Annotated in this window: 50 protein-coding genes and 2 riboswitches (1 of these 52 cut by a window edge); of the genes, 39 read left to right on the top strand and 11 right to left on the bottom strand. The window is 47.5% G+C overall.

The annotated features are described in order from the left end of the window. Positions 1 to 9: 9 nt before the first annotated feature. From pstC to sdaAA, 9 genes are all read left to right on the top strand, one after another. On the top strand, positions 10 to 945 hold the full coding sequence (pstC, locus tag MKX68_RS08610; protein ID WP_017690972.1) for a phosphate ABC transporter permease subunit PstC: 936 nt from the start codon (positions 10 to 12) through the stop codon (positions 943 to 945). 2 nt (positions 946 to 947) lie between these two features. Further along, positions 948 to 1,835: a phosphate ABC transporter permease PstA gene (gene pstA / locus MKX68_RS08605; protein ID WP_026081329.1), complete on the top strand. Its 888-nt coding sequence runs from the start codon at positions 948 to 950 to the stop codon at positions 1,833 to 1,835. 12 nt (positions 1,836 to 1,847) lie between these two features. Beyond that, on the top strand, positions 1,848 to 2,603 hold the full coding sequence (pstB, locus tag MKX68_RS08600) for a phosphate ABC transporter ATP-binding protein PstB (RefSeq protein WP_036616781.1): 756 nt from the start codon (positions 1,848 to 1,850) through the stop codon (positions 2,601 to 2,603). Positions 2,604 to 2,826: 223 nt separating this feature from the next. Continuing rightward, a complete protein-coding gene (locus MKX68_RS08595; RefSeq protein WP_340910814.1) occupies positions 2,827 to 3,819 on the top strand; it encodes a phosphotransferase enzyme family protein in 993 nt (330 codons plus the stop codon). Positions 3,820 to 4,011: 192 nt separating this feature from the next. Continuing rightward, complete coding sequence (locus tag MKX68_RS08590; RefSeq protein WP_340910812.1) at positions 4,012 to 4,722, top strand: response regulator transcription factor; 711 nt, start codon at positions 4,012 to 4,014, stop codon at positions 4,720 to 4,722. Next, on the top strand, positions 4,719 to 6,209 hold the full coding sequence (locus MKX68_RS08585; RefSeq protein WP_340910810.1) for a sensor histidine kinase: 1,491 nt from the start codon (positions 4,719 to 4,721) through the stop codon (positions 6,207 to 6,209). Before MKX68_RS08590 ends, MKX68_RS08585 begins: the two co-directional genes overlap by 4 nt. Next, entirely contained in the window at positions 6,145 to 7,302 is a 1,158-nt protein-coding gene (locus MKX68_RS08580) for a LolA family protein (protein ID WP_340915542.1), read from the top strand. The genes MKX68_RS08585 and MKX68_RS08580 overlap by 65 nt, the downstream gene beginning before the upstream one ends. A gap of 149 nt (positions 7,303 to 7,451) precedes the next feature. Further along, positions 7,452 to 7,576, top strand: a riboswitch (glycine riboswitch). A 4-nt stretch (positions 7,577 to 7,580) separates the two neighbouring features. After that, a riboswitch (glycine riboswitch) is annotated at positions 7,581 to 7,716 on the top strand. Positions 7,717 to 7,858: 142 nt separating this feature from the next. Further along, positions 7,859 to 8,548: an L-serine ammonia-lyase, iron-sulfur-dependent subunit beta gene (sdaAB, locus tag MKX68_RS08575; protein WP_340910808.1), complete on the top strand. Its 690-nt coding sequence runs from the start codon at positions 7,859 to 7,861 to the stop codon at positions 8,546 to 8,548. Further along, positions 8,538 to 9,515, top strand: coding sequence for an L-serine ammonia-lyase, iron-sulfur-dependent, subunit alpha (gene sdaAA, locus MKX68_RS08570; protein ID WP_340910806.1), 978 nt, complete (start codon positions 8,538 to 8,540; stop codon positions 9,513 to 9,515). The genes sdaAB and sdaAA overlap by 11 nt, the downstream gene beginning before the upstream one ends. 174 nt (positions 9,516 to 9,689) lie before the next feature. Here the strand turns inward: sdaAA and MKX68_RS08565 are convergent, their stop codons facing one another. Continuing rightward, positions 9,690 to 11,450 (bottom strand): alpha-glycosidase, encoded by a 1,761-nt coding sequence (locus MKX68_RS08565; RefSeq protein WP_340910804.1) that lies wholly within the window; start codon positions 11,448 to 11,450, stop codon positions 9,690 to 9,692. Between the two features lie 215 nt (positions 11,451 to 11,665). Between MKX68_RS08565 and MKX68_RS08560 the strand changes: the two genes are divergently transcribed. The 6 genes from MKX68_RS08560 to MKX68_RS08535 all read left to right on the top strand — a co-directional run bounded on the left by MKX68_RS08560 (position 11,666) and on the right by MKX68_RS08535 (position 19,706). Continuing rightward, positions 11,666 to 12,349: a response regulator transcription factor gene (locus MKX68_RS08560; protein ID WP_192135550.1), complete on the top strand. Its 684-nt coding sequence runs from the start codon at positions 11,666 to 11,668 to the stop codon at positions 12,347 to 12,349. 44 nt (positions 12,350 to 12,393) lie between these two features. After that, complete coding sequence (locus tag MKX68_RS08555) at positions 12,394 to 13,911, top strand: HAMP domain-containing sensor histidine kinase (RefSeq protein ID WP_338590403.1); 1,518 nt, start codon at positions 12,394 to 12,396, stop codon at positions 13,909 to 13,911. Positions 13,912 to 13,991: 80 nt separating this feature from the next. Beyond that, the gene (locus MKX68_RS08550) at positions 13,992 to 14,906 is read left to right on the top strand and encodes an ABC transporter ATP-binding protein (protein ID WP_036672188.1); all 915 of its coding nucleotides are present in this window, start codon (positions 13,992 to 13,994) and stop codon (positions 14,904 to 14,906) included. Next, entirely contained in the window at positions 14,903 to 15,619 is a 717-nt protein-coding gene (locus MKX68_RS08545; protein WP_340910800.1) for an ABC transporter permease, read from the top strand. Before MKX68_RS08550 ends, MKX68_RS08545 begins: the two co-directional genes overlap by 4 nt. Before the next feature lies 1 nt (position 15,620). Further along, a complete protein-coding gene (locus MKX68_RS08540; protein WP_340910798.1) occupies positions 15,621 to 16,355 on the top strand; it encodes an ABC transporter permease in 735 nt (244 codons plus the stop codon). Between the two features lie 642 nt (positions 16,356 to 16,997). After that, positions 16,998 to 19,706 (top strand): PAS domain-containing hybrid sensor histidine kinase/response regulator, encoded by a 2,709-nt coding sequence (locus MKX68_RS08535; RefSeq protein WP_338590410.1) that lies wholly within the window; start codon positions 16,998 to 17,000, stop codon positions 19,704 to 19,706. Between the two features lie 257 nt (positions 19,707 to 19,963). Here the strand turns inward: MKX68_RS08535 and MKX68_RS08530 are convergent, their stop codons facing one another. Then, on the bottom strand, positions 19,964 to 20,917 hold the full coding sequence (locus MKX68_RS08530) for an L-lactate dehydrogenase (RefSeq protein WP_340910794.1): 954 nt from the start codon (positions 20,915 to 20,917) through the stop codon (positions 19,964 to 19,966). A gap of 544 nt (positions 20,918 to 21,461) precedes the next feature. On the opposite strand from MKX68_RS08530, the gene MKX68_RS08525 reads away from it, so the two are divergent. Together MKX68_RS08525 and MKX68_RS08520 are read left to right on the top strand one after the other, a co-directional pair. Then, positions 21,462 to 22,148, top strand: a complete 687-nt coding sequence (locus MKX68_RS08525) for a hypothetical protein (RefSeq protein WP_340910792.1) — start codon at positions 21,462 to 21,464, stop codon at positions 22,146 to 22,148. A gap of 107 nt (positions 22,149 to 22,255) precedes the next feature. Beyond that, positions 22,256 to 23,107: a serine/threonine protein kinase gene (locus tag MKX68_RS08520; protein ID WP_340910790.1), complete on the top strand. Its 852-nt coding sequence runs from the start codon at positions 22,256 to 22,258 to the stop codon at positions 23,105 to 23,107. Positions 23,108 to 23,325: 218 nt separating this feature from the next. Here the strand turns inward: MKX68_RS08520 and MKX68_RS08515 are convergent, their stop codons facing one another. Beyond that, complete coding sequence (locus tag MKX68_RS08515; protein ID WP_017690946.1) at positions 23,326 to 23,535, bottom strand: hypothetical protein; 210 nt, start codon at positions 23,533 to 23,535, stop codon at positions 23,326 to 23,328. A 207-nt stretch (positions 23,536 to 23,742) separates the two neighbouring features. Between MKX68_RS08515 and map the strand changes: the two genes are divergently transcribed. Together map and MKX68_RS08505 are read left to right on the top strand one after the other, a co-directional pair. Then, positions 23,743 to 24,489, top strand: coding sequence for a type I methionyl aminopeptidase (gene map / locus MKX68_RS08510; protein ID WP_211084250.1), 747 nt, complete (start codon positions 23,743 to 23,745; stop codon positions 24,487 to 24,489). A gap of 174 nt (positions 24,490 to 24,663) precedes the next feature. Further along, positions 24,664 to 25,677, top strand: a complete 1,014-nt coding sequence (locus tag MKX68_RS08505) for an NADP-dependent oxidoreductase (RefSeq protein ID WP_076215938.1) — start codon at positions 24,664 to 24,666, stop codon at positions 25,675 to 25,677. A gap of 120 nt (positions 25,678 to 25,797) precedes the next feature. Here MKX68_RS08505 and MKX68_RS08500 read toward each other — a convergent pair whose 3' ends face one another. Next, complete coding sequence (locus MKX68_RS08500) at positions 25,798 to 26,283, bottom strand: CcdC family protein (protein WP_179088578.1); 486 nt, start codon at positions 26,281 to 26,283, stop codon at positions 25,798 to 25,800. A gap of 217 nt (positions 26,284 to 26,500) precedes the next feature. On the opposite strand from MKX68_RS08500, the gene MKX68_RS08495 reads away from it, so the two are divergent. The 3 genes from MKX68_RS08495 to MKX68_RS08485 are packed head-to-tail and all read left to right on the top strand — an operon-like array spanning position 26,501 to position 30,263. After that, a complete protein-coding gene (locus tag MKX68_RS08495; protein WP_340910786.1) occupies positions 26,501 to 27,655 on the top strand; it encodes a HEAT repeat domain-containing protein in 1,155 nt (384 codons plus the stop codon). Further along, a complete protein-coding gene (locus MKX68_RS08490; protein WP_340910783.1) occupies positions 27,636 to 29,078 on the top strand; it encodes a glycosyltransferase family 2 protein in 1,443 nt (480 codons plus the stop codon). Before MKX68_RS08495 ends, MKX68_RS08490 begins: the two co-directional genes overlap by 20 nt. Positions 29,079 to 29,132: 54 nt before the next feature. Beyond that, a complete protein-coding gene (locus tag MKX68_RS08485) occupies positions 29,133 to 30,263 on the top strand; it encodes a hypothetical protein (RefSeq protein WP_340910780.1) in 1,131 nt (376 codons plus the stop codon). A gap of 491 nt (positions 30,264 to 30,754) precedes the next feature. Here the strand turns inward: MKX68_RS08485 and MKX68_RS08480 are convergent, their stop codons facing one another. Then, on the bottom strand, positions 30,755 to 31,327 hold the full coding sequence (locus MKX68_RS08480; protein WP_339786724.1) for a TetR/AcrR family transcriptional regulator: 573 nt from the start codon (positions 31,325 to 31,327) through the stop codon (positions 30,755 to 30,757). Continuing rightward, a complete protein-coding gene (locus tag MKX68_RS08475) occupies positions 31,324 to 32,055 on the bottom strand; it encodes an MBL fold metallo-hydrolase (RefSeq protein ID WP_340910778.1) in 732 nt (243 codons plus the stop codon). Before MKX68_RS08475 ends, MKX68_RS08480 begins: the two co-directional genes overlap by 4 nt. Before the next feature lie 431 nt (positions 32,056 to 32,486). Here MKX68_RS08475 and MKX68_RS08470 point away from each other — a divergent pair, with 431 nt between their 5' ends. From MKX68_RS08470 to MKX68_RS08460, 3 genes are all read left to right on the top strand, one after another. Next, complete coding sequence (locus tag MKX68_RS08470) at positions 32,487 to 32,951, top strand: RrF2 family transcriptional regulator (RefSeq protein ID WP_091038227.1); 465 nt, start codon at positions 32,487 to 32,489, stop codon at positions 32,949 to 32,951. A 65-nt stretch (positions 32,952 to 33,016) separates the two neighbouring features. Continuing rightward, positions 33,017 to 33,148, top strand: coding sequence for a hypothetical protein (locus MKX68_RS08465; protein WP_268745231.1), 132 nt, complete (start codon positions 33,017 to 33,019; stop codon positions 33,146 to 33,148). Between the two features lie 65 nt (positions 33,149 to 33,213). Next, positions 33,214 to 33,840, top strand: a complete 627-nt coding sequence (locus MKX68_RS08460; RefSeq protein ID WP_340910772.1) for a nitroreductase family protein — start codon at positions 33,214 to 33,216, stop codon at positions 33,838 to 33,840. Between the two features lie 194 nt (positions 33,841 to 34,034). Here the strand turns inward: MKX68_RS08460 and MKX68_RS08455 are convergent, their stop codons facing one another. Both MKX68_RS08455 and MKX68_RS08450 read right to left on the bottom strand, forming a co-directional pair. Then, positions 34,035 to 34,718, bottom strand: a complete 684-nt coding sequence (locus tag MKX68_RS08455; RefSeq protein ID WP_100528617.1) for an S-layer homology domain-containing protein — start codon at positions 34,716 to 34,718, stop codon at positions 34,035 to 34,037. A 146-nt stretch (positions 34,719 to 34,864) separates the two neighbouring features. After that, positions 34,865 to 35,725, bottom strand: coding sequence for an AraC family transcriptional regulator (locus MKX68_RS08450; RefSeq protein WP_340910768.1), 861 nt, complete (start codon positions 35,723 to 35,725; stop codon positions 34,865 to 34,867). A 234-nt stretch (positions 35,726 to 35,959) separates the two neighbouring features. On the opposite strand from MKX68_RS08450, the gene MKX68_RS08445 reads away from it, so the two are divergent. From MKX68_RS08445 to MKX68_RS08415, 7 genes are all read left to right on the top strand, one after another. Continuing rightward, entirely contained in the window at positions 35,960 to 37,015 is a 1,056-nt protein-coding gene (locus MKX68_RS08445) for a lactonase family protein (RefSeq protein WP_340910767.1), read from the top strand. Positions 37,016 to 37,382: 367 nt separating this feature from the next. Next, positions 37,383 to 39,260, top strand: a complete 1,878-nt coding sequence (locus MKX68_RS08440) for a rhamnogalacturonan lyase (RefSeq protein WP_445671065.1) — start codon at positions 37,383 to 37,385, stop codon at positions 39,258 to 39,260. Positions 39,261 to 39,294: 34 nt separating this feature from the next. Next, positions 39,295 to 39,426, top strand: coding sequence for a hypothetical protein (locus tag MKX68_RS08435; protein WP_340910765.1), 132 nt, complete (start codon positions 39,295 to 39,297; stop codon positions 39,424 to 39,426). Between the two features lie 316 nt (positions 39,427 to 39,742). After that, positions 39,743 to 40,822: a sulfate ABC transporter substrate-binding protein gene (locus MKX68_RS08430; RefSeq protein ID WP_338590451.1), complete on the top strand. Its 1,080-nt coding sequence runs from the start codon at positions 39,743 to 39,745 to the stop codon at positions 40,820 to 40,822. An 87-nt stretch (positions 40,823 to 40,909) separates the two neighbouring features. After that, positions 40,910 to 41,746, top strand: coding sequence for a sulfate ABC transporter permease subunit CysT (gene cysT / locus MKX68_RS08425; RefSeq protein WP_017690928.1), 837 nt, complete (start codon positions 40,910 to 40,912; stop codon positions 41,744 to 41,746). A gap of 67 nt (positions 41,747 to 41,813) precedes the next feature. Further along, positions 41,814 to 42,689: a sulfate ABC transporter permease subunit CysW gene (gene cysW, locus MKX68_RS08420; protein ID WP_074093283.1), complete on the top strand. Its 876-nt coding sequence runs from the start codon at positions 41,814 to 41,816 to the stop codon at positions 42,687 to 42,689. 156 nt (positions 42,690 to 42,845) lie between these two features. Continuing rightward, positions 42,846 to 43,085 (top strand): YezD family protein, encoded by a 240-nt coding sequence (locus tag MKX68_RS08415; RefSeq protein ID WP_036607453.1) that lies wholly within the window; start codon positions 42,846 to 42,848, stop codon positions 43,083 to 43,085. Positions 43,086 to 43,178: 93 nt separating this feature from the next. Here MKX68_RS08415 and MKX68_RS08410 read toward each other — a convergent pair whose 3' ends face one another. Together MKX68_RS08410 and MKX68_RS08405 are read right to left on the bottom strand one after the other, a co-directional pair. After that, positions 43,179 to 44,648: an extracellular solute-binding protein gene (locus MKX68_RS08410; protein ID WP_340910762.1), complete on the bottom strand. Its 1,470-nt coding sequence runs from the start codon at positions 44,646 to 44,648 to the stop codon at positions 43,179 to 43,181. A gap of 380 nt (positions 44,649 to 45,028) precedes the next feature. Then, entirely contained in the window at positions 45,029 to 47,350 is a 2,322-nt protein-coding gene (locus tag MKX68_RS08405) for a helix-turn-helix domain-containing protein (protein WP_338590459.1), read from the bottom strand. A 349-nt stretch (positions 47,351 to 47,699) separates the two neighbouring features. Here MKX68_RS08405 and MKX68_RS08400 point away from each other — a divergent pair, with 349 nt between their 5' ends. Next, positions 47,700 to 50,426 carry an S-layer homology domain-containing protein gene (locus MKX68_RS08400; RefSeq protein WP_340910757.1) on the top strand — a complete coding sequence of 909 codons (2,727 nt, stop codon included), beginning with the start codon at positions 47,700 to 47,702 and terminating at the stop codon, positions 50,424 to 50,426. 777 nt (positions 50,427 to 51,203) lie between these two features. Here MKX68_RS08400 and MKX68_RS08395 read toward each other — a convergent pair. Next, complete coding sequence (locus MKX68_RS08395; protein WP_338590461.1) at positions 51,204 to 52,091, bottom strand: hypothetical protein; 888 nt, start codon at positions 52,089 to 52,091, stop codon at positions 51,204 to 51,206. A gap of 111 nt (positions 52,092 to 52,202) precedes the next feature. Here MKX68_RS08395 and MKX68_RS08390 point away from each other — a divergent pair, with 111 nt between their 5' ends. The 6 genes from MKX68_RS08390 to MKX68_RS08365 all read left to right on the top strand — a co-directional run. After that, complete coding sequence (locus MKX68_RS08390) at positions 52,203 to 52,616, top strand: GNAT family N-acetyltransferase (protein ID WP_253429549.1); 414 nt, start codon at positions 52,203 to 52,205, stop codon at positions 52,614 to 52,616. 155 nt (positions 52,617 to 52,771) lie between these two features. Then, positions 52,772 to 53,149 carry a hypothetical protein gene (locus tag MKX68_RS08385; RefSeq protein ID WP_047840324.1) on the top strand — a complete coding sequence of 126 codons (378 nt, stop codon included), beginning with the start codon at positions 52,772 to 52,774 and terminating at the stop codon, positions 53,147 to 53,149. Then, positions 53,139 to 54,410 carry an MFS transporter gene (locus MKX68_RS08380; protein ID WP_338594822.1) on the top strand — a complete coding sequence of 424 codons (1,272 nt, stop codon included), beginning with the start codon at positions 53,139 to 53,141 and terminating at the stop codon, positions 54,408 to 54,410. Before MKX68_RS08385 ends, MKX68_RS08380 begins: the two co-directional genes overlap by 11 nt. Before the next feature lie 186 nt (positions 54,411 to 54,596). Further along, on the top strand, positions 54,597 to 54,734 hold the full coding sequence (locus MKX68_RS08375; RefSeq protein ID WP_161799395.1) for a hypothetical protein: 138 nt from the start codon (positions 54,597 to 54,599) through the stop codon (positions 54,732 to 54,734). A gap of 118 nt (positions 54,735 to 54,852) precedes the next feature. Continuing rightward, on the top strand, positions 54,853 to 57,597 hold the full coding sequence (locus MKX68_RS08370; RefSeq protein ID WP_338590471.1) for a lanthionine synthetase LanC family protein: 2,745 nt from the start codon (positions 54,853 to 54,855) through the stop codon (positions 57,595 to 57,597). Further along, positions 57,575 to 57,671 carry the 5' portion of a hypothetical protein gene (locus tag MKX68_RS08365; RefSeq protein ID WP_338590473.1) on the top strand. 704 nt of this gene lie beyond the right edge of the window, so only the first 97 of its 801 coding nucleotides appear in the window; it begins with the start codon at positions 57,575 to 57,577; its stop codon lies off the right edge, out of view. The genes MKX68_RS08370 and MKX68_RS08365 overlap by 23 nt, the downstream gene beginning before the upstream one ends.

Here is a 57,671-nt window from a genome sequence, read left to right as displayed (position 1 = left end):
ATGGTTGTTATGGAACAGACCGAAGGGGGAACGGTAATGAATAACAAGTTGAAACCGCGCCGGCCCTTAAAAGAGAAACATTATTGGGAAGAGTGGACGGGACGGATCTATACGTCGATTTGTGTCGTTTTCCTGATCGTTGTCATGTTTTCCATTGTTTATTTTGTAGCGTCCAAGGGACTATCAACATTTTTCCAAAATGGAATAAGCATAAGTGAATTCCTTGGTGGGAAAACGTGGAATCCAACGGGGGAACCTGCTTTCTATGGGGCATTGCCGTTCATTACAGGTTCTTTCATTACAACCTTGCTTGCAGCGCTTATTGCAAGTCCGCTTGGTCTGTGTGCAGCGCTCTTCATGACAGAGATTGTACCGGGTAAGGGGAAAAAGATCTTGCAGCCTGCGATTGAGCTCTTGTCCGGAATTCCGTCTGTTGTATACGGATTTATCGGTCTGAGTGTCATCGTACCTTTGCTTCGCAGTATCTTTGGTGGAACAGGCGTCGGGATTGCAGCCGGATGTCTTGTTCTCGCGGTAATGATTCTTCCTACGGTGACAAGTATTATGGCAGATGCATTGTCCGCATTGCCAAAAGGATTACGTGAATCCTCCTATGCACTCGGTGCCACTCGCTGGCAAACCATCTACCGTGTCATTATTCCAACGACTTTGCCAGCTTTGTTGACAGGTGTCGTTTTGGGTATGGCCCGTGCTTTTGGTGAGGCACTTGCTGTGCAGATGGTTATTGGTAATGCACCGCATGTTCCAACATCCTTGCTTGAATCAGCTTCAACATTAACAAGTGTTATTACACTCAGCATGGGTAACACCACGATGGGTTCTGTTCATAACAATGCACTGTGGAGTATGGCGCTTGTCCTGCTGGTGATGACATTTGTCTTCGTCATTCTGGTTCGCCTGCTTGAAAGGAGAAACCGGGTATGAAAATGAAGGCAAAGACGGTAGATAAAATTGCAACATCCGTTATCGTTGTACTGGCCCTGTTCATTGTTATTCTATTGCTCGGTCTGCTTGGTTTTATCATGTATAGAGGTATTGGACATATCAGTTGGAACTTCCTGACAAGCGCACCACAGTTGCTTAAGGGTGGCGGCGGGATTGGTCCACAGCTCTTCAACTCCGTATTCTTGCTTGTCCTGACCTTGATTGTTACCATTCCACTCGGATGGGGTGGCGGGATTTACATGGCGGAATACGCCAAACCAGGCAAGATTACCAGCTTCATTCGTCTGGTCGTTGAAGTATTGTCATCATTCCCATCCATCGTTATCGGTTTGTTTGGTCTCTTGCTGCTAGTAAATCAATTTGGTCTTGGTTTCTCCCTGATCTCGGGTGCCTTGGCTCTGGCGATCTTTAACTTGCCACTGATGGTACGGACAACGGAGCAGGCCTTCCGGGCCGTTCCGAAGGAACAGAAGGAAGCAGGTCTGGCGCTTGGACTGTCCAAGTGGAAGATTATCACTTCCATTCTGCTGCCTGTGGCATTGCCGAGCTTGATTACGGGTACGATCCTGGCATCGGGCCGGATCTTCGGTGAAGCAGCCGCGCTGATGTTCACCGCAGGTATGAGTAGTCCACCATTGGACTTTACAGATTGGAATCCGACGAGTCCAAGGTCACCACTTAATCCTTTCCGTCCGGCAGAGACACTTGCTGTCCATATCTGGAAAGTGAATAGTGAAGGTATTGGACCAGATTCCAAAGAAGTGGCAGCAGGGGCATCCGCCGTGCTTGTCATTCTCGTGCTGGCGTTCAATCTAAGTGCACGCTGGATCGGTCGGGTTGTATTCCGCCGCATGACAGCTTCGAAATAAGGAGGAACCAACATGGCCATACCTTTTGGTACGGAACAGTTAAGCATATATTATGGACATTTCCAGGCGGTCAAGCAGATTAGCCTGACGTTTCCTGAAGCAAGCGTAACGGCTCTTATTGGGCCGTCTGGTTGCGGTAAATCTACGTTCCTCCGGTCGCTGAACCGGATGAACGACGAGATTGCCGGTTCCCGTACAGAGGGACATATCTGGATGGACGGTAACGATCTGAATGAGCCTGGAACCGATGTAATCAAGCTTCGCCAGAAGATTGGCATGGTGTGGCAGAAGCCGAACCCTTTTCATAAGTCCATCTACAACAATATCGCGTTTGGCCCCCGCTACCGCGGTACGAAGAGTAAGAAGGCACTGGATGAAATTGTGGAAAAAAGTTTGCGTCGTGCTGCGCTCTGGGACGAAGTAAAAGACAGACTGCATGAGTCAGCTCTGTCTCTCTCTGGCGGACAACAGCAGCGCCTATGTATCGCTCGCGCTTTGTCTGTTGAACCACAGATTCTGCTGCTCGATGAGCCGGCATCTGCACTTGACCCGGTATCTACGGGTAAAGTTGAAGAGTTGATTACCGAGCTCAAGAAGGAGCTGCGGATTGTTATTGTTACCCATAACATGCAGCAGGCGGCACGCATCTCAGATTATACAGCTTATTTCTATCTGGGAAGCATGATTGAGCACGGGGATACAGAGCATATTTTCACGAACCCGGACAATCGTCTGACGCAAGAATACATTATGGGACGTTTCGGTTAATTGGATCATGGAGTGTAACATAGATTAATAGACAGAGAGATAAAGAAATAATAGAGACAAAAGAAAGCACAATGCCTGGACGGTTGTTCGGGGGTTGTGCTTTTTTAATTTATAATTTTAGTGGGATTTTCTGTATGCGGGATAAACATTATGCTACGATATTTAGTGTGAAGAGAACGTTTACATGACTTCGAAGGAGATGCTGATAATCACTACGGATCAGATGTCTTACGACCATATGGCAGCTCAGATTATACAGAACTACGCTATTGAGAAACCTGTCGTTTCATATATTCGTCATAATGAGAATCTGACGTATCATGTCGTTGATGAAGCAAGCGGGCAGAAGTATCTGTTACGTATCCATCAAGCCGCATATGCAAGTATGACCGGCATTCAGCATACGCTTCCTGCGTTGGAGGCAGAGATGAACCTGCTTCATGAGTTAAATGCAACGACGGCATTGCGCGTGCAGCATCCGGTACGGAATGTATCGGGAGACTGGGTCACGGTATGGAAAAGTGAAGCGGGTAAAGAAATCTGCTGTACAGTACTGGAGTGGATTGAGGGAAGGGACATCCAGCAGGGAGAACGCCTGACAACGGAGCAGATCTATGATCTTGGGGCACAACTGCAGATGCTTCATCAATATGGGCGTGAGCAGAATCAGACAGATCGAACAAAGGTGCGCCCGGCATATGGCAATAGCCATGAGAACTTGTTCATGCTAGGGCAGCTAGAGGAAGGCGTCCGACTGGGGATTTTTACAACGGAAGACTTTGATCTGCTTCGTGAGACGTTTGAGAACATTAATGAGCAGTTAGAAACATACCCGCAGCACGCAGGGACATGGGGGATCATTCATGGGGATATTACTCGCAACAATCTGCTGATAACGGATCAGGGGATATCCATGATTGATTTTTGTCTACACGGTTATGGTTATTATCTTTTTGATGCCGGAGGGGCAGCACTTATGTTTAATCGGGAGGAACGTGACATATTCTTATCCGGTTATACCAAACCGATCGCGCCACTGACGGATCGTGATATCCGATTAATGGAAGGGTTCATGTTGATCTTTACACTGGGTTATTATGCCTTTCAGATGGCGAATGAGTCGAGGCACGAATGGATGAAAGATCGCATGCCGAAGCTATGCAGCAAGTATTGCAGACCTTATGTACAGAACAAGAGTATCTTCTACGAATTGTGAGGTGTTTCCTTTTCTATGAGCTATAACTTAGGATTAAGATTGTGAATATTACCTGGGCGTCCTGAACAATCGGGGTGCTCTTTTTGCATGCATTAGATAACGATCGTAATGGACATTTATGAAGAAAGTATAAACTCTGAGGAGAGTCAACTTTTCTTAGCTACAATATAGTCATGGGAGGATGAAGCAGCGATGAGAGACAGCGAGAATATATTGCTGGTGGAGGATGATCCGGAGATTGCCCGTATTTTGAGAGATCATCTACGTCATGAGGGTTATGGGGTAACTTGGGCATCAAGCGGTTTGGAGAGCTGGGAAGACTTTAGGGAGGGAACCTATCAATTAGTCTTGTTGGATCTGATGCTGCCGGAAATGGATGGGTTCACGGTATGCAAAAACATTAGACTGATCAGCGATGTTCCGCTGCTCATGATGAGTGCTCGAATCGAGGAAGAGAGCAAAGTCAGGGGGCTTGGGCTGGGAGCTGACGATTATATTACGAAGCCCTTCAGTCTAACGGAACTTACAGCTCGCATTAAATCTCATCTGAATAGGTACCGCAGATATCAGGGCGTAGAGCCGGATTCGACAGATAGACAGTATAACGATGGGTTATCGATTGATTATTTGAATCAGCGCGCACAGGTTCATGGAGAACATGTGGCATTAACCAACAAGGAGTGGGCTTTGCTCACACTGCTTGCTTCTCATCCGGGCCGGGTGTTTACCAAGGCGGAATTGTATGAACATGTCTGGAGTCAGCCAGAGGCGGGGAACTCGAGTACAGTCACAGTTCATGTGAAGAGCCTTCGGGCCAAGCTTGGTGACGAGCCCCATCATCCACGCTGGATTCAGACGGTGTGGGGCAGTGGTTACCGGTTCGTGGGGGAGCCTGAGGAATGAAGTTGAAGTACTGGTTAATGCTTGCCTTCCTCATTGTAATGCTGCTGCCTGTCGCTGCTGGGTGGGCGCTGTACTCCCTGTATAACTATTACAATGATCAGCGTGCCGTAACAGAATATGTAGAGTTGTCCAGACAATTGGCTCCTATTGAACTGGCTTTATCTGACCCGGGACTGTACCAGCTGCACTCGCCTGATGTTTTCGCTGCACTCTCCGAATTGGAGAATGGTCGGGTGAACTTTGATCTGTATTTACCAACAGGGATTCGGGTGTACACATCAGGGGGGAGTACATGGTCTGCTGGAGCTTACACCGTTGGGGGGGCGGAGCTGTATCGTAATTTGTACAACTTACAGATTCGTCATCGTACATTCTCGTTGAAGAAACCCGTGTGGGAAAAAGGTGAGTTGGTCGGCATTTACGAAATCGTCATGCTGCGTGGAGATTGGCTAGAAGGCATTTCCTTGCGGACTACCTGGGTCATGGGTCTCGCTGCTACTTTCTTTATCCTGTTATACGGAACAGTGCTGTGGTTGCTATCTCGAAAGCTCTTTCGGCCGATGAAATATCTTATAGAACGAATGGATGCTTTTGCACGGGGAGAGGCTGCTACGGATGAGGTACCTGTTCGTCATGATGAAATGGGCATCTTGCTCCAACAGTTTGATGCAATGCAAAACAAGATCAGACATACTCAGGCCGATGTGGAGAGGGAGCAAAAAGAAAAAGAGCTCATGATCGCCTCGTTATCCCATGATCTGAAAACACCGTTGATGTCCATTAGTGCCTATACGGAAGTACTTAACGGTGATCGTCAACTGAAACGCCTTGAAAGGCAGGAATATCAGGATGTGCTGCTCGGAAATGTGGAGCGGATGAAACAGATGATTAGTGAACTTGAGATGTATACGGCGCTGGGTTCCAGTGAATCGGAGATGGCCATGGTTAAGGTGGAAGGTGAAGAGTTTTTTGATATGCTGCTTGGGAGCTATGAGGGACTTGCCGAGCGTGGTCAGATTGACGTGAAGATGGATGTCCGCACAGATCAACTGTACCGAGTTCATCCCGAACAACTGATGCGCCTGACAGATAATCTGATAAATAATGCACTACGCCACACAAGGACGAACGGTGTAATGGGACTAGGGGTTATTGCTTCAGATTGGGAGCTTCCTGAATGGATTATTCCTTCGCTTAGAGCTGAATTGGATAACTACAGGGCTGGAGCAACATTGATCATAGTACAAAACGAAGGTCCTGCTATTCCTGAGGAACAGCTCATTCGTATCTTCGAACCCTATGTTCAACACCAGAATCAGGAGGAGAAGACGTATGCAGGTGGTTCGGGATTGGGATTGAGTATAGCCAAACGGGTTGCAATAAAGCACGGAGGGGATATGCGCATGTGGTCATACGAAGGATATGGAACGCTGGCAGCATGCCGATTGCCTGAACATGGAGAATGTAAACGCAGAGAGGGTGGATAAGATGATGAAAAAAGGATGGATGATGCTGGGTACTGCTGTGTTGGCAGGCGCCCTGCTTGGAGGTTGCGCGGAGAAGGATATGCTGGCTATGTCAGGAGATGAGATGATTGAGAAGGTTGTCTCAGCAGAAACAGAACCCGCCTCGTATTATGCGGAAGGTGTGATGAAGATATGGGCGGATGACAAGCTGACTAACACGATGCAAATTAAGGAATGGGTAGATGGTGAAACCGGACGAAAGCGCACGGAAACATCAGAGAATGGCAATGTCAGTTACGCAGTTAATGATGGAAAGAAGATCATCATATATGAAAAAGAAACAGGGGCAGCATATTCCATGGATGCATCATCCGTGTCACAACAACCTAATCAAACCCAGAAGCAAATATTGCTCGATCAACTAGAGCGGTTACGTACTACGCATGATGTGAATATGATGGGACAGGAGAAACTTCATGGACAGGACGTCATTCATATTGAATTGACACCAAAAGAAGAAGGCGCATTCTCCATATCTTCAGAGTATTGGGTAGATCCCAAAACGTGGATGATTGTCAAAGTAAACAGCGCGTATGGGGATGGAAAATCAGAAATGGTCTATGATCCGATTCAGTATGACCCTGAATTCACAAAGGATACTTTCGTAATTGACATCCCTAAGGAGGTCGATGTGAAGGACTTGAACGATATGATGCAGAATTCCGAAGTGACTCTAGAGGAAGCGGAAAAAGCGTTGGAACAGCCGTTCCTACAGGACATGAGTGGAGAATTCGAACTATCACGGATCGAAATGTCTACATTGCGCGGTGAGCTGAGCAGAGATGAAGTAACCTTGTATTATGTAAGTAACGACAAGGTAGAAGTCAGCCTGACGGTATTCAAGATGCCGGAAGAAAATGTGGACGATACACTAATGCCGGATGAAGCCAAGATTAAGGTTCGTAACACCGAGGGTTCATATATGAAGAGCATTCGGAACATATCATGGAGTGAGAATGGCTTGCGGTACTCCATCATGGGTGAGAACGAAGGATGGACGAAAGAGAAGCTTCAAGCTTGGATAAATGAATTGAAGCTGCCTAATCATTCCTAATGAGTTGATAAAGATGGTAATTATACGTCACTTTTATTGACATATAATGTGTAGCATATTAATCTGTAAGTATATGTACCAGATATGATCCAATAGAACAGAAGACACACGTTCGATGTGAGTTGAACGAGGAAGTGAATATAAGCGGATGATAACGAGCGGGAGAGTCCTGGGTTAGCCGAGCACAATGGCTAGTGCTCAGGCACCGAAGGAGCAAGCTGCTACGCACCCGGCGCAGTGGTTAATCTCTCAGGTAAATGTACCATCGTTGGACGCAACTCTGGAGAGTGCGCGAACTGCGCCACCCAAGGGGTATATGATCAGTCAGACCGGTGAACTTGTCTGTAATCGCAGGCAATGCACCTTGTCGTGAGACACTGCTGATCGTGAAACTCTCAGGTATCGAGGACAGAGAGAGGGCCTGAGGCCTTCTTCTGTCCTTTTTTGATGTCATCATACCCCCTAAATAAGGGGACATTGTGGATGGAACTCCTGGATCGAAATGACGAATACATTTTACAAATATGAATCATGATTAATAATGGAGGGTTAAAAGGTGCGATTTAAAGATGTTTTCTCAATTATTGGTCCGTCCATGACGGGGCCTTCAAGTTCACATACAGCTGGTGCGGCAAGGTTAGGAAGAATCGCTCGTCAGTGGCTGGGATGTAAGCCAGATCGTGCCCGGCTGACGTTATACGGTTCATTCGCTGACACGTATCAGGGGCACGGAACAGATCTGGCACTGATCGGCGGTCTTTTGGACTATGTCACAGACGATCCACGTATCCCGGATGCAGAGCAATACGCAGAGGAAGCAGGCATGGAGGTTGAGTTTTATACAAGTGGCCTGCCTGCTCCTCATCCGAATACGGTCAAAATTGAGTTGTGGCATGGAGAACGTGCCTGCTCCTTAATCGGTGCATCCATTGGTGGTGGCAGTGTATCGGTGCATGCGATGAATGATTTTCGTGTTCAGATTAGTGGTGAGTTTCCAACACTCGTTCTGCGACATGCAGACAAGGCAGGGGTGCTTGCATCGGTAACGTCCACGATCAGTTCATCCGGGGTTAACATCGGCTATATGCAGGTGGACCGGAAAGCCCGTGATGGCGAAGCACTTACCGCGATGGAAATGGATGGTGTACCTAATCCTGATATGCTCAAGCGTCTAAAGGAGCTGGACCATGTGTTAGACATTCGTGTTATCGATTTGAAGAGAGGAGTTGATTCGGATGCGGTTTAAACATTTGCACGAACTGAATACGATCTGTACAGCGGAATCCAAAACCATTGCTCAGCTGATGATCGAGGAGCAGGTTCAGGAGACCAATACACCGGAAGCGGATGTTGTGAAGCAGATGTCTGAATATTATCAGGTGATGAAGGAAGCGGTACGCAAAGGGTTAACGGAAGATACAACATCACGCAGTGGATTAACAGGTGGAGACGGTAAAAAAATGGCCGAGTACATTCGCAAGGGTGAGACTTGCTCAGGAGATGCTTCCGCACTTGCCATGGCGTATGCCCTGTGTGTATCTGAAGTGAATGCCTCCATGGGGCGGATTGTGGCAACACCAACAGCAGGTTCCTGCGGCATCATCCCGGGTGTGTTTATCAGTTCACAAGAGCGGTTTGGCTGGACGGACGAACATTTGGTGAACGGGTTGTTCTGTGCGGGAGCGATTGGTTATGTTATTGCCAACAATTCATTTATCTCCGGTGCCGAAGGTGGCTGTCAGGCGGAAGTGGGTTCAGCTATCGGCATGGCTGCGGGTGCCATGGTTGAACTGCGTGGAGGTACACCGGAACAGGTCGTTCATGCCGTTGGTTTGGCGTTAAAAAATACACTGGGCCTGATCTGCGATCCGGTTGCAGGCCTCGTTGAAATTCCTTGCATCGTCCGTAATGGACTGGGTGCGGTTACGGCGCTGGCTGCGGCTGACATGGCCCTGGCCGGAGTGCGTAGCGCCATTCCGTCAGACGAAGTCATCGACGTCATGCTGGAAGTAGGCAGCGCGATGCCGAGCCGCCATCGGGAGACAGCCCAGGGCGGACTGGCCCAGACACCAACCGGCCGCAAAATGATGCAGAAGTTGGCTAAACCAAAGGCAAAGCGTGCCGAGCCTGAGTCGGAGTCAAAGCCAGCGGATTCTGACACAACTACAAGTGGGGCGGACAATGCTCAAGTGGACAAGGATACTCAGGTTTAAGCTGAACCGGGACCATCGATATATAAATCAGTGACATTATGATGTATAACGGCTATACAAAAACAAGCGTCCGCGAACCTAAATCCGGGTTCTGCAGGACGCTTGTTTTATGCTGCCAGATGAAGCGAAGATAGGCTATTTATATGTGACTTCAGATGTATGTGTATTATGACTCTAGTCCTGGCTCACAGCCGTACTCAGTACGGCATATCCATACGCGGGCAGTTCAATGGCGAGTACGCCATCTTCCTTGGCGGTACGATGGTTTCCGCCGAATAACTCGGTCCATTCCTCGTCACCAGCCTCCAGCTCGACAATAGCCGTCTCTTCTGATCGATTGAACAGAACCAGAATGCGTTCCTCCTCATTTTGCCGCTCAAATACCAGTTGGCTGCCATCGGGACGAGCCTGCAGGAAACGAACGGTGCCTTCTGCACGCAGGGCAGGGTGAGCATGACGCAGGGAGATCAATTTCTGATAAAAGTCGAGCAGCTCCCGGTCCTGCTTCGCTTCGTCCCATTCCATGCATTTACGGCAGCCTGGATCATGTTCGCCGTCCATGCCAATCTCGTCTCCGTAATAGATGCACGGAGCGCCCATATAACTGAACTGGAATAACGCAGCCAGCTTCATCTTGCGCTGGTCGCCTTCACACAGCGTGAGCAGCCGCGGGGTATCGTGGCTGTCGAGCAAGTTGAACGCTACCTCGCTGGCTTGAAGCGGATAACGGGACAACTGTCGTCCGATGGAGTTCGCGAACTGTTCGGCGTGCATTGTATTTTTCACAAAGAAAGCATTCACGGCATCGGTAAACGGATAGTTCATGGACGCATCGAACTGGTCACCTTGCAGCCAGGAGGAAGACTCGTTCCATACTTCGCCCAAAATGTAGGCATCCGGGTTAGCGGCTTTGACTACACGGCGGAAATCGCGCCAGAATGCATCGTCCACTTCGTCTGCCACATCCAGCCGCCATCCGTCCGCGCCCACTTCCTTGATCCAGTACTCAGCAACCTCCAGCAGATAGGCCTTAACTTCGGCATTCTCCGTATTCAGCTTTGGCATGTGCGCTTCGAATCCGAAGGTCTCATACGTAGGAATACCGTCCTTCACGTCCAGCGGGTATTCGTGTACATGGAACCAGTCCTTGTATTTGGATTGTTCTCCGTTCTTCTGCACATCCACAAACGGCGCAAATGTCTTCCCGGAATGGTTGAACACAGCATCCAGCAGTACACGAATTCCACGTGCATGGCACAGCTCGACCAGTCGTTTCACGGTATCTGCGTCACCAAAGTGCCGGTCTACCCGCAGGTAGTCTTCTGTATCGTATTTGTGATTGGTGGTGGCTTCGAAGATGGGTGTGAAGTAGATCGCATTAATGCCAAGATCGCTGATGTAATCCAGATGGTCGATCACGCCCTGAAGGTCACCGCCGAAGAAATTGAAAGGTGTTGGCTCGCCGCCCCACGGCTCTACCTTTTCCGGACTGATATCCGGGTTGCCGTTGGCGAATCGTTCAGGAAAAATCTGATAGAACACCGCATCCTTAACCCATGCAGGGGGTGTGAATACAGCTCTGGCATGAATATAAGGGAACTGGAACATACGACCCGGATCGTCCGGTTCTTCTTCCTGGAAGTCCGTCTCGGTCATCCAGATCTGTTCTTCGCCGCTTTTGAGCAGAAAAGAGTATTTGAGTCGGTGGTAGGGAGGTTTCACTTCGCCTTCGAAGTAATCGAACATGGAGTCAGAGGTGAACTTCGTTAAGGGAACCAGCGCTTTGGTTGCATCCCACGCATATTTATCCCCGGTCAGGGCATGTACCTCGGTCAGATCATTCTTTTTGGCACGCAAACGCAGATGGATTGTATCTTGGTCATAGGCATAGGCCCAGTTTCGTTTCGGTTGATGATAGATGGCTTCCAGCAGCATAATGAATTTCCTCCCGTCAGGTGTAGAACTAGTATGTACTTGGTAGACTTGATGGATATGACGTTACCCGAGTTAATGGATAAGCTATAATTAGAATGCGTGATAACGCGAGACTTCAACAAGACATGAATCCATATGGTATAGACAGCTTTTATCATGATGATGCTCAGATATATCATTAACCCAATGAGGGCAGAAAGGAAACGATTATTCGGATGAAAACCAAACTGTTATATATTGAAGATGATACGGAAATTGCGACTTGGGTCAGAGCCGATCTGGAGGAGCGCGGTTATGAGGTGGTATGGCTCGGCAGTGGTGAAGGTGCAGCGGAGGCTGCTGTCGGTTGCTCACTCATTATTCTGGATGTCATGCTGCCCGGGCTGGATGGATTTACGGTAGGCCAGCGACTGAAAAAAGAACATCCTGCCGTGCCCATTGTCATGCTCTCGGCCAGAACGTCTATTGACGACAAGTTACACGGTCTTGATTTTGCCGATGACTATGTGACCAAACCATTTCACCCCGATGAACTGGCTGCCCGGATTGAAGTACAGCTGCGTAAGGCAGGAACAGCGGTATCCACGGATGCTGCCCTGAAGCTGGATCATCTCTCCATCTATGAGAAGGACAACCGGATCGTTAATGAGGAGACGGGGGATGAGATTATTTTATCGGGAAAACAGTTCCACATCTTCGCCTACCTGCTACGACATATGGGCATGATTCGAACCAAAGAGCAGATCTATGAAGCCGTTTGGAACGAGCCCTATCTGGATGGGGACAAAACTTTAATGGTACATATTCGGCATCTACGCGAAAAGCTGGAGCTTGATCCGGCCAATCCTGCAATTATTCAGACGGTCCGTGGTGTGGGATATCGTGTGAAGAAGCCATGATCCGGTGGTTCAGGGAACGGAAGATCATGAAGGGAGAACGAAGCATGATTCAAAAGCAATCCGGGCGGCGCAAGCTTCGCTTTGGGCGGTCCTTGATGTCCAGATACATCCTCCTGATCTTGGCGGCTGTATTATTTGTGCCCGTTGTGCTTCCGATCATATCCGTTATATATATTGTCGTAGTGAATAACACGGACACGAATACGAACCGAGCGGCACCTTATGGTGATGTTACTCGGATAAGTAACCTCTGGTCACGTGAAGCGAAGAACCTGGATGGTGCTTCGGATGAAGAGATTAAGGCCCGGTTGGAGCAATTACATGGCTCGTATCCCAAATCTTCGATGTATCGTGTGAATGTGAAAGGGGAGACCCTACTTATTCTCGGTGGTGAAGATGTAACGCTTCTAAAATCCACGTCGCCGGATGGCAGGACAGACACGACATTGAGATGGTCATTGGATTCCGGGCAAACGACAGAGACTCATATTCCAGCCTTATGGAATGTAAATAATACAGTGCAATTCATGAAAGAAGCTTCCTTTCGCGATCCACTCACCGTAGTTGCATATATTGGCGGAGATGAGCAGGACAAAGGACAGGGATTCATGATCATTGAAGTGCCGCGGTCACTTCTGCAAATGAATCAGAGTAACTGGCCGATGGAACTCTTGTATCTTGGTATCGTAATGACCCTCATCTTTCTGATCTTCATCATTATGTCGATTCTCTTCTTCGCACGCATTCGCAAACGACTTATTCGTTTGCAGACGGCCATGATGACCACAGGCAAGGAAGGCCTCCCGCTTCCGGTAGATATCCGCCGGTCAGACGAGATTGGTCAACTGGAAGAATCCTTCAATCAGATGGTGCATCAACTGTCCAACAGCCGCCACCGTGAACGCGAGGAAGAACAATTGCGCAAACGTCTCATTGCGGGGCTTTCCCACGATCTGCGTACCCCGCTAACGGTAATTCGTGGACATATGCATGCTTTGCACAAGGAAGAGCTGAGCGAGCAAGGTGACCGTTCATTACATCGCATGGAAGCGAAAATGGAGGACCTCGGTGGGCTCATTGACAACATGTTATCCTACAATTTGCTCACGAGCGGGAAATATACACTGAAGCTGGAAGAGAAAGATATACTGCGGATCGTCAGGGAAACGGCGGCGGCCTGGTACCCGGTCTGGGAGAAAGAGCAATTTGATATTGATATTGACCTCCCGGAGGAACCGCTGATCTGGCATATGGATGAACAGGGCATGCGCCGTGTACTCGATAATTTGTTTCAGAACGTAATCCGTCATGCTGCTAGCGGGAAATATATTGGCATAACAACCCAGGAGATTCAGGGTGAGACGGCTATCGTTATTCAGGATCGGGGTCCGGGTATGCAACCGAATTCCGACACAAAAGGCACAGGTCTAGGCTTATCCATTGTAGACCTGTTGATTCGTGAGATGGGTCTGCGCAAGCGGGTAGACAGTTCCGAAACGGGTGTACAGACATATATCTACAGTGGTAAGGGAAACAGGGAAAACAACAAACCGCTGAAATAGCTTTTTTAAACTAAACTTAAACTAGAGACTACTTTGGCTTTAACCTTGGAAGGTTACGATAGTTCCGAGGTGATCATACAGTGAGTGAAAATATAATTCAAACGGCGAATTTATGGAAAACATACCGGGACCGTGCAGCGGTCCGTGAACTTGATCTGCACATTAAAAAGGGAGATATCTACGGCTTCCTCGGTCCCAACGGTGCCGGCAAAACAACAACGATTCGCATGCTTCTCGGCTTGATTAAACCAACCAAAGGCGTGATCCGTGTCTTCGACAAGGATATCCGCAAGGATCGCATGGATATTTTGCGCCGTGTGGGCTCTTTGGTCGAATACCCGTCCTATTACGGACATCTGAACGCAGTAGAGAATCTGGAAACTTTGCGCCGCATCATCAATGTACCAAAATCAAGAATTGCTGAAGTGCTGTCCATTGTAGATCTGACCAAGGATGCCAAACGTTCGGTAAAGGGATACTCCCTTGGGATGAAGCAACGTCTAGGTATTGCCAGCGCTTTGCTGGGTGAACCGGAGTTGCTGATTCTGGACGAACCAACGAATGGGCTTGATCCTGCCGGTATTCAGGAGATTCGGGAACTGATCAAACGCATGCCTCTGGAACATGGCATTACCGTTCTGGTTTCCAGCCACTTGCTGAGTGAAGTCGAACAGATGGCAAGTCGCGTTGGTATTATCCGTGAAGGCAAGATGGTGCTTCAGGATACTATCGCAAGTCTGCATAGTCAGACGGGTAGCTCTATCCGGTTAACGGTTTCCGAGCCGGAAGAGGCTATGAAGCTGGCAAGAGAACAGGGACAATTTGGTCAGCAACAAGGCTCTGCTTTAACGTTCCCTTATATGGATAACAGTTCAGTGGCACTGCTTGTGCGCCGATTAATTGAGCAGGATCATGATGTGTATCGTGTAGAGGAACAGCGTCAGTCGCTGGAAGATCTGTTCATGCGGGTCATTGGCGAGGGGGCTTCCATATGACCGGGCGTGCATTATCGTCGGACTGGCTCAAGATTCGGGGGAAAGGGATCTGGTTTCTTGTTTTTCTGGCCCCTCTTGGATTGACAGCGATGCAGGCGCTTAATTTTGGCTTACGGCTGGACTATCTGAAAGAGCAGTATGCAGATAACCTGTGGGGCGGATTATTGGGCAATGTGGTTGTCTTTGTGCCCTTGTCTCTGATGCTGGGAGCAACCATTCTCAGCTCCATGATCGCTAATGTTGAGCATGAACAGGGATCATGGAAACAGCTGCTCGCGATGCCGATTCCCAGACCAGCCGTGTATTTAGCCAAGTTCCTGCTTGCTTGTGTGCTGCTGGTAATCTCCTGCCTGCTGTTAACCGCAGGAATTGTGGGTCTGGGTCTGATCCTCGGATTCCATGCCAGCGAAATACCTTGGACACATGCGATCAAGCTGGGGCTATTGCCTTTGGCTGGTGCACTTCCGCTGTTGTCACTGGAGTTGTGGCTCACGATGGTTAACAAGAATCAGGCACTTCCCGTCACCCTGGGCATCGTTCTCGCGATAACGGGCATGTTCGCACTCAGTATCTCACCGAACTTTCCACTCGCTTGGGCGCAGATGGCCTGGAATGGACCCAATCCATATCTGTATGCAGGCATGGGTGCAGGTCTGGGAATCTTGATTCTGTTGCTGGGTATGGTGCACTTTAGCCGGAAGGATGTGGCCTGACATGAGCTTTGCGACAACGTACTTCCGAATTTTGTCCGCTGAACGATTGAAAATGGGCAAGTCCCCCATATGGCTTCTGATTCTGCTGAGTCCACTCATTGCGCTGCTCATCGGACTGTTGTCCACGCCATCGGGAAATTGGCAGGTATTGATGACCACGATGGTTTTCCTGCACGGATTGTTATTGTTACCGATGCTGACTGGTGTGTTTACGTCCTTTGTCTGCCGTTTCGAACATGCAGGTGGAGGGTGGAAGCAGATGCTGGTTTTACCGCTCACACGTTCAGGCGTATATGCAGGTAAACTGACGATTGTGCTCATGCTTCTGGCGGGTACACAAGTATTATTGCTGATGTCCATTCTGCTGGCAGGCATGATTCACGGCATTACGATGCCTGTACCTTGGGGATTCTTGGCGAGCAAACTGCTGCTTGGGTTGCTAGCTTGTGTACCCTTGGCTGCCCTGCAGATGTTCGTTTCATTGGCGTGGAGCAACTTTGCCGCACCGCTCGCACTGAATTTTGCACTGACCATACCGAATATTCTCATTGTAAACTCGGCGACATATGGGCCATATTATCCATGGGCACAACCGATGATTCTGATGACACCCGTTGATGGCGGAGGTTTCGGAGCCTACAACGTGCCACTGATGACAATGCTGGCGGTTGTTGGAGGCAGTGCTGTCATTTTCATTGGAATCGGCATGATGTATTTTGCGAAAAAAGAAATCTGAATAATCCGTTACACACTTGGTTATCGTAATCAAAATCCTCTTTAAGCAAAACATGCAAGCTCTATTGTATGTATGCTTCAGGAGGATTTTTTCTAATGTCTGACCCACCCATCATGAATGGTCACCTCGCTAACGAATCTGAGGAGTCTTATTCAAGGATTTGAAGTGATCTCAGAAATCTAAGAAACCTGAGACATGTTATATCCAATGAAACGACCGTTTGCAGCGTTTATGACAGGAGATTATGGGGATTAACGTGTCTGATGTTCTTTAAAATTTTAAAAGGGGACCTGGACACCAAATAAGATGTCCTGAGTTCTTTAGAAAATCGTTTAGCCATTCGTCAGAATCAGCTGACATGGAATTGAACTTCAAGCTTGTTAGAGGCTTAATTTGATCCTTGTATAAATTGTCTGCCTTTGCAGGCACCTCCTAAGTAAAATCAAAATTCCAAGTATTACATCACACATTATGTGAATTGGATCATAGATTGTAAGCAAAATGAGACGAGAATCTGGTAAAATAAAAAAAGCTGTTTCTAGGCAGGCTTACATGGTTATTCGAGGGTAGGCCCATTTTTGTAAGGGATAATTAATCCCTGCTGTTAGATGAAGATATTGGCTGAGAAAAGAGGGGTAAGCCTTGGATATTAATAAAACGGAAACCCTGAAGCGCATTATTTCTGAGGGAAGTTCTTACCAATCACTGTTTTTTAACCATCCGGATGCCATTTATGTAATGGACATCCATGGAAACTATATTGATGCTAATCCCTCGGTAGAGCGGATATCTGGGTATACACTGGATGACTTGATTCGTATGAATCAGAGTGAGATCTGTCCTCCGGACAGTGAAAATTCACGCAAACAATACATTAAAGAGGTACTGGCTGGACGTTCAGTCAGTAATCCCATTACTTTTTATCATAAAGACGGTTCCCTGAAACACGCAGAAATAACGTATGTGCCTATAACGGAGGGAAAAGAAGTCGTAGGAATCTATGGCATTGCCAAAGATGTTACCGATATCCTGGAAGTGCAACGTGAGCTTAAGGAGGCACAGGAGAAATATCAGGTGCTGGCTGACCATGCACAAGATCTGATTACCACTTGTGCTACGGATGGCGAGTTGTTATACGTCTCCCCTTCCGTGTACACCCTACTGGGTTATAAGCCGGATGAAGTCATAGGAAAGTCCTTCAAGGATTATTGTTATCCGGGAGATTATCCGGACCCTATGGATCTTTCCAAGATCGGCAATGGCTGCAAGATGCGTGTGTTGCACAAGAAGGGACATTATATCTGGATGGAGACATTGGCGAAGCCTGTGGTTGGAGAGCGTGGCAAGAGTGTCCAGATTGTAAGCATCAGCAGGGATATTACCCAGCATAAGGATGCGGACAGACGTCTTCGAGAAAGTCGTCAGCGATACAGATCGTTGTTCGAATATAACCCGGCAGCTGTGTATTCATTGAATCTGGAAGGTAAATACAGCGCAGTGAACAGCAAACTGGTGCAAATGCTGGATATTCCGCGCAATAAGCTGATTGGCCAATCTTTTTTATCTAATCTGGATAAATGCGAAGTTCAATATGGCAAACATTATTTTGACATGGTGAAGCAAGGCGAACCGCAATATTATGAGACCCGAGTCGTTAATTCAAGTGGTCGGAAGATTGAAGTATCTGTTACGAATGTGCCCATTATTGTGGATAAGGAAATGGTGGGCGTCTATGGGATCGTGTCCGATATTACCGAGCGCAAGGAATACACGGAACGGATTCAGGAGCTCAGCAAGCAACATGAGCTAATTCTCAACACGGTTACTGAAGGAATATTTGGTTTGGATGCGGATGGAATCACCATGTTTATGAATCCAGCAGCAGCTTCGATGTTCGGTTATGAGGCGCAAGAATTCATTGGCAAAAACTCACATCCTATCATCCATCACACCCGTGCAGACGGAAGTCATTTGCCACAAGAAGAGTGCCCGATCCACATGACTGTGTTGGATGGACAGAGACGTTCAATCAAGGAAGATGTATTCTGGCGTAAAGATGGCAGTAGCTTTCTGGTGCAGTATCAGGTGACGCCGATTATTGAACAGGGACAGATTCAGGGCGCGGTGGTTGTATTTAATGATGTGACTGGCGAACGTGAAATTGTACGTGCCAAAGAAACAGCTGAGCTGGCGGCTCAGGCCAAGTCAGAATTTCTGTCAATGGTTAGCCATGAGATCCGGACACCGATGAACGGGATCGTGGGGATGACAGAATTGTTGATCGGTACCGATTTATCGGAAGAACAGCGTGAATATGCCGAGATTATTCGAGACAGCGGTGATGCTCTGCTGAACATCCTTAATGATATTTTGGACTTCAGTAAGCTGGAATCCGGGAAAATGGCACTGGCTTATGAACCATTTGCATTACGCAAGATGCTGGAACAGGTTGCCGAACTGTTTAAACCGCGTGCAGATGAGAAACATCTGGAGATCAGATATCGCCTCAATCCGAGCATCCCTGAGTTCATGGTTGGTGACGCCATACGTATCCGGCAGATTCTGGTAAACTTGGTTGGTAATGCGCTCAAGTTCACAGATCAGGGAAGCATTGATGTTGCCGTGGATATTATCAAGGGCAGAAAGCCTGAAGACAGCGTTCTTGATTTTGCGGTGCAAGATACGGGAATTGGCATCCCGGCTGACAAGCTGGATCAGTTGTTTCAGTCCTTCTCTCAACTACATCCGGTGATTAACCGAAAGTATGGTGGTACCGGACTGGGACTGGTCATCTCCAAGCGACTCGTGGAGATCATGGGAGGTAGCATCAGTGTCGAGAGTATAGAAGGCGAAGGCTCAACCTTCCGGTTTGCTGTTCCTGCGGCGAGTGTAGATGCTTCAGCAGAACAGACAGCAAGTCAGTTCCATCATGATCGTACACGTCAGAGTGATAAGGTTGCCATGCGTATTCTGGTGGCGGAGGATCATCCGGTAAACCGGAAGATTTTGCGAGAATATCTGGAGAAGCTTGGATACCAGGCAGATGTGTGCACTAATGGCGTGGAGGCGATTGATGCCATCTCTCAGAATGCTTATGATATTGTCCTGATGGATATTCATATGCCTGTGATGGATGGACTGAAGGCGACAGACCTGTTACACCGCCTAATTCCACAGGATCGCATACCTCCAATCATCGCAGTTACAGGCAATACCAAACGTGAAGATAAGGAAGCCTGTCTGGAGATTGGAATGCGTGACTTTATTAGCAAACCGGTTATGCTGAGTGAGTTGAAGCGGGTGTTACAGCAATGGGGGCCAAGGGACGAACCTCAGCTTGCACCAAATTGAACAACTACTCAAATCAATTTCATAACTTACTAAAATAGATTTCTGTAACTAAATATAGACAAAATGAACCGTTTTGATCTATATCTAGCCTTGATTGGAGCAACTGAAGGTATTATGAATTTGATTCATCTGGCTGTGAAAATAATAAACGCAAACACGCCAATAATCCTCCACTGATGGAGTGTTATTGGCGTGTTTGCGTGGACAGGCTTTTGAAGTTGAGCTGAAGCGTATGCAGTGATCTGTATACGAATGAGTTATGCCAATGTCAGGCGATTAATGTTACCAGATAATATTTCACAGGAGCTGTTGAATTTCTCACGTTCCGCTGCATCCAGATGCAATTCGATAATCTCCTGAATGCCATTACCACCGATGATTGCAGGAACACCAACGCAGACGTTGTGTTGCTCATACTCTCCGTCCAGAATAGCCGATACGGCGATGATCTTGTGTTCGTCATTGAGGATGGAACGGGTGATATGCGCGAGGGCATTACCGATTCCGAATTGGGTAGAACCTTTACGGGTAAAGATCTCCCAGCCAGCATCCTTTGTTTTGCGCGCAATATCGTCCAGATCCAGATGTTTGAAACGCTCCTTGTGCTGATCCATGATGTGCATAATCGGTTTGCCGCCGATGGTCACATGGGACCAGGCTACGAACTGGGATTCTCCATGCTCCCCGAGAGCATAACCATGCACACTGCGTGGATCAATGGAGAAGACTTCAGACAGCAGCGTTTTAAGCCTTGAAGAGTCAATGGATGTTCCTGTGCCGATGACATGCTCACGCGGAAGACCAGATAATTTCCATACCATATAAGTTACTATGTCAACCGGATTGGCAGCAACGACAAAAATCCCGTTAAATCCACTGTTCATGATCGGGACCACGATGTCTTTGGCAATCGATTCCGCTTCCTCCAGAATATCCAGTCGTGTCTGTCCTGGCTTGGGATTCGCCCCGGCAGTTAAGACAATAACATCCATATTGCCACAATCTGCGTACGTGCCTGCATATACCTTGGTGCGGTTATGTGTAAAGTCCATACAATGGGAAAAATCCAGTGCCTGCGCTACAGCACGGTCATACGTCCGGTCCACCATCATAATTTCCCTGCATATCGATTGATTAATCATGGAATACGCACAACTCGAACCGACAAGACCCGCCCCGATCACCGCTACTTTGCCTGATTTGCCTAACACTGCCGTTCAGCCCCCATTTAGATTGATATTTATTCGTCACTTACGCGTCCTATGTTAAGTATAGTCCTTTATTTTATGCTGGAATGCACTTCTACGTTACATAAGATAACACATGGAAAAGCTGTGCAGCAATGATATCCGCTATCGCGGGAGCGTATTGGAGTAACGGAGTTAACAAAATTGACATGAATTATTCATAATCATAAGATTTGACGGCGTTTGCACCTATGTCATTCGACATGACAGCATTCATGCTCGTTGTCGGATTGGGGGTTATTTATGCAGATTATATACCTGACAAAACTTCTTAGGAATCCGCAGAAACAGAACAAAACCGCCAAAGGGATCTGCCGAGGAGCTGACGAATACATACGGACAAGCAAAAGATAAGCATACTTGATCCATGAGACAGGTTGCCCCGATCCGATGATGGTTCCAAAAAGGAACGCTGAAGCCATAATGTTTTTATCCAAGAATCAATTTCATAACTCACTAAAGTTATATGAAATTGATTCCCAAAAGACTTCATTCCGGGAGGGAATTAATGATGATTGAAGAAGCAGGAGCAACGACGGAAACGGCCAAGAGCCTGGGCATAGGTGCCAGTACTCTTCGTAAATATGCGGCGGCACTGGAAGAACAGGGATACCGGTTCGAACGGTCCGCCAACAAATCCAGACTATTCAAATCCGACGACATCGAGTGCATTGAACGCCTGATGACCGAACTCAGAGAGCATAATCTACCCCTGGCTGATGCTGTGGTGACTGTATTGGCTCCAGAAGTACCTGTAGCTGCAGTAGAAGTAGATGTTCCGGTGGTGGGAATTGAAGGTCTGTCAGAGTCGGAATGTGCAGCGACAGTCATGCCATCCGTATTCCCTGAAGAACCTGAAATAATGGGTAATCTGAGATCCTACGAAGGTCTGGGGCAACTTGTAAGTGAGGTGACTTATGGTGCTGTAGAACAACAGCAGGATGATCGGGTACAGCTGCTGCAACAGCGGGTCGATGAACTGGAGCTGACCCTTCAGCATCTGGCGGAGACACATATGGCTCTCCAGGAACAGATGGAGAAACAGCGCGTGTGGATGAATGAGAAGCTGGAGGAAGAGCGGGATCGTGAACTCGTGACCAACTTGCGCAGCTTCCAGGGAAGAAAACGCAAACCAAAAGGAGTATCCTTGCGTATGTTGTTCGGGTTCCTGCCCAAGAAGCATAAGGAAGCTTGAGTGAGAGGCTCTTGCTCATCGTGATTTTGCGTTATGGGCCTGATATAATAAGCTCCATACAACATGAAGACTGGCAACGGACTGTGCTCGGTATAGATAAAGACTGAGTGGATCAGGAAGCTGGCGTGGGAGGATCTGTGGAGCTGCGACGAAGTTGGCAAAGATTGCTTGGACTATGGACGGATCGTCCTCGGCGGGAAGGCATGACCATTGCTGAGCGTTATACAATACAGGAACTGCTGGGTATGGGGAGCTATGGGCTGACATACCTGTGTACAGATGACCAGAATGGCAGGGAAGTGGCGTTGAAGGAGTCCAAGCCTAGCAAGGGCAGACTCTCTGCGAAGCTGTTGGAGCGGGAGGCGGACGTGATGAGACGTCTGCATCATCCGGCGATCCCTGATCTATTGGATGTGTTCACATCCGGGAGACGAAGTTATATCGTTACCGAATATATTCGTGGACAGACGCTGGAAGATTGCATATTTGAGCAAGGTCTTCGATATACGGAGCGGGAATGTCTGGAATTGGCAGGTCAACTGCTGGCGCCAGTGGCTCATGTGCATGAGCAGGGATATATTCATGGAGATGTGCGGATTCCCAATGTTATTTTACGTGAAGGGAAGGTGCATCTAATTGACTTTGGCCTGGCGAGACGCTTGGGGGAGCCGTTGTTGCCTGAGCTAAAGCGACGTATGCGTGAAGTCCCTGAGCCTGAAGATGAACCCGCTACACCAGATCATGACTTGCAGGATATCGGCCACTTTCTTCTCTTTATGCTGTATTCGGCTTACGAGCCAGAGAAGGGTCGTGAACCTGCCAGCTGGCAGGAGGAACTTAAGCTTACGCCGGAATTGCACCAGATGCTGGAGCGGCTCCTGGGACTTCGCCCGGGTTATGAAGGCGGAGCAATGGAGTTACGGGTAGAGATGGAACGTGTGTTGATGAAGGTAAGATGAATAAGTCCTATAGGCGGACCTATAATGGTTATTCGTGACCTCTTCGTATGATATCTGTAGGGGTCTTTTTCCTTTTTGCTATATAGAAACAATAAAGGGGTGTTCTGCTGGCCGTAAGTACGGCTAGCGAACACCCCTTTATTACATATTCATTTATTGTAGCGTCTAATAAGCTGCTGGTGCGATCATTGCTCTTTAAAAGCAGTCGTGAGAGCAGCTTAGCTGGAGCTGTATTTTCTGCTTTTGTAATACCCGGAGCCACTGCGACTGTCCCGGTATTTCACATCCGAAGAAGAATAGCGCTTGTAGGAACGCTTTCCTGAGGAACTGCTGTGACGTTTATAGGAGCGCCTGTCCGAGGAGCTGTAACGTTTGCGGTGAGATGAAGATTTGGAATCAATAAGTTTGCCGATAATCTTTTTGAACATGAGCTTTCACCCTTTCGACTTCAACTGTTTTAAGCATATACGTGGCTAGATCAGAAGGGGTTTCGATTTTTTCATGGATAATTGTATTCATTGGACAGGAGCTTGGCGTATAATAGGATGTTGCTGATTGCACGGAATTTTTTATTTTGAGTGTTTAGCGTTACAATAGAGGACAGGATAAGATTTTAACGGACAGGAGTAGTTATTATGATTACATTGAAGACCAAAGAACAGATTGAATATATGAAAAAAGCCGGAGAAATTCTCGCCGCATGCCATAGAGAAATTGCAAAGATGATTCGTCCAGGCATTACGACACAGGAGATCGACCAGTTTGCAGAAGCTTTTATGAAGAAAAATGGCGCTACGCCAGAACAAAAGGGATATAACGGATACCAATATGCGACATGTGCGTCGGTTAATGATGTGATCTGTCACGGGTTTCCGGGAAAATATGCACTGAAAGACGGCGATATCGTTACAATCGACATGGTGGTTAATCTGAATGGCTGGCTGGCGGATTCGGCTTGGTCATATGCCGTAGGTGAAGTGACTCCGGAAGCACAACATCTGCTGGATGTAACCAAAAACTCTCTGTACAAGGGCATTGAACTTGCCGTTGTGGGCAACCGGATCGGAGATATCTCCAATGCGATTCAAGTGTATGCAGAAGGTGAAGGCCTATCGGTTGTGCGTGAGTTTATCGGACACGGCATTGGTGAGAAGATGCATGAGGAACCACAAGTCCCTCACTACGGTCCGCCTCATCGGGGTCCGCGTCTCAAGGAAGGCATGGTTATTACGATCGAACCGATGCTGAATATTGGTACGTTCCGAAGTAAGCTGGATTCAGATGGATGGACTGCTCGTACTTTGGATGGAAGTCTGTCTGCCCAGTATGAACATACGATTGCGATTACGGCGGATGGTCCAGTGATTTTGACAGCACAATAATAGCCAAAAGCAGCTACAATGTGACGATATTTGCATATTTCAAGGCGGCCCACGTTTGTGAACCGCCTGTTTCGGTTTAAACTATTAAGAAGTGATAACACAGAGCCAGTGGTAAGTGATCTCAGCTGACAAGGGTTAACCTTGCGTCCACTTGGCAACAAGGAGGTAATTTTGGTGTCTTTAAATAAACAGATCGTACTTGCTTCTCGTCCCGAAGGTGCCCCATCCAGAGAGAATTTCAACTTCATTGATGCACCTCTTCCTGAACCGGAAGCTGGGCAAGTCCTGGTACGTACATTATATTTGTCGGTCGATCCGTATATGCGGGGCCGCATGAAAGATACAAAATCCTATGCTGCACCGTACGCGTTAAATGAAGTGATTAAGGGTGGAGCCATTGGACAGGTTGTGGAATCTTCGGAACCGAATCTGCGCAAAGGTGACCTCGTATCCGGTATGTGGGGCTGGCAGCAATATGCCGCAGTGAATACGGCTGATCTTTCGCTAATTGATACCGAAGAAGCACCAATCACGGCTTACCTGGGTGCGCTGGGCCTGACGGGTCTGACGGCTTATTTTGGTATGGAGGACATCGGCAAACCGAAGGACGGCGAAACGGTTGTTGTATCGGGAGCAGCCGGAGCGGTAGGCATGATTGCTGGTCAGATTGGTAAAATTGTGGGAGCGCGCGTGGTTGGTATTGCAGGCTCTGATGAGAAATGCGCTTATTTGAAAGAAAAGCTGGGCTTCGACGTGGTGTTGAACTACAAGAAGGAGCAGGATATGTCAGCGGCCATTGAACGGGCTTGCCCGGATGGTGTAGATGTCTACTTTGACAATGTGGGCGGTGACATCTCGGATGCAGTCTTGCGCCACATCAATCGGAATGCACGTATTCCGTTATGCGGTCAGATCTCATCCTATAATCTGGAGAAACCGGATATCGGGATGCGGCCACAGACGTTGCTGTTAACAAATACAGCATTAATGAAAGGTTTCCTGCTGGGTGACTATACGAAATCCTTCAAAGAAGGCCGCGCCAAGTTGGCGAAATGGATCAAGGAAGGTCATATCCAGTATGAAGAAAACATTGTGGATGGGTTCGAACAGACGCCGGAAGCATTCATGGGCCTCTTCTCGGGAGATAATCTGGGCAAGCAGCTGGTTAAGGTTGCAGATCCTGAATAGATATTGAATGGTTTACATGTACTATTAGTTTGAAAACGAAAAGACACGTTCTGCACACCGAGGGTGCAGCAGAACGTGTCTTTTTTATCTGTAAATCTATGCGTGGTCTATGTAGGGTGACTAGTGTTCGGCGACCAGCACTTCTTTGTAGTGTTTGTACATATATACACGCCAGCGTACAATCATGCCAAAAGCCAGCAGGAAGAACAATCCGCCCGTTTGCGGAATACTTACATATCGCTGGATGACTTCATGCAGGATCAGGCGTACGGCCAGCAATCCAAGCAAGATAAAAGCAAAGCTGCGAGAACGTGTGGCAAAAATTTCTTCGCCTACTCGTTCAAACCGTGTACTGCGAATGAGGGGATAGGAGAAGAGGAACCAGCCCACCAGAAACGCAATGAATGCCCAGAGTAGAGGAACATGTGTTGCCGGTACAACAAACATGAGAAATCCTGTGCTCATGCCGAGCGGAGGAATAAGGATTTTACGAATGGTCACCGGTCTGTGACTGGCTTTCATGCGGATGAAGATGGCAAGCAGTGCCATGACGAGCATGCCCACGGTTGCTCCGATTTGCAGGTAGTACGGACTGATTTGAGCCACGTAGAACTCCCTCTTTCTGGAATAATATGTTATCCGGAGATCCGGAACCCAATACGAATTGCCGGAATTTTCAGTTCCTATTATATCACAAACGCCGAAAGCCGATAGAAAGCTTAGTGTATCATATACCCGATATGTATTCACAGGGTGTATTTGAAAATTTTGTATTATTGTGCCCGTTGTAAGGCCGTTTATTCGATTAAGGGGAAATCATGCAATGATTGGACAACAATGGATGTATATCAAGCTTATCGGCTCACATCATAGAGGGTGGCTTGCAAGTAATACAGATTGGTTGGTACATGTGGTTAGCCTCATATGTGCAAGTGTACTGTTTCTTTTGCTGGTTATCTACAGTTATATCTTATGGTTGAAATATAATAGCAGACGCAGGGAAAAAGTGAAGACTACACTGATGCAGGAATTACTTTCCGAAGATTCAGTGTTACAGCAGTATCTGGGCCAAGGAGAAGTGAAAGCTGACTTACTGAATATGAGTGGAGATCAACAGAGTGTTTTGCAGCAACTGTTATTGCAACGGCTTGCTCAAGGTCCGGAAGAGCACGAGACTCTGCGAATTCGTCTGTTATCCTGGCAAGTCTTTGGAAGTTCATACCGGTCGGTTCTGAAGACGGGGAAGTGGAGTGAACGGGTCAACACGTTGTTATATATTGAACAGTTTCATATGATAAAGCTTCTGCCCAGGTTAGAGGATATGCTGCGGGTTACTTCCTGTACGCCGCTTGAACGCTTCATCATATTGCGCATATATGCCAGAACCGGTTATTTCAGAATCGTGAAGGAATTGATGCGTGAGCAATATGTATGGTCCGATTCGCAGTATCTGCAGATTCTGCTGTTGCTTACCGATTCATCCTGGACACGTCTTAAGGATCATTTCAAGGAGGTACCTTATCAGGTCCAGTCTAATATCGTCCATGCCATTCGTATTCGGGATGACCAGACGGAGGGTGCTGTTGTCCTACTGGAGAAGCTCATTCTTGGAGAGGATGCGCTGCTGCGTACCCATGCTTATCAGGCATTGTCTCAAGTGGGCAGAGGTCGCGAAGAGTTGCTGAAGGGGCTATTGCTGGTATGGAACGAATCTGGCGAGGAAAGGCAACGCTCTGAAAGACTAACAGTGACCCAGCTTATGGGCACTGTTCATGCGGATGCTTTTATTCCTAGACTGAAGGTAATGATGGGTGATCCTTCTTTTCAGATCAGACAGGAAGCGGCGAACTCCCTTGCCCGGTACGAGCAGGGACTTGAAGAACTCCGGGATACGGCTGTAAACCATCCGGATAGATATGCAAGGCAGATAGCGGAAGAAACGCTGGAAAGGATGCAGTATGGACGAAAGATGGATTGAGATGCTGCGGAGTTTTGTTTTGGCATGTTACGAGGGTATATTTATCTATCTGGTGCTTGCGATTTTGACGTGCAGTGTTCTGGTAGTTGCTGCCGCTCGCACATTGATCCCGAGAAGGGATCTGGACCCGCTGCAATATCACGAGATGTTGGATGAAGAGTTGGCTCCGGCGGTATCCCTGCTTGTCCCCATGCGTAATAGCGAGAATACGATCGTACAGCGAATTAATTGTCTGCTGGATATTCAGTATTCACGCTATGAAGTGATTATCATTAATGATGGATCAGAGGATGGAACAATGCCACAGTTAATAGAAACCTATGATCTGATGCCGATTCGGAGTAAAGTTCATTACTCGGGACTCGGTCAGGAGACGGCTCAGATTAAATGTGTCTACCAATCCAGGCTGCATCATCGTCTGATTGTGATCGACAAGGCGTATGGAGGACGAATGGACTCCTTGAATGCAGGTCTGAATATCTCGCAATATCCTTATATCGCCTCAGTTGGACCCCGGACATTTCTGGAACGGGATGCATTGGTGAAGATTATGAAACCCGTTATGGATGCTCTCCCAGGAGAAGAGGTCGTTGCTTGTAGTGGACGAGTAGATCTCATGGCCCCCAGAAATACGGATCAAACGGATTCAACCGACAACAGCACAAAACTTACGGGCAGTACATTGTATGTTATGCAGACCATTGAATACGTGCGTGCTTTTCTGATTAGCGGCGTGGGACTCGTTCGTTATAATATTAATGTGCTTTTATTTACAGCAGAAGTATTCGGTGTATTCAAAAAGAACCGGGTGATGGAAGTTGGGGGTTACAAGAGCGATGACCAGGTTGCTCACATGGAACTGGTAATGCGGTTACAGAAACATATGAAGCAGATCCGGGAACCTGGCCGTATTATATATATTCCCGATCCGATCTGCAGGGTAGAAGTACCTGGTACATGGCGTAAGCTGTGCAGACAGCGTATCGGTTGGCACATGCAGCTTGCAAGCAGTCTATGGACTCAGCGGAGCATGATCTTCAATCCGGCCTATGGCTGGATGGGGATGGTATCCATCCCGTATTTTATTTTGATCGAATTGCTGGGACCTGTGATGGAACTGGGAGCGATTTTGCTGTTCATCTCAGGCATAGGGCTACAATTGGTGGATATCAACCTATGCATCATTCTCGCTCTACTGCTGACGCTCTATGGTTCACTGTTGTCCGCAGGTATGGTAATGTTCGAGGTATGGTGTTCACGCAAAGCGTACACGTCAAGAGAGGTGACGCGTCTGTTATTGTATGCTTGTTCGGAGACGTTCTGGTTCAGACCACTGAATAACATATCCCGTATATATGGCATGTTGCAGGCTATGGGATTGCGGAAGGCAGAGGAAAAGGACAGCAGACATGGATTAGGGTAATCTAACGACCGATCCTGACAATACCTTGGAACAGAGCAAGGAGGAATACGCTTCATGAAAAAAAGTTACAGGCCAGCCACGATGTGGACGCTGGCTTGTTTTACAGTGGTATCAGTGGTGCTGGTTGTCCCCTGGATTATGTGGCAATCCCAGGCCCCGGTTCCACTGAACATCATGATTATTGACAAGAGCAGACCAGACTTATCCTATCAGGGGCACAAGGGGTTGGTTTGGCTTCTGAATCAACAGAAGATTGTACAGCACACAGGGGAATACTACTCGTATGAAGAGGATTATTACGGCTATGATCTTCAGGACGGGCTTCCACGGATGAAACAACTGCTGCCTGATGAGGTGACGGATACGGATCTGATCTATCTGACGGCGAATCGGAGTAGTCTGTCTGCACACAAGAATGAACGGAAGCAAGACGAAATTTATGAAGGATTAACAATATATGATGTGCAGAAGATCCGCGAGGCTGCGTATAAAGGGGTAACGGTTGTCGCTGAATACAGTGCATTGGCAAATACGGCTTCGAAAATGACCAGAGAGCAGCTGTATCCCATTTTGGGAGTGAACAGCAGTGGATGGCAGGGGAAATCGGTATCTAATCTGCAAAGTATGGAAGAAGTCCCCCGGTGGGTTCGGGCGAATTATGAGCAGCGGGAGAAGAAGAAATGGTCTTATCACGGAGCGGGTATGCTGCTGATCCATATGGATGGACAGGTCATGGTACTGGAGAAAGGTCCGGATGTGAAGACAGGCAATATACAGATTGCATTTACACCGGCAGGCAGCGATTGGAGCGGTATAACCCAGGATATACATTACAATGGCTGGTTCGATATCATTGTCCCGCAACAGCAGAATTCCATACTGGCCTGGTATAAGACGGATCTGACGGAGACAGGCGAGCAGAAGCTGGTGGATGCAGGAATTCCCGCGGAATTTGCTGCACTTGTCCGATATGACGACTATAATCGGTCGTATTACATGGCAGGGTCATTCGGAGAGATGAAGCATTATTCTTTTTGGCGCCGAATCCGGGGTTGGGAGGTCGTCCGGTCCAAGCTTACGCCAGATCAGAAAGATGTTCCGGACATGTTCTACTGGAAGGTGTATGTGCCCGTGATGAAGCATATTTTGAATGAAGTGCAGGATGGACGGCAACAATGGCCATAGGGTGGGTGTAAAGAAAAACGTTCGGATGGAGAGCAGGTAGTGAAAGGCCGTTCTTCTGGAGTGAGGACCGGGGATGTACATATTAGAGAAGCGCGTAGATGTGAGGGGCAGAAGTTTTGAGCGGAGCACGATATGTATCAGGCGGAAATTGAATTGCAATGTGTAATGCGATGCCGCTATGGCATCATGAACTGAAGTAACATATGTAGCAGACTCTAACGAACGTAGCGCGTCTTATTCGGCCTAATTTGCTACGTTGGTAGATCTAACGAATCACAGACACGTTAAATGATGGAATATGCTCATTTTGCCTGTCCCACTGCCAGTTTTCTATGAAATAGGGTGTGTGGGGTTCGTTAGATTTTTCTATCCGCTCTAATTGGTGTTATAGCGTGTCCTGGGTTCGTTAGACTTTGGCAAGAAGGTGGAACAGCAACGTAAAAAGGACTGCAGCGAATCTGCAGTCCTTTTTATGATACAACCCGTGCGTACTAGTTTTCGTGAAGATGCCGGAGTCCGTGCAGAAATGCGGATACGGTCAGACGCAGACTTTCGTCCGGATCAAAGTCCATGCCGAAGCCGCCTTGTGCCTCAATGGAGGCAAATCCATGGCAGAGGCTTCGCAAACCACGAACGGCGTGTAATGCTTCCGCTTCGGTTAGCGGGTAGGGCTGCAAGCTGTGCAGCAGCAACTCCAGCGTGGCTGTGCTGGCCGCGGCGAGCTGTGGCTCCTCGCGGTCCGGGGCATGGAATGAGGCTTCGTACAGCCCGGGGTGCTCGCGGACGAAGCCAATGTATGCCGCAGCGATGGCCTGGATGGCATCATCGCCAGTGCGGTCAGCAGTAGCCGCGGTTAATGCGCGGCTGAGCTGTTGTACGGACATCAGCGCCATTTCCTGGCGAAGCCCGGGAAGTCCGCTGATGTGGTTGTAGAGCGACGGCGAGCGCACATCCAGCCGCTGGGCGAGTGCGGCCAGTGTCAGCGCCTGAAAGCCGTCGCTGTCAGCAAGCTGGGCTGCGGCGCTGAGCAGAGCGCCGCGATCCAGCCCTTGCCGGGGGCTCATCGTTGCCCCCCGGCAAGATCGTACCGCTGCTGTGCATCAGCGGTTGCCGCGCGCATGGCGCCCGCGGGCTGGCGCAGCATCCGTCCGTGGCCTACAGCCAGCACGGACGGTTCCAGCTCCGCCAGGCGCTTCGCGCTGGCCAGAGCCGCTTCGCGGTTCCACGTTGCCAGCGCGGGGAACGGAAAGAGCGGGCGCACGCGGCCGGATACGGCAAGGCCGCCGTGCAGCTGGTACGCGTCGCCAGCGATGAGCACGCGGCTGCGCGTATCCATGAAGGACATATGTCCCGGCGTATGTCCTGGTGAGGCAATGGCGACCAGTGAACCAATCTGGTCACCGTCATCCAGCAAGTGGTTTGGCTGGGTGCGCACCGCTTTGGGCTTGGGCACGCCGCCGCGTACCGGGGTTTGTGGTTCACCGGGAAGAAGGGAAGTGTCACCCTCCAATAGCCGTGCATCCCGTCTGGAGATGAAGACCTCAGCTTGGGGTAGTGCCTCTTTGAGACGATCCAATGCACCAATATGGTCGCTATGAGCGTGAGTCAGAATGATCTTGGTAATGGGTTTTCCAAGGGACTGGGCAGTTGCCAAAATCCCCTTAAAACTGAACGGTATTCCGGCATCAATCAGGGTTAATCCATCTTCCTCTTCAACCAGATATACGTTCACAGGGAAGAGTCTTGGAAAAAACGTAACTTGAACGACATCAAACTCTCGGGTAATGCGCATCGATAAACCCTCCTTAAAACTAATGATATTAGTATAATAACTAATGGCATTAGTTTTAGCAATACTTGTTGTTCATTTTATTCAAATAAAAAAAATTTGAAATAATGATTCACTTTACAAAAAAAGCGTTTTCAAATTGAAGATTACCGATTATAATAATCACGTAAGCCCTTTCATATGTCTATCTTATTGGAGCCCTTCGCGTAGCGGAAGGCTCACTTTTTTTGTCTTTTTTAGATTAGAATGAAGACGGGATGTTAATCCCAGCTTAATTGTGTTGATGAGCTGTAAGTATTGGTATAACAGGAAAAATCACGTTTGATCTCCATCCTGGTTGAAAGTTGACAAACATAACTGTTATTCATATAATGACAGTTATACTTACCTTGGGTTGGAGTTCATCGGTGTTGTAAGCCGGGAAGGAGTAAGTTATGAACAGCGAATTTACCATAGCGGTGCATTGTCTTGTTTTTCTGTCGATGAGAGATGAGTGTATGGCCAATAGTGAAGATTTGTCCCAGAGTGTGGGTACACACCCGGCCAGAGTCCGTAAGGTACTTAGTGTTCTGCGCAAGCATGGTTACCTGACGACCAAGGAAGGTGCTCATGGTGGGTACTTGCTTAGCCGTCCAAGTGAAGAGATCAAGCTTGGAGAATTGTACAGACTGGTAGCTGGTGGCTCACTCGGTCCCAATTGGTGCTCAGGGGAGTCCGGTTCATCGTGCGTGGTATCTTCCAATATGCAGGATGTGATGGGGAACATATATAACGGAGGCGAAGAGGCGCTCAGCGCTTATTTTGACCGTATATCCATTCAGGATGTGAAAGAGCGTATAGGTCATGGGGAAGCGATAACCTTGTCGCTGAATGGATTGCCTGCAAAGGAGAAGTCCTGACGGAGTCCACAACGAATGGTTCTTCATGACATGGCCTTGGTTTAGTCAGGCATGGTGGACAAGTTATGGCATTGGCGTGTGCTCCGGTGAAAGATCCATTGATGTTCTCAGGCGATTCCGGGCATAACGTGAACACAGATGGGGAGAGATCGTCTGCGCTGATGTTATTTTCGGAAGGCAAATCCTTGGTAGAGTAAACTTCGAGATCACCTTGCGGAAGTAAAAGAAGAATAAACAAATTAGATTCTGGGGAGTGGAACACATGTCAGGCATTGAAAAAAATGAAACACTTCGCGTCATTAGCGAACGCCATGCTGTCAAAAAGTACGAAAAAGGGTTTGAATTGCCTGAAGCTGATCTCAATGCGATTCTGACAGCAGCTGTGGAAGCACCATCTTCATGGAACCTGCAACACTGGAGATTCCTCGTGATTGAATCCGAAGCAGACAAAGCGAAATTGCTGCCAGTTGCTTACGGTCAAAGTCAGATCGTGGAAAGTTCGGTTACGATTGCTGTTCTCGGAGATTTGGAAGCAAACCGTAACACGGTAATCTACGATCAAGCTGTTGAAGCAGGCGCACTGACTGCTGAGGTTCGTGACGCATTGGTTGGACAGATCAACGGTGCTTACCAAAGCCCGCAAATCGCTCGTGATGAAGCGATCCGCAATGCATCCTTTGCTTCCCAAAATATTATGCTTGCTGCACGCTCCCTGGGTTACGATACATGTCCAATCGGTGGATATAATCCACAAAAACTGATCGAAACATTCAACATTCCTGCACGATTTGTGCCAACGTTGTTGATCACTGTAGGTAAAGCGGCACAGCCAGCTCGCCCGTCAGGACGTTTGCCGTTGTCTGAGGTTGTTGTTAAAGGTTCTTTCTAAGTTAGAAAGTTAAATCTGATGATTTTGCATCAGTGATATAAGTATAATACAAACAGCCGTACTTTCCTGTTGAGGGAAAGTGCGGCTGTTTGGCATATTGGGGTTGTATGGAAAAGTCCAAACTCACTTTAGTGGTGACTCCAATAGATCAGATTCCACACTAAAGTGAGTTCGTAGCTTCCAACATGAAATGATTACTTCTCAGGTGTTTCCGGGATTTGTGGTGCATGGAACGATTCCATGTACTCGATTGCGTTATACATCATCACTGCTGCTTCGGCACGGGTAATCGTTTGTTTGGGATTGAAGTTTCCGTCGGCATCCAGTTCATTGATTTTGAGAACAAGTGAACGCTGAATGGCACCTTGATACTCTGGCGTAAGTTCCTGTTCGTCGGTAATATCCACAGGTTTGATATTAATCATTGGCAGACCGCCTTTGGCCTCGATGCCTTGCATCAGGAACAGTGTGAATTGTTCACGAGTAAGCGGTTTGGACGGATCGATACCCTGTGACATCTGGATGCCATTATATTGCGCGCGGATAAATGCATCACTGTACCATACGCCATCTTTTACAGCAGAGAAGTAGTCACTCGGTACCGGCATTTTGATAAAACGAATCGTGTCCAGATTCAGATTCAGGCCGTCCGCAATCAGTTGAATGCCCTGAGCGGTATTTAACTCCAGTTCAGGTTTGAACAAGCTGTCACTCACGCCTTTGATGAATCCATCCTGATGGAGAGATTCGATTTTGTCAGCTCCTGCGATACCTTGAATATCCGTGAATTGGGCCTGCGCCGCGTTGATCGGTCCTGCACTTAGAGACAGCGTGAGCAGAGCTCCCGCAGTTAATGTAGCAAGTATATTTTTTTTCATGATAGGTTCGCCTCACTTTTCCAGGGATGATCCCTTTATATAAAAGTTATTTGCCCCTATAGACGACCCTTCTGTTCAAAAGGTTGCTGGAATTTGCCAATTGAATTCATGAGGATTCTGAAAGGCTTAAGTGAAGCACACGGCATCTATCCTTTGGATTTATTTCGATAATCCGTGGGTGAACGTCCCATCATTTTGCTGAACAGACGGGAGAAGTAGTACGGGTCCTTGAATCCAAGTTCCGAACTGATCTGTTTCACGGTCCAATCGGTAAAATCCAGATAGCGGCAGGAATGCTGAATCTTGAGCCGCAGGAAATAATCGATGGGCGAATGCCCCGTAGCTTGCTTGAATAACTGAGAGTAATGAGGGACAGACAGCCGGGCATGTGCCGCCAGTTCCTTGAGGGTGATTCCGTTCTCCAGGTGCTCCAGCATATATTGAACGGATTGTTCAGCCGCACGTTTGCTGCTTACAATCCCGCCATCCGTTCCGGTTGTCTCCGGTCCATAAGCGAGCATACCAAGCATATAACCGATAATCTGGGAGGCATATGTCATCGTCTGCATGGAGTAACCTGTCTCTAGCGCGCCGTAACATTCATGGAACAGCTCAAGCCATTTTTGAGCCTTGGCTGGTGGCATGGTGGTGATATGATGGGTTAACAAGGGTTCTATGTAGGTTAAAGCGTGTTCCCCGCGCAGATGAATCCAGAAGATGCTCCATGGTTCAGCTGTGTTGGCACCATACACATGAGGAACATGTGCAGGCAATATGACGAGGTTTCCCGGGCGGACATCATAAGTCTTGCTGCCATCCATCGTATACCAGCCTGTACCTTGGGCACAGTACATCAGAATGTGTGACTCACAACCATCGGGACGGTCTCGGTAATGATGCTCCGCTTCGTGAAAATAACCGATATCGGTAATGTATAATCCGGACGTGACCGGATAAGCTGCGGTTTCTTGCAGCAGTGAGTCCGGAAGCACAATGAGTTTTTGCATACGAAATCCGTCAGATTTACGCTGTAGGGGTGGTCTGTTGTTAGGTCTCATACTTTGTATTATGGTGAGAGGGGATAAGGGAGTCAATGACGGATATGAGAGCGCTCACCGGAGTTGTTCTCAATATAGAAAGCCACGTTACAGGAAGTGAAGCAGTAGCCCGTGAATTGGGTAAGTACATACTAGTGGGAAGAATCAGAACAGTGAATATATAGGATAAGGGAGAGATTAGATATGGAACCAGTCACAACTCAGGAAACACTTTTCTATACAGGTACGTATGCGTCAGCGGATGAACCAGGAATATTCCTATGTGCGTTGAATGCGGATACAGGAGAGATGCGAATCGTCAATCACATGGATGGCGTGGATAATCCGTCTTATCTGGCGTTATGCCCAGATGGAAACTGTCTGTATGTGGCGAGTGAGACGGACGAGGGAGAGGTGTTGGTCTATCGTAGAGATGCAGCAACGAGTGAGCTGCACCTGATGGATCGAAAACAGACCAGAGGGGCTTCTCCATGTTATGTGTCTGTTTCCACGGATGGTCAGTGGGTGTTCTCATCCAACTATAGCAGCGGCAGTGTCAATGTATTCCCGGTTGGCGATCAGGGGACGCTTGGTGAGATGAGTGCATGGGTGGAGCACACGGGAAGTGGAATCAACGAAGAACGGCAGGAAGGGCCGCATGCACACTCCATTCAGCCAGATCCGTCCGGGCAGTATGCTGTCGTATGTGACCTCGGTCTGGATCAGATCATTGTGTATCGGTTGGAAGAGGGACGTCTGGTAACCCATCGTGAGATGGATCAGCCACCAGGCGCAGGGCCAAGGCATCTTGTGTTCCATCCCAACTCGAAGTGGGCATATGTAATCAACGAATTGAACAACACCGTTACGGCATTCCTATACGATGAGCGCAGAGGGGAGTTCACTACGGTGCAGCACATCTCCACACTTCCAGAAGGGCACAAAGGAGAGGGGACGGCTGCAGACATCCGTATATCTCCATGTGGACGTTTCCTGTATGCATCCAATCGGGGAGATGACAGCATCGTGCTCTATCATATTGATCAGGAGAGCGGTGAGTTGGAAGCCGTAGAGTGGACGTCCACGATTGGGCAGACACCGCGTAACTTTAATATTTTGCCAGGTGGGATTCTGGTCGTGGCAAATCAGGACAGTAATAACCTCGTAGGTTTCCAGATCAGTGAAGAAGACGGACGCCTGACGCATAACGGGTTCAAGCTGGAACTGCCTCGTCCGGTATGTATTGCGCCTGTGGTATAAAAGTTGTAATACGGTGAAGAGAACGTGAAATACTACATCTAAAAAGTGGTCAAATAAGCTGTGAAATCATGGAGAAACACATGGTTTTACAGCTTGTTTAGGCTTTTTATGCGAACATGGGAATCGTCCCATATCCGTGAGTCAGTTGATTGCGATTCCAGTTGACTGAAGCAATTCGAAGAATGGGCAACGGCTAACCGAAGGAGAAATCCTTCGGCTTTTTTATGTACCAACCATTCATTTACTAAATTAGACCTATAGATGGAATTATATGTTTAATTTAAAATGAATATATTAAAGCGCTTACATAAAAGATGGCGCTACAAGGGCATCGGGCTTACCAATACAATTGGGGAGGCAATTGTTTATGGGAAATCGTTCATCATTGTGGAAGCGCACATTACGTACAGCGGGAGTGTCCCTGCTGAGCTCCGTGCTACTGGTGACTTCGCTTGGCCTTGGTAACACGCCGGTTACACATGCAGCGGGTGCTAGGCAGATGGAATATCTGGATCGCGGTGTGGTGGCTGTGAAGACCGGGACAGGTGTGTTTGTCAGTTGGCGGCTTCTGGGTACGGAAGGTTCGAATGTATCATTTAACGTTTATCGGGATGGAACCAAAGTGAACGCTACGCCCATAACAAACAGCACCAACCTTCAGGATGCAAGCGGGACAAGCAGTTCCAAATACACGGTTCGCGCTGTAGTGAGTGGAACGGAGCAGGCTGCTTCAGCGGCAGCGAGCGTGTGGGGCAACAACTATTTGTCTGTTCCTCTTAGTGTACCCGCTGGTGGGACAACGCCTGATGGAGTAGCCTACACCTACAGTGCCAACGATGCCAGTGCAGGTGACCTGGATGGTGATGGTGAGTATGAATTGATTGTGAAGTGGGACCCCTCCAACTCTAAGGATAACTCTCAGAGCGGTTATACCGGGGAAGTGTTTATCGATGCCTACAAATTAAACGGAACACGCCTCTGGCGAATTAGTTTGGGCAAAAATATCCGTGCCGGCGCTCACTACACCCAATTCATGGTGTATGATCTCGACGGTGATGGCAAAGCCGAAGTTGCGATGAAAACGGCAGATGGCACCAAGGATGGCACCGGCGTGGTCATCGGGGATGCAAGCAAGGATTACCGCAATTCCAGCGGTTATGTGTTGTCTGGTCCCGAATTCCTGACGGTTTTCAATGGGCAGACTGGCAAAGCGCTATCCACAGTGAACTACGAACCAGCACGTGGCAATGTGTCCGACTGGGGAGATAACTACGGCAATAGAGTGGACCGATTCCTTGCCGCCATTGCGTATCTGGATGGAGAGCGCCCAAGCCTGGTCATGGCGCGTGGATACTACACCCGTACCGTACTGGTAGCTTATAACTGGCGGAATGGACAGCTGACCAAACAATGGACATTTGATTCCAATACGTCCGGTAACTCAGGTTATGCTGGGCAGGGTAATCACAATCTGAGTGTGGCGGACGTAGATGGAGATGGGAAAGACGAGATCGTTTATGGTGCCATGGCGGTGGATGACAACGGCAAAGGATTGTACACGACAGGACTTCATCATGGCGATGCCATGCATCTGAGTGACCTCGACCCGGACCGCCCTGGACTTGAGGTATTTCAGGTCCATGAGACACCGTCCAATGCCGGAGTGGAATTCCGGGATGCAGGTACAGGCCAATTAATCTGGGGAGCCAAAACAACGAAAGATATTGGACGCGGCATGGCGGCAGATATCGATCCAAGATATAAAGGCGCTGAAGTATGGGCAGACGGCAGTCTGTATACAGCCAAAGGGCAGAAACTCGGGACAACCCTGCCGTCCTCCACGAATTTTGGAATCTGGTGGGATGGTGATCTGCTCCGTGAACTGCTGGACAGCAACCGAATCGATAAGTGGAACTATGCCAATAACACAACGATGAACCTGCTCACCGCTTCCGGCGTATCTTCGAACAACGGAACCAAGTCTACGCCGAATCTGCAGGCCGACCTGTTCGGAGACTGGAGAGAAGAAGTGGTATGGCGGACGAATGACAGCTCAGCGCTGCGGATCTACACCACAACAGCAGTTACGGACAAACGCCTCTATACGCTGATGCATGATCCAGTGTACCGTCTTGGCATCGCTTGGCAAAATGTAGCCTACAACCAACCGCCACACACCGGCTTTTATCTAGGGGAAGGCATGAACACACCACCCGTACCGAATATCAGGTATGCGGGCAGATGAGGAATGGACAAGGTGTGGCCGTCCAATTCCGTTCATGTTTACAATAGCCAGCGAAGCATGGGATTCGCTGAAGGGAACAACGGACGATGGTTCGTTGTTCCTCTTTTTTTTGCCAATAGCCCAGAAATCCGGTAAAAATCGGAAAAAACGTTTGACAGGTATATAGACTGCCTTTATTATACGTATATAACTTACTAAACAGGTAGGAATAATAAAAATGAGTCTGTTTTCATTGTGAAAACGGTCATTTTAAAGACAGATGCAACCATGCAACCTGAACAGAATAACGTTCTCACCGTATAGACGGAGGAACACCGCAGCGCATCCTTTCCGGATGAAGCATGCACGGCCTTAAGCCGGCATGACTTTATGGGGAGAAGTGCGCGGGGGTTCCTCCGTCTTCTTGTTTTTTTACGGGGCGTTCGATCCTGTTCAGCCGGCCTGAGGTAGTCATGCAGATCTATATCGGGGGAGTGTTATTCATGAAAAAGAGAATTCATAAGGGTATTTTGGTTGGTCTGGCACTGGTATTAACAGGAGTTCTGGCAGCATGCGGATCGGATAGTGGCGGGTCCAGTGCGGCAGGAACATCGGGGGGAGCGGAAGGCGGCACAGAAGGGCCCAAGGCCATCGAACTGCTGAATGTTTCCTATGATCCAACGCGGGAACTCTATGAACAATATAACAAAGCGTTTGCGGCGCATTGGTTGAAAGAGAAAGGCCAGGAAGTGACCATCAAGCAGTCCCATGGGGGATCGGGTAAACAGAGTCGTTCTGTTATTGACGGACTGGATGCAGACGTGGTGACGCTGGCGTTGGGATACGATATTGATGCGATTGAAGATAAAGGTCTGATTAACGAAGGCTGGCAGGATAAATACGAGTATAACAGCTCTCCGTATACCTCTACGATTGTATTCCTTGTACGTAAAGGTAATCCAAAAGGCATCAAGGACTGGGATGATTTGATCAAAGGGGATACACAAGTCATCACACCGAACCCAAAAACGTCCGGCGGGGCGCGCTGGAACTATCTGGCGGCATGGGGATATGCCCTTAAGCATAATAACAATGATGAAGAGAAAGCGAAGGAATTTGTTGGTGAATTGTTCAAACATGCGCCTGTGCTGGATTCGGGTGCTCGCGGGTCTACGACAACGTTTGTTGAACGTGGCATTGGGGATGTGCTTCTTGCTTGGGAAAATGAAGCTTTCCTATCGGTAAAAGAGTTGGGTCCGGACAAATTCGATATTGTCGTGCCTTCGGTTAGTATCTTGGCTGAACCACCCGTTGCAATTGTGGACAAAAATGCAGACAAAAAAGGAAGCCGCGACGTGGCGGATGCCTATCTGAAATATTTGTACAGTGAAGAGGGACAGACGATTGCGGCTGAAAATTATTACCGCCCAACGCTGGACAGCGTGGAGGAAAAATTCAAGGATCAGTTCCCGGCGCTTGAACTGTTCACGTTGAAAGATGTATTCGGCACATGGCGGGATACTCAGGCCAAACATTTTAATGACGGTGGTATCTTCGACCAGATCTATGTTCCAGGCAGCTAAGATTGCTCTGTTTAGTGAACACCCGATCAATCGCGCTGTGAGCGGCCAACCAGCCCTACCGGCTGAAGGCAGAGAGGATGAACGTGCATGAGCAAGGTGATGGTGGCGCGGAGACGCACATTGCCGGGATTTGGATTAACGATGGGTTACAGTGTGTTCTACCTAAGCCTGGTTGTACTTATTCCACTGGCTGCGCTGTTGTTTAACTCCACAGGACTGACGTGGGCAACCATGATTGAAGTTGCGACCAATCCCAGGGTGCTGGCTTCATTCCAGGTCAGCTTCCTGACCGCAGGTGCAGCGGCGCTGATTGATCTCGTGCTGGGGTTACTCCTGGCATGGGTGCTTGTTCGGTATGAATTCCCGGGTAAAAGGCTGTTTGATGCGGTCATTGATCTGCCTTTTGCCTTGCCGACAGCGGTAGCAGGGGTTGCTCTTACGGCGATCTATGCCGGCAATGGCTGGATTGGTCAGTTTGTAGAGCCTTTGGGCATCAAGCTGGCCTATTCACAGGCCGGGATTACGCTGGCGCTGATGTTTATCGGCATTCCGTTCGTAGTTCGCACGGTGCAACCGGTGTTAGAGGAGCTGGAGGCGGAGGTGGAAGAGGCGGCTGCCACACTGGGAGCAGGAAGATGGCGGATATTCCGTACCATTCTGCTGCCGGATCTGATTCCGCCACTGCTGACCGGGTTTGCTCTGGCTTTTGCCCGGGGCATTGGCGAATATGGCTCCGTTGTATTTATCTCAGGTAATATGCCGATGAAAACGGAGATTGCCCCCTTGCTGATCATGGCCAAGCTGGAGCAGTTCGATTATGCAGGCGCTACAGCTGTAGCTCTGCTGTTGCTACTGGTTTCTTTCATCCTGCTGCTGATTATTAATTCCTTGCAACGTTGGAGCCGGAAGGCGGGCAGGGCATGAGAATGAAACATGATGCAATAAGGATATTAAAAGACGTCACTCACCCAAACCAAAGGAGGTGCGGCATATGGCGGGTTCCGTTCCACTGAGCCCTGTTCCACCCGTACGAGCTGGCCGCGGAACGAACCGTGCAACAACGGAAGCTCCATGGGTCAAATGGTTATTGATTGGACTGGCGAGCTTGGTACTCATATGGCTGCTTATATTGCCACTGGCCATTGTGCTCATGGAGGCGTTGAAGCAGGGATGGGGCGTGTATATTGCCGCTCTTACCGAGCCGGATGCCATGTCTGCACTGAAACTCACGTTATTGGTTGCGGCGATTACAGTGCCGCTGAATACGATATTTGGTGTGGCCGCTGCCTGGGTCATTACCAAGTTTCAGTTCAAGGGCAAGGGACTCATGATCACGCTGATTGATCTTCCCTTTTCCATCTCACCTGTGGTGGGCGGGTTGATCTTTGTATTGGTCTTTGGTTCCAATGGGTGGTTTGGGCCGTGGCTGTCCGAACATGATATCAAAATCATTTTTGCGCTGCCAGGCATTGTCATAGCAACGTTGTTTATTACCTTCCCTTTCGTAGCGAGAGAACTGATTCCGCTGATGGAGGACCAGGGAACCCGGGAAGAGGAAGCGGCGGTTACGCTGGGTGCTTCCGGGTGGCGAATCTTCTGGAGTGTAACCTTGCCCAACATCAAATGGGGGCTGCTGTACGGCATTATTCTGTGTAATGCCCGTGCTATGGGTGAGTTCGGAGCGGTATCTGTGGTCTCCGGACATATCCGCGGAGAGACCAATACACTGCCGCTGCATGTGGAGATTTTGTATAACGAATATCAATTCTCGGCTTCGTTTGCCGTAGCTTCCCTGCTCCTGATTCTGGCTCTTGCCACGTTGCTGCTCAAGAGCTGGCTTGGACATAAAGCCGTTTCAGAAAAGTGATTATGAGAAGAAGAAAATACAGATTGACAGCTACTGGAAGCCCTGATAATGTATAAACCAAGTATATAGGTTGGATAAGAATGATTTATAAATCCGTTGGATGACAGCGTACTTAGGAATATGGCGGGCAATAGCCCGAGAAGAGGAGGCGGCTCTATGGCTAAGCCGTTAAAAGTGGATGAGGTATGGTTGGACCGAATTGCCGGACAGCTGAATGACATGGAGTTTGGTTCTTTGCATATCGTGGTGCACGAAGGTCAGATTGTGCAGATGGAGCGGACCGAACGCAAGCGTTTTGAAAATACGCCCTCAGGCAGCGCCTCCAAATCCGGAAGCACGGCACGAAGCAGTTCAGCCCGTTCACTACGCGGATCAAATGCGAGTGCAAAGGGATAGAGAGTGCCGTTGTATCAGGGAAGGATGGGTGTATAGGAATACACATGTATAATCCAGAAACTCATGGGAAATGTATGTTTCACACTGTCCTACCTATTGCGCACGACTTGTTTCCTTATGCTCCTTATACCAATGATTCGCTTCAAGCAGCACCTGTTGCCCACCTGCATCCATGAATTCTTCCACAAAGGTATCGAAATACCCCACAGGCTGATCGCCGGTGATGATGGAGATGTACGCTCTGTCTCTCATGCGAATCAATTCAGATGAATATTGAATCAGGGCAGGGGTTGCAACCTCCAGGCGATTATAGATACCATTCTCCGTCAACCCTGCAGATGCAGCCCACTGTTCACGTTTATCCGAGGGTGTACCTGGAACCGTCATGCCGATACTTGAGCCGATCATATTAATATAATTCTCCATTCTGTTGTATGGGTAAAGTAAATGGAACGAGTTTGGATCTTCAGCGCTCCAATTCCAGTGTTTTCCTGGAAGGCCATACTCCATTTTGATCTGCTCCTCCGGATCGGGGTTGGCACTTACATAATCGAGTATCTCCAAAATTTTCTCCAGTTTCCCCGGCTCCTTCGCAGCCTCAGCACCTATAGCAATAAAATTCATCAGCAGATTGTTCCCTTTTGAACCGCTATGTCCATCAGGACCAATAACAGGAGAACCAAATACAACCTCTGCAGCTGCGTTCTTCTGTAACAGCTCATTAACATTGAACGAGGCTCCCACAGGGGTTGCTTGGCCATTTTCATTGAGGACACTGTAGTCTCCCTCTTGATTCCAATGATAGTAGTTGCCCATCGAGGTCATCCCAATTTTTCCATTAATAAAAGCATGGGATAGATGTTTATAACCACCCTTATTTTCGCCGGTTATAAATTCAGGGTCGATAATCCCGTCCCGATACCACTTTTGCATATAAGTTAGGGCTTTTTTCATCTCCGGCTCCAAAGCGCCGATCACGAGTTGGTTGTTTTTTTCATTAAAATACAGCTGCTCGGTGAAAACGGTCTGTCCAAAGGCGCCAAACACGACATTTAAGCCCTCTCTGGATAGGCCATACGTATCCTTTTTACCATTCCCGTCCGGATCATCTTTGGCAAAAGCATACATAACCGTCTCAAATTCCTCTAATGTCTTCGGTACGTCCAGACCAAGCCGCTTAAGCCAGTCCTCTCGATATACGACAGGAGTTCGATAGATGTTGGTCTCATTTATGGCCGGTATTCCATATAAGCTGCCGTTTATTTTTCCATACTCCAGATAACGTGAGTCATAATTGCGAATTCGCTGTACGATATTTGGCGCATATTGTTCAAGTACATCCGGGGGGATTTCCGCTAAAACCCCCTGCATTTGATACTTCAGCAGATCATGCGGCTGCCTAATCCGGAACAGATCCGGTATTTTACCTTGAGCAAGCTCCAGATCAAGCAGTTCCTCGTACCGCTTGTTCTCAAGGTTCCACACCTCCAGATCGACATCAAACCGATCCTCAATATAGGCAATCATCTCCGCGTCTTCAGGAACAGGAACATTTTGATGCATGGTCCAGGATATCGTGTATTGTGGTGCTGTCTCCTTCTCAGCGCTTGCTAGATGGTCTTGCTGCACTTGTGCTGTTTCTCTCCCTAGAAAGGTACACCCACTTGTAAACACGAGAAGGAGAAGCATTGCGGAATATAGACATAGCTTTCTCGAAAGGTTGATGTTCATAGCAGCTCCTTTACTAATTTTAAATTCTATATAGGTTCAAATTTAACATTTACACAATAACGGAGAGGACAGAAAGAACCTGAAGAAGCGAAGCGTTCGCCTTTATTCCCGGATTTCCACTTTTAGAAAAGGGATCAAAGAAATCTGGGAATAACAGCGATCGGAAGGTTGTTCTGTCATCGGAGTGTCCGTGTAAATATTCCTAATTGACCCTATATAGATCCCTGTTCCATTAGACTGCGCATAAAGTTTTTTGGCGTACAGCCGTGAATTTCTTTGAACTTTTTAATGAAATAAGCAGGGGTTCGGTAACCGACAGTACTTGCGACCTGCTCAACCGTAATTTCGCGTTGTGTCATGAGTTCCCGTGCGCGTTCCATTCTCTGATTCGTAACATATTCGGAATAAACAATCCCGGTTTCTTCCTTGAAAAGTTTACTGAGATATTTAGAGCTGATGAATACTTGCTCTGAGACATGATCCAGCGTGAGATCGCCCGATAAGTGCTCACGAACATAGGCTTTGACAGCCGAGATGGTATCCACACTTCGTACCTCACTTCGCTTCTCCATATGCATCACAAATTCGGTGACGAGATGAATGATCCATTCCGAATAGCGGTTGATATTGTAGAACAATGAAAATTGCTTGTACAAATTCAATGAATTCGCCTCGGCGGGCTGCCAACGAACCTGATTAATACACTCAGCGTAAATAGATACCGTTTTTAATAAGATGATCCGACTGTATTCGGCGGAATAGGGGCCTTCCTTTAATGTCGCGACCAATTCCTGAATGGCCTGAACCGTACCTTGCACATCCCGAGTCTGCAATTTCTTCTCAAAATTTACGAGGTATGAGTCCGAAATTTCCAAGCTGCTGGCTTCCCTGTTCAGAAGATCAAGATCCTGAATGGCAGATTGCTCGGGAAAAAAGTAGCTGTATCGAATCAGGGTATTCGCCTGATGATAACTTGTGTGAATCTTCGTGAAGTGTTCTACCCATCCGCCTAACGATAGTACAAATTCCAGACCAAATCTGCTGCTCGCCTCAGCGTGAATAAAGTCTACAATGTGATCAGAGAGAGGTGCCTCCGGTTGATTGGTACAGATGATGACCGCGATTTTGTGATCCTGCAATTCCTCTGCCAGCAGTTGAGTTCCATCCATTTCTGCGATCTCCAGTTGCTGGATCATCGTATACAACGTATGCTGCAACTGTCGTGGCTGCAGATCCTTCCACTTCTCATTGACAGGGTCAATGACGATGCAGCGAAAGCGGGAGTAAGCCATCGAAATGTGAACAGATTGCAGTTGCTCCGTAAGTTCCTCAGGTGTAAATCGATTATTTAACATATTAAGCATGATACTATGCTTAATCATTCTGTGATTGGCCTGTAAGGTTTCTTCAAGACTATCAACTTTATTGGACAGACTATTAAACGTTGTATCGATGAACCGATATTCGTCCTGCTTTAAGCTGGTTGGGCTATCCATCCGGCTCTTGATGTTATTCAGGATTCGCTTAAGAGGACTATAGTTGGCCCTGGTAAAGATAGACGACATCGCTATCCCAACCGCAACAGCCAATAAACCGAGAAGAACCGAAATCTCCTTCAAGCTATCCAATTTATAATAGAAGCTTTCATTAGGTGTGGTGGTGTAGATTCTCCATGTATTTCCTTTAAATTGATCTTGGGTAACGACATGAGAGTCATAGTTAAATACAGGCGTGAAGCTCTCATCTGAAGAATGAAAGGTGAGCAGCGACTGCGTCAGATTCTCCTCCGTGGAGCTGCCTATCAACGTTTTGTCCGCGGCAGATATGACAGTTCCGTCCTGGTCGATGATTAATGTATTCGCATAGTCAGCAGGGAGCATATTTTTAATGATCTGACTGATCGCTGACTCTTTGATATCAATCGCAATCATGGCCGTACTGTCCTGTCCAGACGATTGAAACGGGTAACTGTGGACATAGGAAATCAGAGGACTCATGTTGTCCTGTTCCCGTGATTCGATATAAGCATCCTGAGGCACCATGCGAGTCTTCATCCATAAGGAGCTTTCTGGAGTCTCTTTCATCGCAGCAATCCAATCCGTCGTATGATCCACACTCGAAGGCGTGTCCTCATAGAGCAATAGCCCATATACAGATGAGACAATGAAGTGGTTCTTCGTATCGTACACATGAATAGCTTCAATGAGATCGGAATAATTTTGCACCATATTTTTGAGGGACTGTTCGATGTCCAGGATTTTGCTATGGTTTCCTTTTAAGCTATCTAGATCGATACTTGCAGCGTTACCGAGTGCCAGGGACAGATAAACCTGATTCACCTTCTGGATAACGGAGCTCTCAATAGTATTGACAGTGCTTTTCAGCGAAAGTTGATTATTGATTCGAATTTCTTTGCTGTATTGATGGGAGAAGAAGAGGTATAGAATGGAGCCGAAAAGAAGCGCAATGACAAGAACGACAGCAAGGTAGGAAAGAACCATTTTGGATCTCACAGATTGAAATGGCTTAAGCATTCTTTTTCCCCCTTCATTTCTCTTTTCTAAACAACTTCATCATTATATAGCAGGCCGAGGACTAGAAATCATGTTGATCGAAATTTAACAAACTCCCACTCCATAATTTACTTTCAGTTAATAAAGCGTTTACAAAAGTAGGTATTTTAATTGATAAATGTAGTATCTAACTCCATTGTTGTTGGCATATAAGCTCCGGAACGTACGATTTTGATATAAAACGGAATTTGTTCTATAGATGCGAAACGCTCCCTAATGCTACAGTAACGGCAGATCAGACATCTGTATAGAGTCTTTCTTACTCATTTGCAGATGCAGAAGCAAAAAAATAATTTACCATAACGGGAGCGTGTATTTGCAAGCCATGAGAAAACCACTTAAAAAGTCACTGGCATTACTTCTAATGTTGTCTATGGTTGGTCCGACATTTGCAGAGAAGAGTTTTGCAGCCGATCAGAAGATTCAGTTCTCTGATATTAAGGGACACTGGGCGGAAGCAAATATTCAAGCATGGGGTGATGAAGGATTAATTCGAGGTTACCTGGATCGTTCATTCAAACCGAATACGTATATTACCAGAGCAGAATTTATGAATTTGGTAAACGGTGCTTTTGGATATTCCGGACAAGCTAAAATTACCTTTAACGATGTGTCTGAGAGTGCATGGTATTACGAAGCAATTTCTATTGCAAATGCGAATGGATATATAGATGGATACACCGATGGCACAATGAAGCCACAAGATCCGATCACCCGTCAAGAAGCAGCTAAAGTGATCGCTGGCATTTTGAATCTGGAGTTAAATGAAACAGCAGCGAATGTATTTAGCGATTCATCGTCTATTGCGGCGTGGAGCAAGGGAGCTGTAGGTGGAGCGGCAGCAGCGAAAATTATCTCCGGTTATGCAGATGGAAGCTTCAAACCGCTTAATTCCATTACGCGTGCCGAAGCGGTGTCTGCGCTCGTTAAGGCTGTGGAAACAGATGCTACTACAGCTGCCAAACCAGCTAAGCCAAAAGGAACGGCAACCGTACTGAATGTTAATCCCCCAGCAGATGAAGCTCGGTTATCCGCCGTGAAGCACGGAGCCAATGCCGGAGACGACACCTTGAAAAATATTGCCGAAACCAATCCGTTTATTGATATTTTGGACGGTTTTGATCAAGTATGGTCCATGAACCAAGCGGATTGGAGAGATGGGACAGCGGCAACCAAAATTGGAGCTGACGGCAAAAATGCAAAGTATGGAGATGGACCGTCCCCATATTATGATGGCTTTAAAAACGATCCAACCGTAGCTGTCGCTGATCAGAAAACATATGCAAATGAAGAGATCCGAAACAAAGCGACTTGGGAAGCCAATATCAAATATGTAGAAAAGGTCACGCAAAATCGCACGGCTGAAGAGACATTGGCAGCCTATTATGATGACCAAAGAGATAAGATCTATAGCGTGATGGAGGGCTTTGGTCCGTTGGCTAACACGTATGTAGATATCATCAAGCCAAAGACAAACGTTGAACGAACGGTGGACGAAATGAATGTGGTATTGACCGAAGAAACAGTGGAAGATGAAAGCCAAGGCATTGGAGATTGGGAAGCAAAGACGGAACTTTCAGACTTGGTCAATTTAGTTGATCTGGTTCGATTCAAAATTCCTGCCTCATCTAATCCTTCTAAATATTTCTACTCTTCCCCTAGACCGTGGAGAATGAATTCCAATGGAGAAGTGAAAGAAGTTGTTGACAGCAAGGGACTGCCTGTATGGGAAACCTTGGGCGAAGGTGAGAAAAAAGAAGTACCTTTGGCTTCAGGCGGCACCAAATCAACAGGAGAAAAACATTACCAGCAATACGAAACTAACGTTAAGCTTATTCCTGCGTTAACTTATGTCAAACGAATCGCTGAGGATGGAAGAGGAAAAGATGGCGCATTTCCGAGCGGACATACCAGTGCAGCTTACTTATCCGTATTTCCTTTGGCATACGCTACACCAGAACGATTCTCTGAATTGTTAACGAGAGCAGCTCAGTTGGGCGAGAATCGAGTCGTAACAGGGATGCACTCACCGCTTGATATTATAGGAGGAAGAATACAGTCGACAGCCATGGCTGCCTATGCACTTAATCAGGCTGAGAACAAAGATGTGTTAGAGAAAGGCTATGAGAATGCAGGAGAAGTATTTGGAGCTGCAGCCAAGGAAAACAATATGAGTCTGTATGAGTATGCACACACCGTAACCGAAGATTACACGTTCAAGAGTGCTTACGATGAACACAAATGGGAAGATCATGATGCCAATAAAGCCTTCTATAGAGAGAAGATGACTTATGGTCTACCACAAACAGGAACCAAAGGGTTGGCTCCCGTTGTACCGCAAGGAGCAGAAGCTCTGTTGGAAACACGTCAACCGTATTTAACAGATGAGCAACGCAGACAAGTATTGTATACAACATCCATTGACTCTGGATATCCTGTACTGGATGAATCCAAGGGCTGGGGTAGAATTGATCTGGTCACGGCTTCGGATGGATACGGTGCATTTTTGAACAATGTAACTGTGGATATGGATGCTTCCAAAGGACGGTTTAATGCAGAAGATTGGTGGAGAAATGATATTACGGGTAGTGGAATGCTTACGAAAAAAGGAACAGGAACCCTTACATTGACAGGAAAAAATAGCTACACAGGCGGAACCTTACTGCAAGCAGGAACATTGGTAGCCGAATCCGCAACGGCTTTTGGTACGGGTGATCTGTATGTAGAAAATGGAACAGTTGTTGTAAATGTCGATGGAGCATTAACCTTGAATAGAAACTTCACCATGGATAAGGGGACGCTGGAATTGGTTGTCGCTGATGGCAACAGTCAACTGAATGTTGGCAGAAAACTCTATATTGAAGGAGGAAGTCTCAAACTCGACTTGTCCAACTATAAGATTGAAGGTTCCAAAGATATTACGTTAATCACGGCTAATGGAATTACAGGTGAATTCGACAGTGTAACGGCAGATGGTTATGACGTTACGGTCACGTATGAAAAAGGTCGTATCATTGCACATGTTGTAGCCAAATAATGAAGTAATTATTCCATGATACAAAGTGAACTAAAGAATGTCACACATGCGACTTCGATGACAGAATAACCTTACGATCATTCTTCGCGAGACAAAATTAGTAATATAGAAAAGGGCTGAAACTACATTGTAGTTTCAGCCCTTTTTGCGTACAGATACGTTGGATTTAGAGCGTTCTTTCAAAATCTACTGAAAGCCGAGACGTATATTAACGAGTCCAGAGTTGGAAAGCGTGCTGCATACTGAATAAGAGCAAGCGATCAGGACTTCACAAAGGTGGCTTCCCTATTTTCCTCTACCAATGAAAATTTTCTTTTCGTAAGGGAGGGACACGAGCTTGTCCTCTCAGTCGCTCTTGGAACAGAGCATGAGCAGGGATTGAGCGCTAACGAATCTGAGGCGTCGTATTCAAGGATTTGAAACGCCCGCAGAAATCTAAAGAATCTGAGACACGTTATATCGAAATGTACGGCGTTTTAGAGCATTTTTATCGAGCGATTTTGGGAAATAACGTGTCTGAGGTTCTTTACAATTTTGAAAGAGGCTGTAGAGGTAATATAAGACGTTCTGTGTTCCTTAGAAAATCGACTGGCTACTCAATAGGAACAGCCAGACGGGAGCTCGATAATTTTGGGACACTGACATTCATCATCGTATAGCATGCCGAGTAAGGAGACACGACCTGATCGGTGGAAATCCAGCCGAGAGAGGAACGAGTCTCGTATCATCGAGGTGGGTATCTAAGTTTAATCATACGGAAGCGGCTGGATGCGTAGGTTATTCGTCGGTGTTGGTACCAGATGTACGACGTGTATTCCCTTCTATCTCCGTAGAGACTTGCTTCGTAGGTTCCAGATCCGTATGTCCTGCGTAGGGGCGATCACTGCGAGAGCGCGTCCCAGTCAACCCGAAACCCGAAGTAAATATAATCAGCTGTAGTCCCAGTGCATAGGGTGCAGCAACAGGTCCAATCAGATGGAGCAAGGAGCATAGGGCGATCAGCAAGGAGAGCATTTTGGTTACTGTACGTGACCTATCCCGTCGTGGGCTGGCCCAGAGCAGGTAACCATATATTATGGTGATCATTAGGGAAATTGCGCGAATCCATGGCAAGATGTTGTCCCATGAGTCCACAGAAACGTCCAACATCCGCTGACGAAATACCAGATCTGTAACCAGAAACCCTGTGGCCGCCAGTGCGGCAGGTTCGGCTACAGGCCGAAGGATGGTCCAGACCGCTGTGCCCCAATGATCTGCAAGAGTATCCCGGCTGAGTTCATCCGATAATACGGTGCACTCCCGTTCCAGTGCTCTGTGCATCAGTCCGATTCTGGCAGGATCATGATCCTTAATACAGTCACGGATCTGGTCCTGTAGCTGAGGGGATAGGTAAGATGCAGCTTTGCAGGCTAACATTGCCGTTATCAGATCGTTATGTTCGTGTTCCGACCGTTCATAATTCCGATTTTCCTGGATGGTAAGTTGTCCCAAGAGGGCTGTACTTATGTATAATGTATCTCGTATCCTTTGCATTCGCCTTTCGTGGCTGCGGCGAACTTCAGTGGCAGACCATATGTATATTCCCAGAAGCAAAGCCATGACGCCAAGCAGCACAGCCACAGCACCTGGGCGTGATGTCAGATCCTCAATCCAACGTTGAAACACACTTGTTCCTCCTTTGCAGCAACTTCACGTATCATGAAACACGCTTCACGTAAGCTTTCTCTCACTATTACACAGGAAGTAGATGAATTCAAGCAGAAAGGGGCACAATTCATGGATCATGTGAGTATTGAACACACACCACCCGCAGCAGTGGAGTATCTTGCCTTGCGGCAGATTGCCGGCCTTAGTGCAATGAGCAGGGAAGGGGCGGAGATTGGATTACCGAATAGCCTGTTTGCCGTATGTCTGCGTGAAGAGGATATGCTGATAGGCATGGGGCGAGTGATTGGAGATGGAGGTTGTTTCTTTCAGGTCGTCGATATTGCTGTACACCCGGATGTTCAGGGAATGGGGTATGGAAAACTGATCATGAGCGAAATTATGAATTATCTGCGTAAAGCAGTACCTGCCCGTGGTTTGGTCAGTCTGCTGGCGGATGTTCCGGCTGATCAACTTTATGCTCAATTTGGATTTGAATACACCAGCCCAAAATCGGAGGGGATGTGGTGGAGGCAGGGAGACTAGTGAACTAGTTAAAAACATATTCGGCGAACCTTTGGATATCCAAAGGTTTTTTGCTTTACAACCATTTATTTACAGGTATAATGTAAATTGAATCCAATTTACGATTTACAAATTACGATATACGCGTGCACTCGTGAAGAATGGAGGAATTGAATATGTACAATGACCAGAAAGCTCAGTTTAACCAGATGGTGGAACGATCTGTGGAGCAGGCGAACAAAAATCTTTCGGGAGCCAAGGGAGTTGTTTCCGTTCGATTAAGTCAGGAAGAGATTGATATCATAGATCAGCTTGTATTTCTTGAATTAGCGAAAAACCGTTCTGATGCGACTGCAATGTTGATTAGGGAGGGTATACGAACCCATCAGACCTTATTGAACGAGATACGCGAGTATACGGCTGAACTGGAACGGGTAAAAGCCAAGATACAACAGACCATTCGAGATTCAGGTTTGGTTACGCGTCTGCATCGTATTAGTGATGATGAATCTGTTACGTACGAGGGAGAGGTGCGTGAAAAAGATGAAAAATGAAATTCGCGGCGACAGCTATCGAGCGGTTTTGCGCCTTCCTTCTTTTGTTGTGCTTCTTGTTGGTAGATTAATTTCTGGCGCAGGTCAGATTTTATTTTCTATGGCGACGATGTGGTATATCCTCCAATTAACGGAGTCGGCACTTGCTGCCGCACTGATTCCGATGTTGCCGTACTTGATCTATGCATTTTTGGGTATTCCCTTGGCTACGATCAGCGATCGCCTGCCGAAAAAGCAACTTTTGATCTGGACAGATATATTGCGTGCAGGCGTAGCTTGCATATTGGCTATTTTGTTCATGACAGGATCCATGCTTCCGTGGCATATTTACGCAGCCAATCTGCTCATTGCAATCCTTGGTTTTTTGTTCAATCCGGCAACCCAGACAGTCATCCCCGCTATTTTGCCAGAACCTGCAAAACAATTAGCTCCAGCCAATGCACTACTCAACTCTTCCTCCAAAACGATTGAATTGCTTGGATACGCCTTGGGGGGAATATTGATCGCGCTCATCTCCGTTCAGTCCATCCTGTTCATCTATGCCGTTACATTTCTGCTATCCGCCATATCCATTTTTTTTATCCGCATCCCTGTAACCAAAGTAGTGAAACAAAAAGGAGTCTCCGGTTTTGTTAAAGATAGCATGCAGGGAATTACATTCCTGTTTTCCCGTAAAATTTTGGCCTGCTGCATTATCTTTGGAGCTATTATCAATTTTGCGGGGGCGCCACTGCACATTTTCACGCCGATTTTTGCCAATATGGTGCTGCAAGCCGGACCACAAGGCTACGGTCTGCTTCAGTCAGCCTTTGCCGCTGGCAGTATTGCAGGTTCTCTGCTCAGTGGTAAATATGCCAAACGACTCTCGCTCGCTCACTGGTTTTTGATCAGTTATCTCATCTCAGGTACAAGTTTGCTGCTCATGCCGATGTTTCCTAACCTGTATATCGCGATTGCATGTTCATTTTTGTTGATGATGGGACTTGCTCTTGTGAATGTACCATTGGTTACTTCCATTCTTTTATCCACCCCGGAAGAAAAGAGAGGACGTGTCATGAACAGTATGGGTGTTTTGATGAGTGGCATTAGTAATCCGCTCGGGTTGTTGCTGGGAGGGTGGTTCATTGAAACGTACAACCCTTCATGGGTGTACATGGGGATTGGTACATTTGTTATTTGTATGGGCATGGCAAGCCTATTTGTCCGACCTTTCCGTGAAGAACGTAGCAAGCGTACCCGGCAACAAACGACCTCGATGTAGTCTGAAATCTGATGTCATATTGCGCCTCTTTTTAGTCTGAGGAAACAAGTAATTTGACATGATCAGGCGAAATAAATGGATTAAGTAAATAATTTATGTAAAATAATTCAATTAAAAAGAAGGAATATCAAATTTTATGTAGAATTTGGTTTATAAGAGGGGGAGACAAATGGGAGGTAATATATCATGGAAAACAAGGAAATTTTATCTGTACAGGATTTGATGGCACTAGAGGTTGAAGAGGATAACAACATGTTTGAGGAAACAAGCTTGTGTACAGTGTGCAGCTGGACTAGCTCACAAACAATCGTTGTTGAGAGCTAGGAACTTCTTTTCACGCTCTATTCACTGAATCATTTGAAAGATAAGTCTTTGATTTTCGCGCATTACTAAAATAATTGTACCTCCCCCTCTTACTTTATTCAAAAAGGAGTGATTCTCATTGAAATTCGCAAGCGTAACCCCAAAGAAGGACGCCTTTGAGAACGCTTTGGAACATATAATCCGGGAACTTCCCCAATCCATCCAATGGTCGAATGACGGCCATTGGATTTGTTTTAGACCGGAAAAATTAAGGCTTCCCGCACAGGGCTGGAAAATTCATCTGTCTGTTATCCCTGTGGAAGGAGCTGAATTGTTGCGACGCATTGCACCTGTTCTCACAGAAAATGATGTGCAATGGAAAGTAGTGAGCAGCGGGCTGAAACTGATTGAAACATCTAACGGTTCCATACCTCTCCCTCAGACTGGGAAGTGTGTCACCATCTACGCACGAGACGAAGAGCAATTCTTGAAGTTACTTGAGCTAATGCATTCATGTACACGTGATCTAAAAGGACCCGCTATTCCGACAGATCGGGCATACCTAGGTAGCCAGTGTGTATTTTATCGTTATGGTGCATTCACTGATCGTTTCTACTATGACCGGTACTCGGGTGCAAAAGTGTATGCCATCCAGAATCCAGAAGGCATGCTGGAGGAGGATCGAAGAACACCTGGCAGGTATAAACCGGAGTGGGTGAATGAACCTGAGGAGTTACTGCGGATTCAAGCCATGGAGAAGAACCAGGCTGCTTCTCGTCACTCCGATTCCAATAACAATGAGTTTGGTATACGAAATATTCGTGTGAGACGTGTACTCAAGAAATCCGGCAAGGGAGGAGTATTTCTCATCTCTGGCACATCCTATGAACAGGCTGTCATGAAAGAAGCGGTCTACCGCATGCGTGTAGACGGTGGTGGGCGCTCTGCTCATAACTATTTGGATAATGAGTATCGCGTGCTTGATCTGATGAAGGATACGGGGGTTACCCCAAGGCCGCTTGATCTGTTTAGTACTGAAAATAACCGCTATCTGATCCTGGAGTATTTTGAAAGCATCAGCTTGCGTGAATATATACATCGCAGACATGTAGCCGCAGATTACAACCGGGCGGATATGCATCGGATGGGTATACATATTCTCAATATGGTGCAGCAATGTCACGATAAAGGAATTGTGATCAATGATCTGACGCCCAACAATATTGTTGTGCTGACGGACGGAAGTGTACGCCTGATTGATCTTGAACTGGCTTATGTCAGAAGTGATGAGAGTCAGGCTGATCCATTGACCGGTCATACTCCGGGCTATGTACCACGGGGACGTGAGCACAGCAGGCGATCCAGTTATGCGGATGATCTTTATGCACTGGGAGGCGTCTTCTATTACATGGCCTCATCCATCGACCCCTATCTGAAATATCGGCAATCCCATCTGGAAGCTGCACAGGCTTATCTGGATCATCAGAGTAATACACAGCTCCGTGGCTTGGGAAGTCTGGGCATCGAGATCATGTCAGGCGGATATGTGGAGTTATCAGAAATTCGTAAAACACTGGTTACATTGCTGGAGCGGCAAGAGGTCAATTCAGGAGGAAGCAAGGATGTAATAGAGAAAAATGAATGCAATATGGAGCCAGAAGAAGTACTCCGTCAGGCCGAGCGTATGGTAAACACATTGTATACTTCTCTTGATTTTAATAACCCCTTGCAACTGTTCCCGGAAAACAGCATGGGCAAGATGTTTCATCCGGCGAATTTCAACTTTGGCTGGACAGGGATGATCTTTGGTTTTAATCACCTTGGTCAGATTACACAAAACAGACAATACCATCAATATGCGTATGAAGTATTGGAATGGATTTTGACGAATCACCCTTACGTTCCAGATGAGACACCTGTAGCATTATACTTTGGATATGGCGCTGTTCCCTGGGCAATGGCAGAGACGGCTGAACGAATAAATGATCCATCGTTGCTTCGACGTGCAGAGGATCTGGCATTGGAAATCACCCGGCATGAGCCAGTACAGACCAATATTAGTCATGGAGCGGCGGGGTTGGGATTGATGCTGCTTGAAATATACCGTATTGGCGGCCGCCCTGAACTTCTGGCAAGAGCAGAGGAACTTGGTGTTTATATTTTGGAACAAGAAGAGCAGACAGATGAATCATTGAGTTTGTGGAAAGTGAAAGATAAATCGGACAAAAAAGGCCATCATTCCCTTGGATTCTCTCATGGCATCGCAGGCATCGGATATTATTTGCTTGCCTTGGCGCAGCGTACAGGAAAGGAAGCGTACTATTCTGCTGTGAAGCGAATTGTAGATACACTTGATCGTACGAGTCATGGAGGACAGAATGGCGTGAGCCTGTGGCCTGCATCCCCGGAAAAACCGGATACACTCTGGGTACATTGGTGTAATGGATCGGCGGGTATAGGTCGATTTTTGATGGCAGCGGCTGATATTTTACAAGATCCCCTCTGTACCAGACTTGGTCTTCAAGCAGCGGATGCAGTGGCACAGGCAACGGTATTTGCTTCTTTTGGGCAGTGTCACGGAATTGCAGGCAATGGAGATTTTCTGCTCTTGGCTAACCGCAAGTTCCCAGGCAGATATGAAACCAAACTAGCGGAGTATACACAGAGTTTGTATGTATTGCGAAGTGATCCACAGGAAGACATATGGATGTGGCCTCTGGAGGACATGGAGTCCTTCTCCCCGGATTATATGACCGGTTATATGGGGATCTATACATTCCTGCTACGCCGTTTTTATCCGTCTGTTACATCCGAACCACTGGTTTATTCAGGTTTCGATTATAACAGGGAGGGGAAAGCGTATGATGCTAACATCCATATCTGACATCCTGCCGCAATGCCAGCACGAATCAGGGAAAACGGGGGATCGCTATTATGCAGTTGAACCTGGAAATGAGA

It is taken from the genome of Paenibacillus sp. FSL M8-0212, from assembly GCF_038004645.1.
Taxonomy (GTDB): Bacteria; Bacillota; Bacilli; order Paenibacillales; family Paenibacillaceae; genus Paenibacillus.
The sequence above is the reverse complement of the archived record's forward strand: the minus strand, read 5'-3'. Positions and strand labels throughout refer to the sequence as shown.

What these genes read in the sequence shown, in the direction of transcription:
- pstC (WP_017690972.1), top strand. Translation starts at nt 10, where the DNA reads ATGGAACAGACCGAAGGGGGAACGGTAATGAATAACAAGTTGAAACCG.
- pstA (WP_026081329.1), top strand. Translation starts at nt 948, where the DNA reads ATGAAGGCAAAGACGGTAGATAAAATTGCAACATCCGTTATCGTTGTA.
- pstB (WP_036616781.1), top strand. Translation starts at nt 1,848, where the DNA reads ATGGCCATACCTTTTGGTACGGAACAGTTAAGCATATATTATGGACAT.
- MKX68_RS08595 (WP_340910814.1), top strand. Translation starts at nt 2,827, where the DNA reads ATGTCTTACGACCATATGGCAGCTCAGATTATACAGAACTACGCTATT.
- MKX68_RS08590 (WP_340910812.1), top strand. Translation starts at nt 4,012, where the DNA reads ATGAGAGACAGCGAGAATATATTGCTGGTGGAGGATGATCCGGAGATT.
- MKX68_RS08585 (WP_340910810.1), top strand. Translation starts at nt 4,719, where the DNA reads ATGAAGTTGAAGTACTGGTTAATGCTTGCCTTCCTCATTGTAATGCTG.
- MKX68_RS08580 (WP_340915542.1), top strand. Translation starts at nt 6,145, where the DNA reads ATGGAACGCTGGCAGCATGCCGATTGCCTGAACATGGAGAATGTAAAC.
- sdaAA (WP_340910806.1), top strand. Translation starts at nt 8,538, where the DNA reads ATGCGGTTTAAACATTTGCACGAACTGAATACGATCTGTACAGCGGAA.
- MKX68_RS08565 (WP_340910804.1), bottom strand. Translation starts at nt 11,450, where the DNA reads ATGCTGCTGGAAGCCATCTATCATCAACCGAAACGAAACTGGGCCTAT.
- MKX68_RS08560 (WP_192135550.1), top strand. Translation starts at nt 11,666, where the DNA reads ATGAAAACCAAACTGTTATATATTGAAGATGATACGGAAATTGCGACT.
- MKX68_RS08555 (WP_338590403.1), top strand. Translation starts at nt 12,394, where the DNA reads ATGATTCAAAAGCAATCCGGGCGGCGCAAGCTTCGCTTTGGGCGGTCC.
- MKX68_RS08545 (WP_340910800.1), top strand. Translation starts at nt 14,903, where the DNA reads ATGACCGGGCGTGCATTATCGTCGGACTGGCTCAAGATTCGGGGGAAA.
- MKX68_RS08540 (WP_340910798.1), top strand. Translation starts at nt 15,621, where the DNA reads ATGAGCTTTGCGACAACGTACTTCCGAATTTTGTCCGCTGAACGATTG.
- MKX68_RS08525 (WP_340910792.1), top strand. Translation starts at nt 21,462, where the DNA reads ATGATGATTGAAGAAGCAGGAGCAACGACGGAAACGGCCAAGAGCCTG.
- MKX68_RS08515 (WP_017690946.1), bottom strand. Translation starts at nt 23,535, where the DNA reads ATGTTCAAAAAGATTATCGGCAAACTTATTGATTCCAAATCTTCATCT.
- map (WP_211084250.1), top strand. Translation starts at nt 23,743, where the DNA reads ATGATTACATTGAAGACCAAAGAACAGATTGAATATATGAAAAAAGCC.
- MKX68_RS08495 (WP_340910786.1), top strand. Translation starts at nt 26,501, where the DNA reads ATGATTGGACAACAATGGATGTATATCAAGCTTATCGGCTCACATCAT.
- MKX68_RS08490 (WP_340910783.1), top strand. Translation starts at nt 27,636, where the DNA reads ATGGACGAAAGATGGATTGAGATGCTGCGGAGTTTTGTTTTGGCATGT.
- MKX68_RS08485 (WP_340910780.1), top strand. Translation starts at nt 29,133, where the DNA reads ATGAAAAAAAGTTACAGGCCAGCCACGATGTGGACGCTGGCTTGTTTT.
- MKX68_RS08480 (WP_339786724.1), bottom strand. Translation starts at nt 31,327, where the DNA reads ATGAGCCCCCGGCAAGGGCTGGATCGCGGCGCTCTGCTCAGCGCCGCA.
- MKX68_RS08475 (WP_340910778.1), bottom strand. Translation starts at nt 32,055, where the DNA reads ATGCGCATTACCCGAGAGTTTGATGTCGTTCAAGTTACGTTTTTTCCA.
- MKX68_RS08470 (WP_091038227.1), top strand. Translation starts at nt 32,487, where the DNA reads ATGAACAGCGAATTTACCATAGCGGTGCATTGTCTTGTTTTTCTGTCG.
- MKX68_RS08465 (WP_268745231.1), top strand. Translation starts at nt 33,017, where the DNA reads ATGGCATTGGCGTGTGCTCCGGTGAAAGATCCATTGATGTTCTCAGGC.
- MKX68_RS08460 (WP_340910772.1), top strand. Translation starts at nt 33,214, where the DNA reads ATGTCAGGCATTGAAAAAAATGAAACACTTCGCGTCATTAGCGAACGC.
- MKX68_RS08455 (WP_100528617.1), bottom strand. Translation starts at nt 34,718, where the DNA reads ATGAAAAAAAATATACTTGCTACATTAACTGCGGGAGCTCTGCTCACG.
- MKX68_RS08450 (WP_340910768.1), bottom strand. Translation starts at nt 35,725, where the DNA reads ATGCAAAAACTCATTGTGCTTCCGGACTCACTGCTGCAAGAAACCGCA.
- MKX68_RS08445 (WP_340910767.1), top strand. Translation starts at nt 35,960, where the DNA reads ATGGAACCAGTCACAACTCAGGAAACACTTTTCTATACAGGTACGTAT.
- MKX68_RS08440 (WP_445671065.1), top strand. Translation starts at nt 37,383, where the DNA reads ATGGGAAATCGTTCATCATTGTGGAAGCGCACATTACGTACAGCGGGA.
- MKX68_RS08435 (WP_340910765.1), top strand. Translation starts at nt 39,295, where the DNA reads ATGTTTACAATAGCCAGCGAAGCATGGGATTCGCTGAAGGGAACAACG.
- MKX68_RS08430 (WP_338590451.1), top strand. Translation starts at nt 39,743, where the DNA reads ATGAAAAAGAGAATTCATAAGGGTATTTTGGTTGGTCTGGCACTGGTA.
- cysT (WP_017690928.1), top strand. Translation starts at nt 40,910, where the DNA reads ATGAGCAAGGTGATGGTGGCGCGGAGACGCACATTGCCGGGATTTGGA.
- cysW (WP_074093283.1), top strand. Translation starts at nt 41,814, where the DNA reads ATGGCGGGTTCCGTTCCACTGAGCCCTGTTCCACCCGTACGAGCTGGC.
- MKX68_RS08415 (WP_036607453.1), top strand. Translation starts at nt 42,846, where the DNA reads ATGGCTAAGCCGTTAAAAGTGGATGAGGTATGGTTGGACCGAATTGCC.
- MKX68_RS08410 (WP_340910762.1), bottom strand. Translation starts at nt 44,648, where the DNA reads ATGCATCAAAATGTTCCTGTTCCTGAAGACGCGGAGATGATTGCCTAT.
- MKX68_RS08405 (WP_338590459.1), bottom strand. Translation starts at nt 47,350, where the DNA reads ATGCTTAAGCCATTTCAATCTGTGAGATCCAAAATGGTTCTTTCCTAC.
- MKX68_RS08390 (WP_253429549.1), top strand. Translation starts at nt 52,203, where the DNA reads ATGGATCATGTGAGTATTGAACACACACCACCCGCAGCAGTGGAGTAT.
- MKX68_RS08385 (WP_047840324.1), top strand. Translation starts at nt 52,772, where the DNA reads ATGTACAATGACCAGAAAGCTCAGTTTAACCAGATGGTGGAACGATCT.
- MKX68_RS08380 (WP_338594822.1), top strand. Translation starts at nt 53,139, where the DNA reads ATGAAAAATGAAATTCGCGGCGACAGCTATCGAGCGGTTTTGCGCCTT.
- MKX68_RS08375 (WP_161799395.1), top strand. Translation starts at nt 54,597, where the DNA reads ATGGAAAACAAGGAAATTTTATCTGTACAGGATTTGATGGCACTAGAG.